A 57,671-nucleotide genomic window follows, 5' to 3' on the forward strand; every position below is an offset into this window, starting at 1 on the left:
ACGTGTTACTCACCCGTCCGCCGCTAACCATCAGAGAAGCAAGCTTCTCGTCAAGTCCGCTCGACTTGCATGTATTAGGCACGCCGCCAGCGTTCGTCCTGAGCCAGGATCAAACTCTCCATAAAAGTGGCCGAAGCCAGTTTCAGGATGGCTTGTTAGCTCATCGCTGACTTACTTGTTAAAACCTGTTTGACAGGTCGCTCATTGTTCAGTTTTCAAAGAACAAATTCTTGTTTACCTCGTCGCTACCTCTCAGCGGCGACTTGATTAATATACCACAAGTGCCTATCTTAATGCAAGCACTTTTTTAAAATTCTTTTTTACCGACCGTTCAAGCTTGAAAAGTTAACTCGAAGGCGGTAATAAAGAATTTATCATAACACCCGCCCATACGTCAAGCATTTTATAAAAAAAGAACACTTCATCGTGACAGCGTTCTTCCTCTCATCTATACATCAGTTATCCTGATGGCTAATTATTTCGTTAGGACATAACGATATCGCAGCTCCAGCGCAGCTGTTCCGCCCCATTCCGGGGTTACCGCAACCTCTTCAATATAACCTCTGATGGCGAGCTTTTGTATAAGCAGCGACAGCTCGATATGCAGAGATGAAATCAACGGATGCATCTGCAACTCCATTACACTCCACGGTTCCTCCCTGCTGGACAGGATGGTGAACAGCAGGGAGCAGCATGCTTTCATCTTGCTCATAGCTGAAAATTCACATGCCAGCAGAACAAGTCGAACCCGTTGCTCCAGTGTCTCGGGACTGACTGTGAGCTCTTCATAAAGCTTGTATATGCCAGGGTTGAATCTTCGCATCTGCCTCCAAACCGTCAATTCCGGATGAACTCCCGCTTCAATTAGAGCAATATGGGCCCAATGCTGCAGAGAGCTAAGTATATTGCTGTATGCGTCCAGCAAATTATTGTCGCTTAGATCTTGCTTGGCTCTTAAATAGGTTCTTATGAAGGTTGCGAATTCCACAAGCTGCTTCTGCTCTCGCATGGCAACAGGGAATTCAAGCAGCCGCTCACGAATCTGGAGCAGGTAATTATCCCGGTCCAACAATATTTCTCCGCGAACGAGCCATTCTATTATACTGCGGTTCTCACCGCTGGCGATCCATTGCTCAAGCTGCTCCGGACTGACTGTCATAATTTTGACACGATCCTCATTAATGCGTATATGTTCGGTGCGGCGAATCACTTCAGATTCTGTAGAAATGCAAAGCAGCAGCAGATCCAGCCCATCTATAAGCGGACTATAAGGATAAGGATTATCGATCGCCGCGAGGCTTATTACATTGTCCATTTGTTGAAATTCTTGTTTGAGATGTGTTTTTATAGGGTCCACAATTATCCTCCATATAGCTTCATTCAGCAGTTTGAGCTATAATGATTTCGCAGTTTAATTCTTGTTCGACAATGTCAGTCTGGTTTCCTGCCTGCCCGCGGAGAAATCCACACCGATCGTCAGAAAGGATCACACTATGTTTTTTAAATCAAGTAAAATCAATGAGTTTCGTCTATGGGGACTCATGTTCACACTGGCTGGAATGGGACTTATGATATTAGGAACCGCCGGTATCGTCTTTTGGGGACAAGCCGGCAAAATATTCGCAGCTATCTTCATGGTTATTGGCATGATCGGCATGCTGCTTAGTGTCGGTGTCTATTTCTGGGCCGGTATGCTGTCCACCAGCGCCGTTATTCTGACCTGTCCGGAGTGCAACAGACAAACGAAGATACTCGGCAAAACCGACCGCTGCATGTACTGCAAGACAAAACTGACCCTGGATCCGAATCAAGCCACTCATTCTCCAACGCTTAGCGAAGAGATAGCTGTAGACGATACCGCCAAATGATAGACAAAATGCCCCTTGAATGGCCAGCGCCGTTCAAGGGGCATTATATTTGCAGCTATCTTCTATGGCCGCTTATTCAAGGATTGATGAATGATGTCCCATACTTCGTCGGATTGAAATGCCCGCTGCCATGTGGCGATACCGGCCAAGTTATATTTCTTCACTAATGCTGTTCGAGCCTTTATAGATAGCTCATCCTCCAGCCAAATTCGTTTCCTTGCGCCATCCTCTGTATATTCAACGTAATTCTGTCCGGCCTGCTCATCCAGCAGCGGCTTGAGCTTATGCTCGGCAATTATATCGCTTACGGAATCCATTCCAAGCGCCTTTGAGCTCACCTTCAACGCGCCGTTCTCATCCTTCTTCTCCGTCCAAACGCGAGTATATAAAGGCATGCCCAGCACCAGCTTGTCCGGCGGAACCTCATCCTCTTCCATGATTCGGAGAATGGACTGCTCAACCCATGGCAGAGACGCTACTGATCCCGCTTTGGGACTAGATGCCCAATGCTCATCGTACGCCATTACCATCATGTAATCCACAACCTTGCCGAGCGCAGCACGATCAAGAAACACCGACCACATCTCACTGTTGGATTTGGGCGTGACGTCGATAGATACGACCAAATTCTGCTCGTGCAGAAGAGGAGTCAACTCCCGCACAAACTGGACAAGATTCGCTTTGTCAGCAGTATGGACGTTCTCAAAATCGATATTAATCCCCTGAAGCTTGTACAGTTCGGCATAAGCGAGTATCTGCTGAATTATGTGAAAGCGGCTCTCAACGGTCGCAAGGGCCTGGGTTGTCCGCTCTGGCTCGAACCCGTTGCTGAACAATCCCCATACCTGCATGCCTCTCTTGTGAGCCCATGCGACATAGGATCGATCCGCTTTGCTGCTAATATCACCTTTGTTATTCATGAGTTCAAACCATGTCGGGCTGACGACATTAACACCGTTCATAGGTCCAATTTTGCTTGTATTCGGTGTCTTTGTGTAGACTGCTTCCCATGTCATATTAATTTTGCTGCCCAGCACTTTCCATGCAACAAACGGAACCTTATTCTTCAGCTGTGCAATCTTCTCCACCTCTGTTAAGGTCAGGTCTCCTTTGGCCGAGTAACCGATAATGCCATTGTCGCTCTGCACCTTGTACCAGCCTTCATGCTCCCCCCAGATGCGGACTTCCCCTTCTCGGGCGATACGCTTCACGATTGGAGCGCGTATGGACGGCTCTGTACGAATGACCGTGTCTTCAGGCGCCTCAGCCCGTTGAACTGATTCACCGGCGAGCAGTATAGTAACGATATCAGCATCAGGGTCATATTCCACATGAATGCCATACATCTCTTCCAGCGGCGCTGTCGGTATATAAACAAGCTTGTCCTTTACTTCGGCAGCAAAACGCAGCTCGTAAGGCTTGCGGTTAATATGGGCGGTCAAGCTGTTCGTTTGCAGATGGAGCACCTTATCCGCATTCGTTAGTACGATCGAACCGCTCTTTTCCTCATAATAGACGGCCTCAGCGAGACCTAGAGCTTGCTGCAGGACGGTTAAAGGCACCTTGACAGAATTATCCTCTATTACTGCACTTTCCTGTAATACATTCCCTTGAACCATTATGGGATGAGTCCGGCCATATTCGGGCTTAACCTCTTGATTATTCGGTATATATCGCTGCCAGCCAAGCCAAATTACCGATACCATAGCTATTAGCCCGCTGAGAAGCATAAGCCACTTTAACCATCCGCCTCCCCTGCGGCGGCGCTGCCTGATCTGCACAGTTTCCACGTCTTTCATTCCCCTCCTGTTAGCAACGTTAAAAATAAAAACGTGCAGAAGTCGGCAATTACTATGCCCTCTGCACGTTCGATCCTTGCACCTAATTATTCATTCAAGATGTCGGTTTCGTACAATCCCCACAAACCCCGTAAATTTCCATGCGGTGTCCATGAACCTTAAAGCCCGTTTCCTTCGATGCTACAGTCTCCACATCTGTCAGAGGCGGGTAATCAAAATCTACAATCTTGCCGCAGCAGCGGCAAATCGCATGATAATGTTCGGATAAATCAGCGTCAAACCGGCTTGAGTCATCACCGTAAGTCAACTCTCGTACGAGTCCGGCTTCTACAAACAGCCTTAGATTATTATATATTGTCGCTACGCTCATGCTAGGAAAAGCAGGTGAAAGTGACTTATAGATTTCATCAGCTGTAGGGTGAGTCATGGAATTCATCAGAAAACTCAAGATAGCATGACGTTGCGGGGTCATACGGACGCCGGTACTCTTCAATTGTTCCAATGCCTGCTCAACGGTCGCACCCATGCCCTTCACGTCCTTTCTCCTTCGTTAGAACCATTGTACGTGCTTACTTTTCATTTTGTCAATGAACGGGGACATCATTTCGGGATATAGCGATTAACCGTTATGCTGCTGTTAGCGTCAATATTAATCCGGTAAGTTGCTTCGCCTATATCACCTTGTATCGTTTTTTTGCTTGTTGCAAGCGGGAGATTGGTTGAGATACTTCCGAACGTTACGGAACCATTGACGTTGTAATTGCCATTATCAGGAATGACTAAATTGATTTCGCCAATCGAGCTGTCGATGTTCCAGTCCCCGCCCACAATGGCGCTTTGGATGTCGATGCTGCCGTTCAATGTATCCGCAGTAATGGAGGCGTCGGCTTCTCGTATTCTGATCTCGCCGTTCTTGGTATCAACAGCCGTACTTCCTTTAACCCGCTCCACTTCAATATTGCCGCTTAATGTCGATCCCTGAACATCCCCATTAATCCGAAATGCCTTGACATTGCCGTTGTAAGTATCAAGCTGGACGCTGCCTGCGATGTCAAAGGCCTCGATGAATCCGTTCTTCGTCTCAGCATGGACGGAGCCGGAAAGATGACGCAGCGTTATCTCGCCATTCGTCACTTTGACGGCAGCACCGCCTGTAAAAACAAGTCCCGAAACATCAACAGAACCATTGCTTACATGTATGCTCAGTTCTGTATCAGCCGGTACCTCGTCTGCAGCGGAATCAGCGTTATTATTCGTGCTGGACTCGTTTGGCGCGTCTTGACCCGTCCCTTCCGGGGATTGTGTCACCTGTCCAGAATTAGTGCCCGAAGCTGCCCTGTCGGACGGGGGCAAGTTCTCTTTTTCATTGCTGGCTATTGTTTTAGACGAATCAAGTGGACGGGAAGTTTCAACTGAGCCCGCAGACGATGCTTTATCCGGTATCTTCACGTGCTGACCGAAGTGGGAATCCGCTGGTATCGTTACTCTTATATTCATACGCGGCTTGCGGCTGCCATTATCACTATAAGATTGCCCTTTGGCCTCAATCGCGATCGTGTCACCTTCGCTTACTTCGACTGTTGATCCTTCAGCCACATTGTCCGCTTCCTGCTGGTCATTCACATCAACCCATAGCACTGTTTCGATCATGACCTCATTTACGTCACCTTTGCGTAAGGTTACTTTACCGTTAGGATTATCAATGGAAATTTTGGATGTATCGGTGCCCAGTGGTACCGATAACGTTTCTTTCTCGTATTTAAACCCCTTCTCCTCGCCATAGCCGCTCATCCCTGTCAGATTCACCTTCAAATCGTCCAGCCATTGGAAGGGCATTGCGGCATACTGTGTCACAACAAAAGCTGTCACTGCTATGATTACGGCCAGGAAGCTCCCGCCAATATCGAAGGAAATCCGCTTGTTTTTAGCCCGTATAACAAAGCTAAAAGCAACTACTTCTATGCCCAGCAGAACAAAAGCTGCAGGCCACCATTGCCCAAGCAGCTCGATGTCATTCCTTCCTTTAATCCGATCCCACAACAGCAAGCCGCCAACGGTCATTATGATGATCGCTGCGGTGAACCGGCCCATCTTCAGCATTTCCCTTCCCCTCCTTGCGGCAATCGCTAGTGCAATAAACATCAGACCGACGCCCGGTGCGTAAACACCGACAGCATCAAGCCATGGCAAGAGTACGTTAGGTGAGCGAACAAGTCCAAGCAGCAGCAGACCCACTGCAATGACAGCTGCGCCCTGCATGGCGCTTGCCGAAGCTCTTGTCCGATTCGCCTCCGGTAATTCGCCACTCTCTCCAAGCTTGGCCCTCTGCTGCAATGTATCAAATACGCTGTAGAACCAGAACAGCGGCAGTGCCAGTCCAAGATAGACGATGAGCAGCGCGAACTTGCCGCCCCCCTCATCTGCAAAGCGGATGATTGCAACGATATCTGTAAGTGTACCTGCCAGCAGCATTAGTCCTCGCAAGTGAAAACCCAACACTAAATGTCCCGCTCCCGGAATTAGGAAAGCAAGCAGAGGTGCCAGCTTCTGATGGATCTGCTTATGTACGCGCATTCTGTCTCACCCTCTCCAAGTACCGGCTCATGATGTCAATCGCTACTCCGCACTTACAGCATGCACGCCTTCCAGTGCCCGAATATCTTCTATTAATGCAAGCACCGCCTCCGACTTGGGCAGTGTTACGAATACTTGCAGCGTGACCTGCTTGCCTCGATTGTGATCTACAAATTCTTGCACGGCTACTTCCCGCATCCGTACGCCGCGTTCGATCAGCATAGAATTGATAGCCCGCACCAGCACAGAACGATCATCGGATTCGATTTTGAACAGATACTGCTTCTTTCCCTTTACATATTTTCGCTCGATTTTGTTAAGCGCCCATAAGATGAGAAGAACAAGTACAGTCGATGTTACTGAGGCAAAATAAAATCCAGAACCTGCTGCCAGCCCAATCGCTGACACAACCCATAGGGAAGCCGCTGTCGTCAGCCCTGTTATAGACTTACCCGTGAATAGTATCGTCCCTGCGCCAAGAAAGCCGATGCCCGTAATAACCGCTGCCGCAAGCCTTGCCGGATCTACCCGCACATTGGGCTCGTCAACAAAATCAGAGAAGCCATAAATGGAGAGCATCATGAGCAGGCAAGAGCCCAGACAAACGAGTATATTCGTCCTGAGACCTGCGGCATGATTGGACTGCTCACGCTCAAACCCGATTAATCCGCCCAGACATACCGCAAGCATGAGCCGAATAAAAATGTGCAGTTCATCAATGAACCACGGATTAGAGATGCTCAATGTTAGCATCAGACCCCCGACCTTTCACTTCTAGTACTTATTGCTTATTGTATCATATTCTATGCTGCACACTACGAATGAAACATGAAATTGGCAAAGCACTGCCGGTGCCTCATCGACCGTGAAAAGCATGCCCATCTAAAAACCGACCACCCGGTGGTCGGGTGGTCGGCTCTAGTGCTGCTCTGTTTATTGATTCAAGCGCTCCAGCAATAATTTGTTAACCAATGCCGGATTGGCTTTGCCTTTGGTCTCTTTCATCACCTGACCGACAAGGAAGCCGATCGCCTTCTCTTTGCCTGCTTTGAAGTCCTCAACCGATTGCGGATTGGCTGTGACGATCGTATCCACGACAGCTGCAATTGCACCCTCATCACTGATCTGGACAAGACCCTGCTCCTCGACGATTTGTTGAGGAAGCTTGCCGCTCTCCAGCATTTCCTTGAAGACGGTCTTGGCAATCTTGCTGCTGATGGTGCCCTTCTCCATCAGTCCGATCATCTCGCCCAGACCTTGACCAGTAATCTTGACATCAGCGAGCTCCAGATTGCCTGAATTGAGGTAGCCGAGCAGATCGCCCATAATCCAGTTCGCAACTGACTTGGCATCCTTCGTGTAGCCAAGACTCTCTTCAAAGAAATCAGCGAGCTTCTTGGATGCGGTTATTACTTCGGCATCATAAGAGGAGAGGCCAAGCTCGGACGTATAACGAGCCTTCCTTGCATCCGGCAACTCTGGAATGGATGCGCGGACACGCGTCTTCCACTCTTCATCAATATACATGCGCACAAGATCCGGATCCGGGAAGTAGCGGTAATCATGCGCTTCTTCCTTGCTGCGCATCGTGAAGGTTTTGCCTTGCGCTTCATCCCAGCGGCGCGTCTCCTGAACGACAATGCCACCGCTGTCCAGAATGTCCGCTTGGCGAATCTGTTCGTATTCCAGACCGCGCTGAACGCCACGGAATGAGTTCATGTTCTTAAGCTCTGCTCTTGTGCCGAACTTCTCTTGTCCGAATGGACGCAGACTGACATTGGCATCACAGCGCAGCGAGCCTTCCTCCATCTTCACATCCGACACTTCGCAATACAGCATAATGGCTTTGAGCTTCTCCAGATACGCCTTCGCTTCTTCGGGGGTGCGGATATCCGGCTCCGATACAATCTCCACAAGTGGCGTACCTACACGGTTAAAGTCCACCAGCGAAGCATAACCGCCATCAACATGCGTCAGCTTGCCCGCGTCTTCCTCCAGATGCAGCCGCGTAATGCCGATCCGCTTCGTCTGCCCATTGACTTCAATATCCAGCCAGCCATGCTCGCCTATCGGCTGGTCGAACTGGGAAATTTGATATGCTTTGGGTGAATCGGGGTAAAAATAGTTTTTCCGGTCAAACTTGCTCACGTCGGCAATCTGGCAGTTAAGCGCCATTGCCGCTTTCATCGCAAATTCCAATGCCTGCCGGTTGAGCACTGGCAAAACACCGGGATGTCCGAGACAAATCGGACATGTATGGGTATTCGGCGGGGCGCCGAAGGATGTGGAGCAGCCACAGAAGATTTTGCTCTTCGTATGCAGCTCGACATGCACTTCAAGCCCAACTACCGTTTCATATTTATTCGGTTCCAACATTGCTCTAGCCCCTCCTGATTCCTTGACATCCGCAATCGTTACAGCTGCGGGCGCTGTTTATGATGATCGGTATGCTGCTCGAACGCATGCGCAGCCCGCAGCACGGTCCGCTCGTCAAACGCTTTGCCGATAATTTGCAGACCGACAGGCAGGCCGTCTGCGAAACCACATGGAATGCTTATTGCAGGAACACCCGCCAAGCTGACCGGTATGGTGCAAATATCGTTCAAATACATAGTTAGAGGATCGCCCACTTGTTCACCGATGCGGAATGCAGCAGTTGGAGCAGTCGGTCCAACAATAATGTCATAGTTCTGGAATACGTTGTCGAAGTCCTGTTTGATCAATGTGCGGACTTTCTGTGCCTTCAAATAAAAGGCGTCATAATAGCCGGAGCTGAGCGCATAGGTTCCGAGCATGATACGGCGCTTCACTTCATCGCCGAAGCCCTGGCTCCGGGACTTGCGGTACAGCTCGATCAGGCTGTCCGGATCTTCCGCTCTTACACCATAACGGACGCCATCGAAGCGCGCCAGGTTGGAGGATGCTTCTGATGATGCCAATAAGTAGTACGTGGCTACCGCATATTCTGTATGCGGCAGCGAAACCTCGTCCCAAGTCGCGCCAAGGCTTTCGAACTGTTGAAGCGCGGCCAGCACCGCTTCCTTCACTTTGGGGTCGATTCCCTGTCCCAGATACTCCTTAGGCACACCAATGCGAAGCCCTTTCACATCACCGCTCAATGCGCTGACATAATCAGGAATCTCCACGTTGGCGGAGGTGGAATCCATTCCGTCATAGCCGGCAATCGCCTGGAGCACATAGGCGGAATCCTCTACGTTCTTCGTAAGCGGGCCAATCTGGTCAAGCGAGGACGCGAAGGCCACAAGGCCGAAACGGGAGACAAGGCCGTAAGTCGGTTTAAGTCCAACAATTCCGCAATACGCGGCCGGCTGCCGGATTGAACCGCCTGTATCGGAGCCCAGCGAGAAATAAACTTGTCCTGCGGCAACGGATGCAGCAGAACCGCCGCTTGATCCTCCTGGCACATAATCGGTGTTCCACGGATTGCGAGTGGGATAGAAGCTGGAATTTTCATTGGAGCCGCCCATTGCGAACTCGTCCATGTTCAGCTTGCCGATGGTAACCGACTGCGCGGCACTTAGCTTCTGTACAACCGTTGCGTTATAGATCGGATCGTAGTTGCGCAGAAACTGGCTTGCGCACGTGGTAAGCAATCCTTCCGTTACGATGTTATCCTTAATGCCAGCAGGCAAGCCGAACAGAAGTCCGCGCTCGCCGCCATCTTGAAGCTGCTTGTCCAATTCGGCAGCGGCGGCGCGGGCACCGTCTTCATTCAGTGTAAGAAATGCTTGTATGGAAGAGTCCGTCTCCGCTATGCGGCGGTATGAAGCGTCCACCAGTTCGCCCACGGACAATTCTTTGCTTGTCAATTGGTTATGTATTTCCTGAAGGCGCAAATCAAAGAGTGCCAACAGTCGTTCCTCCCTTCAACTCTCGCCGCTCATTGGGAGCAGGCGGTAAAGACCGGCCAGGCGGTCGGGATTTGATCTTTCTATTCCAATACAGCCGGCACTTTGAACTGGCCGTCTTCTTCATCCGGCGCATTCCTAAGCGCTGTCTCCAGCGTGACGGAATCCCTCACAACATCATCTCTCATTACATTCGTTACCGGCAGCACATGGCTCGTTGGATCCACGCCATCGGTATCCAGCTCGTTCAGCTTCTCGGCATACTTCAATATAGCGTTAAGCTGGCCGGTGAATTGTTCCTTCTCCTGCTCTGACAGCTCAAGCCGGGCCAGATTGGCGACATGCTCAACATCCTTCACTGTAATGCTCATGGGAGCGTCTCCCCCTCCATTCATTAGCTCATTCTTCCTATTATAACGTACATTCTGGAATAAACTCAATGCAATTGAGCCTCCTAAGCACTGATAATATTCCGATCAGCAAGGTGCATGTTGAGAATGTCTGGTGGGCTTCCCGGCACTGCCATTATTTATAGGCGGATATTTTATACAATGGAGGTGCTCAACCCGTATCTGACTTCATCATATCCGGCTGGCAGGAGAGAAGGAATGCATGCGTGAGTGCAGGAATTCCGGTTAAAAGAAGCCGTTGCAGGGGGAATGCATGCAATCAGGCAGGAATTGGAGGCATGAGGAGTTCGATAGGGGCAGAAATGTCGAAATACCTGCACTTAGGCAGGCACTTTATCTTTAGCAGGCGGAAATGAGAAATAAACTGCCTTTTCGCATGAATGTTCAACTTTTACCGCTCAATAGCTGATTTACACAGGCAAAAGCCTCCAACTCCACTTTGATCGTGGCTTTGGAGACTCTTCATAAGATTGTCGAGCTGCGGATTATTCGCCACTATCCTTGTTGGGACAGAGCAGCTCCGTCATTCCTCGTTGTAATAGTCTTGATCAAGGCAGCATCTTTTTCAACGTTATCGTCCAATCTTTCTTGTTATATTCTACTTTCCAACCGTATAATTCGGCAATGAAGCGAACAGGAACGAACAAACGGTCATCTTTAACCCGTGCATAAGCACCCACCGTTCTGACCACCCCATTGAAGCTCATCTTAGGCTGGCCCGCCCAGAATACGGCAGTATCACTGCCCGACCGTATCGTTGCTGTCATCGTCTTAGGCGTCCATTCGACATAAGCGCCTATGCTTTGCGCCATATAACGAACCGGTATATACGTAATACCTTCGGAAACATAAGGGACAACATCCATCGTAAAGGCGGATACATCATTTTTTATTGTTTTGCTGCCGACCTTCATCGTAACGGTAGACTGTTCCGGTGCTGGCGGCCGGGTTTCTTCTGTTTCAGGCACCTGATAATTGAACTGCGCCACAATGCCGCTGGCCAGCGTATCAGCCGTCATGAACATATGCGCATAGGCAGCATGCAGTCCATCGAAGGCCATCTCATAATCTTTCTGCACATACTTGTTAATGCCGAGTATCAAATGATCAATATGGACTTTCAGCCCCGCAGCAATTTCACTTTCTTTGAAATAGTACGGATTGGCAGCAGCGAAGAACTTCGCTTGCGCCATGCGGTATTTCTCCAACTCATCAACAGCTTTGGCTCTGCCGTCAACACTGCCGGCCAAAGTCGCTTTGGAATAATCGATAAGGTAGCTAATGTGTGAGCCCCAGAGCGACTTGAATGTTTCCCCATTCGCATTGTCATAGACCTGCGCAATCGCATCTGACAGCTCATTGGTATTGCTCGCCAGCGCTGCCGACGCGGCATTGGCATCCGGTGCTTGGTCAGCGCTCTTCTGCATGGTGATCACTGTCAGCAGAGCATGCTCGCCGAGCAGTTGTCCGAGCTTGGAACGAAGGTCGGAGGCATCCGCATTTTCTTTGAATGCCGGATAATTGCTCTTGTATTGGTTCGAAATTCCGAGTGCCAGAGCATCTCCTGTCATGAACATATTGCTGTAAGCTTGACGCGTGTTTTCATACACTGCTGGGTAATCTTTCTTTGCATAGGCGTCCAGCGCCGCTATAATTCGGGAAATGTGCAGCTGCAGGTCGCTGGCGATTCTGTCTTTGTCGAAGTAACTGGAGTTCACATCGGAGAAAAATTCGGCCTGTTTAACCCGGTATACTTCCAGACTGGCCATCGCCTGCCGACGCCCCTCTTCATCATTGGATGCGGTCGCCTTGGCATAATTCACTAAATAATCGATATGCGAGCCCCACAGCGACTCGAATGTTTGACCGGCATTATCGCCATATACGGATGCAATCACAGCCGCCAATCCGCTTGTGTTCTGCTTCCAGGTATCTACAGACTGCGTCAATCCGGATACGTTGTCATAGCCTCTTTGCATCGCTATAACTGACAGAACCGCATGTTCACCAAGAAGCTGACCCAGCTTCGACCGCAAATCTTGTGTAGGGCCGGTTACACTTTGCGGCTTCGCAGCCGCCAATGCCGGTACGATTAGCAGCAAGCAAAGCAGAAGAAGACCCGTCTTCATACGCAAACCTTTCATGCACATCTCTCCCTTTTTTCCAAGTATAATTTCTGTACAATTCTCTGACATGATGGAATTACACACGACATGCCCTGTTTGAATCTTTGTATTAAGGGAATTTTCAGTTTGGACTCATCCTGTTCTTATATTGCCTTCATCCTAATTTAAGGTAACCCGCCCATACTCATTCTTGTACCTCAACAAAAACGACCAGGAGATGATGAAATGAAAAAGGTTATAAAAGCGGTTGGTATATCAGCGGCGCTAGCGGTTATGATTCCTCTTAGCGCATATGCGGCGAGCAGTGTTAATGACACCAAAACAACGGCGGCGGCTACCGTCAATTCGACAAAAACAGTAGAAAGCGGCAATGCGAAGCTCGGACGCGGACATGGCAGCGGATTCGGATTCGGCGCAACGTGGAGCCAGCCATTGTTGGATCTTCTGAAGCTCGATAAGGAAGCATTGAAGGAGAAGCTCTCAGCAGGCAGCACGCTGGCTGAAGTTGCCGAAGCGCAGGGCGTGACACGCGAACAGCTCAAACAAGTATTAAACGATGAGTTCAAGGAAAGGCAAGCGGAGCAGTTGAAGCAATTCGAAACTAATCTCGACAGCATGGTGGACGGCAAGCTCGGCGCGTTCGATAAACTTGAGGGCAAGGGAGGAGGCGCATTATTCGGCAAAGGAATTGCCGGCGCACTGGATACCGCAGAGCTGGCCAAGCTGCTTGGAATGACAGAGGATGCACTCAAGGAATCGCTCGCAGCGGGCAAATCACTCGCTGATTTGGCGCAAGAGAAGGGCGTTGATGCCGCGAAGGTAACCGAAGCATTGAAGAGTGCTGCTGTCAAAGGGATCAACACGGCCGTGACAGATGGAAAATTGACACAGGAGCAGGCTGACAAGCAAATCGAAAATCTCGATGCGCGAATCGAGAAGATCGTGAACAGCGAAGGCTTCAAAGGCGGGTTGCGTGGAGGCCACGGTGGAGGTGGCCACGGCCGCGGAGCTGCCGAAGGACAAACGGCGGTCAACGAATAAGAGGCTGCTGTCGAGTCTGCAAGTTCAGGCCAATGAACTGCAGGACGAAATAAACGAAAATGAGCTTGGCAGCAGAATGAATGGCGGAGAATGATTAGCGGGAAAAATCAAAAAGAGAGCTGGAAAACGTCGGTGGGACGGTTCCAGCTCTCTTTGGCAGTTGCAGAAGGGATTAAGGCGCTTCCGCTAATCTATTATATCCACGCCTTCAAATTCACCTGACGAATAAATTCTTCACGGCTCTGCACTTCATTCCCAACGCTAATATCTGGTGTCTCGACCTCATCGCCGTTCATAATGCGACGAAACATCTCCTCGTTGCGCGTGGCAAGCGCAAAATCAATCAGCGCATCACGCTGCGTACGCTCCGCTTCTTCCTTAATCAGCACTTCTTCCAGTTCGATGTCTATGGAAGGCACGTAGAAGTTCCGGTTTACTTTGGGGACACGAAGAACATAATCAAAGGCGTTGTCTGCGTTACGGTCATACGCAATGATGTAACCGTAGTCCCCGACGGGGAGATTCTGTTCGAACATATCCGACACAATAACGACTTTCTGCCCTAGTTTGAGCATATCCTCCACCCCTATCATCAACAATCGTCTCTTTAACTCTATCCTACTAAAAAAAAGTAGCGAAGTCTACTTTACAGAAGGTTAATAGGGATTGCCACGGTGGCGGAAGTTCTTTGTGCGCTTGTCGTTATGCTAGACCGCTTCTATTGACGGATATTTGCGAAGGCTCCAGACAGATATGGCAAGCGCCGCAATGATACAGACGAACGTAATCCCGATAACGGGCCACATGCCGCTTGCAGTGCCCGAAGTTAGCTGTGCCGATGCCAGTCCTGCCAGTTTGCCCGGACTCCATGCCAGCGCCTTGGGCAGCAGTGAAGTCGCAATTGACAGCAGCGCTGCTGTTCCTAATGCGGTAAATGCGGCTGCAGCAGCGCTTCGCAGCAAGGAGCTGAAGAGTATCGTCAGCGTACCGATGAAGCTCAGCCATAATCCGAACAGCAGCAGGCTCCCTGCCGCATCCTGCCATGCAACGGTATCGAACAGCGCAGCGGTATAGTACCAGCCCGCTCCATAGCCAAGCACAAAGGAGATTGCTGTTATCGTTACTATCGCCGCCCATTTGGCTGTAACAAAGGACGTATATGCAACAGGCTTCACCAGAATCATTGCAGAGGTGCCGCTCATTCTCTCGCCCGACACTGTACCCATAGAAATTAATGCAATAATTAGCAGTCCAAGTGTACCAAATTGCTGCAGCGTCTGTGCCAACACTTCGCTTGCGTGGGGCGTCGGAATTTCTATAATGGTTCCCTCGGGCATATTGCCTGCATTTGCAATGATATCCGGCATCATATAGGTCATGATCGGCTGCATGGCACCCAGCAGGATAAACACAACAGGCATCCAGATCAGCTTGCTGCTGCGGATTAGCTCAAGCCACTCTTTGCGATACAAGACCATCCATTGGGTCATGATGCAGTCACCACTTTCATAAACAAATCCTCTAGTGTCGTATGGCCAATCTCCAGCTTCGTAAAGCGCACATCCGACTCCAGCAGCTCGCCCATCAAGCTTCTTCTTGCAGCATGGACATCCGTAACAACAAGCCGCGCTCCTCCACCGTTAGCTGAAGTGGATTGAACGTAGGCTGGAGGAGCCTGCAGCCAGCCGCGCAGCCAATTCCGTGATTGCTCATCCTGCTCGATCTCCAGGGTGAGAATAGGCTGGCGATGCTCATTGCGTATTTCGCTGACCGCTCCGCCTACTGCAATCCGTCCTGCTCTCATAATAAGCACATCATCGCAGAGCTCCTCCGCATCGTGGAGCACATGGGTTGAGAAAAGGATCGTCGTCTCCTGCTTCAGCTCGCGAAGAAGCTCCATGACTTCACGTCGCCCAATGGGGTCAAGCGCTGATACCGGCTCGTCCAGAATAAGCAGCTTGGGGCGGTGAATGAGCGCTTGCGCCAATCCCAGGCGCTGCTTCATACCGCCGGAATAGCCTGCGATCCGCCTTTTCGCTGCTGAAGCGATCCCGACGCGCTCCAATAATCCGCTGCAGCGGATTTGCGCTTCCTTCGCGCTCAACCCGCATAATCTTCCCGCATAGATTAGAAACTCCTGTCCGGTCATCCATCCGTATAAGGCAGGGATCTGCGGCAGAAAGCCGATGACAGAGCGGTGATCCGCACCCGGGGCAAACCCGCGAAATGCAATGCGGCCGGATGTTGGCGCCAGCAATCCTGTCAGCATGCGAATGGTCGTCGTCTTGCCTGCACCATTAGGTCCAAGAAGCGCAACACAGCGGCCTTCATGAATCGTGAACCCGATACCATCAACAGCACAGGTGCCTCCGAAAGTTTTGGTCAACTGCTCTACCGTTAGTAATGTCATTCGTTATGACGACCTCCTTCCAAAAGCAAAAAACAGCACAGGTCCGATAAGGCTGCCCAGAAGAATAATCAATACCCACATTATCTTGGGACCGTTCAAATCCTTCGACCTTACACACATAATTAGCGAGATCAACGTCAGCAGAAGTTGCAGTGCAATTAACGGAGCTATAAGAACCAAGAGCTTCTCTTGACTTATCGAATCCATCTCATATGCCTCCTCTGAAAGTAAGTGATTGATTTAGCTCAAGCCCTATCCTTTCTGCCTTCTCTTGGACCAGTCAACCCTTACAACCAGCCAATAAACGATCAGTGGCATCGGACATTGAATCAGTCCCCAAATTCCCCATAACCAAGGATACCGGCTGCGGCTGCGGGCGTCGATAAACAGCCAGGAGGATTGGCACAGCAGTATGATTCCCGCAATGACAACGATGGTAATGTCTAGTGCGTCCACTTGCGGCGCCCCTCCTTGCGAAAGGATGCACGCAGCAAGAATAGAACCGCTGCAGCAAATGTGCCGATTTGCAAGAAAAGAAATGCCTGCAGGCTGCTGTACAATACGAACATGAGCACCGTAAGGATGAGGCAGCCGACTGCCCAGAACAGCAGCAGATCACGCCATAAACGTTGACGGACGGCTTCCTTATGACTGCTGATCATTGTTTCAAGCGAATCTAATGTGGGGATATCAGGCGTAATAGAGGCATCCCACTTGTCCAAATGATCACCGGCTATCGCTTGGAATGCTGCGTCCAACTCATGTTCTGGCTCTAGTCCCGGCTCATGATGAGCAGCACGGTCTGTTTGTTTCCTTAATCGTTGGCCGTCTTTACGAATGGGCTTGCCGCGCCTGCTCATCGTCCTTCAGCTCCGTTCTTAATTGTTTCAGTCCGTTATGCAATCGTGATTTCACCGTGCCGATCGGGATGTCCAGCCATTGCGCAATATCCCCATAGGCGTAGCCGTAGTAATATTTGAGCAGGATGGGGAGGCGAATATCGTATGAAAGCTTGCCAAGAGCATCCAGCGCCTCATGCCATTCTGTATGCTTTAGAGCTGCTTCAAACCGGATGGCCTGAAGCGCCTGCTCGTCATTTTGCCACTGGCGCTCGCGCTTTTTTTTACGCATTTCGTCGATGTACAGCCTTGTGCCAATAGAGATCAGCCATGTTGAAAATTTGGATTTGCGCTGAAAGGTGTGTATCCGCTCAATCGCTCTCAGCATCGTATCCTGGACCAGATCCTCCGTCATTGGCTTGTTCATCGTCACCTTGAGCAAATAGCGGTACAGCAATGTATAATGATCGCGCAGCAGGCGGGCAAGCGCTTGCTCATCACCTCGGACGGCCCTCTGAAGAGTGTCTTCATCAGCTTCAGTATGGGGGCTGTTCTTCGTGACCATAGGTACCGGGCTCCCCTCGATAAACCATCCGTAAAGGGCTCGGATAGCAGCTTTCGGTAGTATGACGTTGAAGGCTGCCGATATGTTCACTGGGCTAATCAATATTATTTTCACCGCCTGTCTGGTTTACGACGAACGAGAGAAAGAACAATGAGCGGTGCAGAGGGGATGCATCTAAGAGACGCTTCAGCACTCGCAAGAACATTCCCCCTGTACAGCGACATGTTCGATTATTTCAATCGTTCAATATCTATGGAACAATAATTAATCCTTCCGGAGAACGGGTGAGCTGCCGCGGACCTTGATCGGTTATGAGATAAGTATTCTCAATTCCGACGACTCCCTGGCCCGGGAAGGTGAATTTAGGCTCGACCGCCAGAACCATACCGGGCTCAAGCGGATCCCCGAATCCACGGGCAAGAACCGGCCATTCGTCAACCTCAAGGCCGATTCCATGACCAAGAAACCTTACCTGATCGGCACCAAAACCCATGAAATTCGCGGATAAACCGACTTCCGCCGCCATTTGCAGCGAGTTGGCATACAGGGTCTCGCATACAGCGCCAGGCAGCATAAGCTGCTCCGTTCTATGGATGATGGCCTCCGAATGCACATATGCTGCGGCCAGCTCATCCGGCAAGCACCCAATAACAGCCGTCCGCGTCTGATCGATCACATAGCCGTCCACACAGCAGCCAATATCGATCAGGATCGGCTCATCACGCTTAATGAGCTTGCGGCTCACACTCTGCGGAGCTGCCGGTCCAAGTCCCCGTCCGCCTGCCGGACCGTCAAAAGCGCTGGGCTCGGCTGCCGCTTCTCCCGAACCAATCATTCCCGTCATAATTTCCATATTATAGCTGCGTGTCCGCATGGCGCCGACATGCCCCCGAATCCGAAGCTCATACTCGATCCGAGCCATCAGCTCCAATTCGCTTAGTCCTTCCCTCAGCACGTTGGCGGCTTCTGTCAATGCCTCTGCAACAATACCCGCAGCCGCCTCGATTCGTCCAATCTCCCAAGGCGATTTGATCATCCTTATCCGTCGAATTAGCGCCGAACCGTCCACCAGCGCTGAGGAACCTTCACCTTTAATCATCTCGGCAAGCTTCATAAAGCTCTGCGCTGGAAGCACGTCCATCTCTGTGGCGATCTTGGCCGCGCGGCCCGTGGCAAACACAGCCGGATAATCCAGCTCCAGCGCAGCCCGGAATATACGCAGTGCTGGAAGCGGTTCGACACGGACAGCCGCTTCCCGGCGGGCGCGGTCAACACTCCTTCGCACATAGAAGGTTGGTTCGCCCTCAAGAGGCACAAGCGCATATCCCGCTTGCATCGAGCCTGTATAATAGTACAAATCCACATGCTGCGTAATCAGAAAAGCTTCTATTCCCGCATGCCCCATAGCAAGCTGAAGCCGATGAATTCGTCCCCGCACTTCCTCAGGCAGCAATTGTTGTTCCATACGAATACTATTCACACGTGCACCGTCCTTATTGGCTTCATCTCTACTCATTACATCAAAGAGCAGCCTGCCCGTCAACTTGCAACGAGCTCGGCTGCTCCTTTAATCTGCCATTCAATCGGGGCGATAACTGAAAATACTCGCGGATACACCATATTGATGATCATAATAACTCCAGGGCGCATAAGCGTAACTTCGTAATTATAGGCAGGGTTGCTGTAATGATAAGGGAATATCTCATCCTCATTAATCACCTTGAATACAAGCACCTCAACCCGGTTCCGCAGAAATGCTCCCGGCAGCGGATTTCCCGCAGCATCCAATTGCAGATTATTCTGCAGATATCTTGCTGCTGCGGCCGAGGCAGCCCGTTCGTCAATATGGAGCCTTCCATCAGCGAGCGCCCGTACATCCACTTGCTGCGCAGCAGCGTGGACAGCGCGATTCACAGCATGCTTACCCTGGAACAAGGCTCCCATCGCCATCTCTTCATCGATCTGCAGGGCATGAATATACATCCATACGACCATCATGAGCATGATGAGAACTAGCTTATACATGGTTCATACATCACCCCTCAGCATTACGGAACATACTCGCTCATCTTCATCCCTGTCGCCCGAAAGCGCGCTGCCGACGAGGGAGGCGCGAGGCCAATCAGCCGATCAATTTCAAGTAAGCGCTCAATAGGATAGCTGATGGTTAGCGTGAGACTCGCCCCCCGCGGCAAGGGGCTTGCAGCATTCGTTCCTGCCAGCCCGCCCGAGCCCTCTACCGTATACTGAAACTGGTCTGGCTGCATCCCGTATGCGGCAAGCCTCAACCTGGATTGCTGCATCATCCCGGCATCGATATAACCATGATCGCCATTGGCTCCTACCTCCAGCAAATAATCAACCTCCTTCTGCAATACGGCTTGCCTGACGATGAGGACATGCTTATAGATCGGCGAGAACATAAACCAGCACAGCATGGCGGCAAACAACAGGAACACAAGCAGACTTTTCACGGGCTGATGCTCCGGATCGAATCACTCATGCGGCTGCCGGACCGTTCCACCTGAATCTTTGTTCCCTCATCGCCTTCAATTACATTCGCATATATAACGACGGCTACAATAATAAACAAGACGGACATTAATATTGCCCTCATCATTTGACCTCCCGGCGGTATTGCTCCTGCCTCATTAAGCAGGACTAATTTGCTAATCATAATTACTATTCTGCACCGTTGCGGTTATGGATTAATAAGGCCAATTTTCGTATTGGCAGCATTGCCCTGTGTTTCGATTTGGGCCTGAGTCCCTGTTGTGTCCTTGGCAATAATACCGTTAAACAGAAGCACAACTACGACCAGCATCATAACTGTTATCAGAATGTTCCTCATGCTCTCACCTCCACTCTTATACGTTCGGGACGTTATGAATTTAATGAGCCCAACAACTTCTGTCCTTCTCTCACCCAGGGGTAGATAAAAATTTGGAAGGTATACAGGATAGGGATTCCCGCAAGCACAAACAGCAAATAGGAGGTTGACTCCTTGCGGCTTTCCTTGGCAAGCTCCAGCTTCTCCTTGTAATCTTGTATTCGTTCTCTGAGAAGCTGGTAATAATGATCGCTCTCATGCAGCCGGAGCGAGCTGATCGTCTCAACGAAGCTGAGCCCTTCCTCAGTGCCAAGCCTTAGCTTGAATCTGCGCAGCGCGCCTTCAGCATCGTGGTACCATTCCCCCAGCAAAATTTGCAGATGTGATCGCATGGCATGAGTGAAGGGCAGACACCTCATCAGCTTGGTGTGGATATGAAGCGATGAGCCGGCCAGGTAAAGCAGCTGGTTGCTGACGACATAGATCTCCTTGGTCATCCTCTCCGCTCTTGACCGGCGAACAAGCTCCAGCCAAGTACGATCCCATACAAAAAACAAAGCGGCAGCGGCAAGCGCCAAAGGCAGAAGCATCTGCGAAAAGCCGTCTAAAAACATGCGCGATATTCCGTATGACATTGCAAATAGCAGCGGGAATGAATAGAAGAAAAGACGTCTGGCTGCCATATAAAGTGCAGCGTCCCCCCCATACCCGCAGCCCGCCAACAATCGCTCCCGCTCCGTGAAGTATGGCGCGGTTCGGTTGATTCTCAACAGCTCCAGCAAGCGGGCAGGCACCTGCTTATTGTGCAAACGGAATGCTGCGAGATGAGCCCAGCGGGGTCTTCGCTCCAGCAACACGTGCATTGTTGCAGCTGCACATATAAATCCGGCCGCATATTGTCCGGCAAGTGCTAGCCATATAACGGCATGAGCAATAGTCTCGTTGATCGTAATCCCTCCTTCTTTCTTAAAAGCGGCAAGCGCTCACAGCTTTTTGCGGGACAGCCATAGCCCCATCACAAACGAAGCAAAAATAAGCACAATCCCGTTAAGCAGCAAATCCCGCCCTTGCGGATCCGCCACGTAATACAAATAAGAATTCGCCGGGCTGTATCGCATATTGATACCGATAAACAATGCCAGAAAAAATACGGGAGAAAAATTCGCAAGCCGGATCTCCAACAATTTGTTCCTCTCCTGCTGATTGCTCCGCCTGGCTTTGCGCATGTCGGTAATCAGTTCCTTCAAATTGTCCGCAATGGGATGTCCTTCTGCCAGCCCGGCACGTACAATATTGACAAAATAGTCACCCCACACATGTCCCAGTGAAGCTGCAAATATGCGCAAGCTGGCCTCATCATCGCTTCGAACCGAGATGTTGCGATACAGCTGCTCGAAGACGGATTGCATCGGGCCAAGCATTCGTTTCTCTTCAACCGTACGTTGCAGCGCTATCCGAATCTGCCTTCCTCCGCTGACAAGACAGCATTGATAGAACAATTCGACAGCGGGCAAAAAATCGATACGGGTCTGCATCTGCCGATGTACAAGCATCATGCGGAGCAGCGCGTAAGGCAAAGCTGCGAGTACCCCACCGAACAGGAGTACGCCCTTGAGGCTCTGGAACAAATAAGCTCCGCTTATCGTGCCCGCCGCAAGCAAAGCCGACGTTATTAATACAACTGTCCCCGGGCGAATTGAAAGCTGTACCGATTCCAGAAGCTCTGATAAGTGGCGGTAAGTCCTTTCATATCGCATAAGATAGCGGTTAAATCGTTCATACAGCCGATTCTGCTGATTGTACCCAAGCCTTCCTGCCTGCTTCTGCTGTATGAACCAAAGAGACAGCAGCTGGCGGCATGCAATAAACAGTGTGACGAACAAGCCGATCGTGAGCCCGGCGGCCAGAAGTGCTATCAAAGGCTTCCCTCCGTTACAGAGGAACCCGGACAGGCTTCTTCGCATCTCGTCACGGCGTAGAAGTCCATACACTCTGGCATCGGTCCCGATGAAGAGCTTGGCCATATCTCCTCACACTTAATCCCGGCAGCCGCCATTCTCTCCTCCGCTGCTTCGGAAGGCGCGTACGGATAGCGCCATTCCTCATCCTGTCCATGAAAAACAGCCCAGTCGCGCACCTCGATATTGCCGTTCTTCCAGCTTAGCTCCCCAAGACGGACTATCCGGCGATAACCGCCGACAGCACGCATTTCAATACCGATCTGTGTAACGTAATCCGCTACCCGCTTGGTTAGCCGTTCTGGATTCATCCCCCTGCCGTCCAGCATGCACATATCTGTAATAGCCTCAGGCACATCCTCCAACGCATTCGCATGAACGGTAGTCATGCTCCCTGAGTGTCCTCTTGTACAGGCGCGAACATAAATATTAGCATCGTCATCACGAATCTCTGCATGAATGATACGCTGAGGCGATTGTCTGAGCGCAAGCTTGAAGGCCTGCACCGCCCCATGGCGCTCGTCCTCTTCATCCGCTTCGTATTCAATGATGTTTTTACTTGGAAAATCGCGCCTCAGCAGCATTTCATGGCGGCCTTCTATCGTGATGATCCGTTCTTCATCGGGAATTTCACCGATTAATGCTTTAATCAGGTGGGTCTTGCCCGAATTCGTCGGCCCGATCACTACCACGTTGAACCTGGCCAGCAGCACAGCGAGCAGCATCCTTCGCATCCGCTCGCTCATCGTCCTGTACGCAGGATCGCACAGCGCCGCAAGCTGAAAGTGATATACCGTGTAGAAACGCAAAGTAAGGGTTGGCTGTGCTGTAAAGCCAAAGCCTGTCATCGTCACCCGCGTACCGTCGCGCAGCATAACCTCCGCCCATCTCTTCCGTGGATTAATGCGATCATTATTATACAGAACCAGATTCTGCTGAATCCGTTCCACATCTCTTTCCGATTCGAAGCTATAGTCGGATGGCCTGCCCCTCCCGCTTCTCACTTCGAATATTCGTGTTCCGACGACCTGGATTTCTTCAAGTCCCTCCCTGTTATGCAGAATAAGCTCCAGTACGTTAAGACCGATCACCTCAGCGAATATCGCTTCGGCTAAGGAGGAATAACGATGCTTGCAACCAGGCAGCTCATGTATGCGCTGGCGCAGCAGCCGATCCGATATAACTGCCATCAGGTGATCCCGCTCCTCCGCATAGCCCAGCACAGCCCGGTTCAACTGCTCGTTGTAATGGCGTCGTTCCTCCTCCGTCAATCCCCTGGGCATAGCCAAGTATGTTCGGATATCCTCAGCCAGCCGCTGAAAATCCCGCTGCACCTCTGCTTCCTGCCCCTCTGTCAGCATGCCCTCGGCCTCTTCCGCTCTTACTTGTGATGAATAAGCCGCCGCCGAGAATCGCTTCTCTTCCCTTCTCACGAGCCCACCTCACCACGGTGTGCAAGCAGCTTCTTATACCATGGCTGCACGGTTAGAGCCGGTTTTCTCTTCAATCCGTAATGCTTCATGAGCTTACGCGCCGGCTCCTGCATCGCCGTCTTGCCCTGCTCATTCTCTGTCAGCCATTCATCAAGTGTGCCGCTATCCAGTTGGGAAAGCATCGGTTCACTCAACCTCATTTCTCCAATAAATGGTATCCCAATCTCTCTGCAAATGTCTTTCACTTGATACCCTCCATTTCTCCATTGCGGCCTTATTATGACCGCTTCATATTCCTGGCTCGAAATTCCAAACAAGGGCGAAAGATGCTTGACCCATCGCTTGCCATCCTCCTGAAAATGCGATAGAGCAGCCGTCGTTACAAGAAGTCGTGAACTGCTTCGACGCAAAGCGCATAGCGTAGCCGCATTGTCCCAATAAGCTCCAACATCGGCAATGACAAGATCAAAGCACCGCGCTGCCACATCCAAGAGATGGTCGATGTCCCCGGTCGTGAAAAATTCCGCCTGATCGCGCATAACATTGCCGAACAGCATGTACAAATTCGGAGCTCCCCGCGCTTGATGCATGGATCGAAGCAGCTTGTCCGCATCGAGCGCCGCCGTCTGCAGCTCCGGCCTCAGCGAATCCAATGTCGTCTCCGGCTGATCGACCCCCACGTAGCGATGCGCCTTCGCACTCTTCAAATTCAGACATAGATACCCCACCGAAACATCATTCACCTCCACGAATCTGCAGGCTGCAGCCAAGGCAGCAATTGTCGTTCCGATATTAGGTGTTGTGCCGATAAAGGTAAGTAGCGGAGCATGCGAGGTCATGGCTTCTCCTCCATCTCTGGCGCCGCCGTTGGAACATCAAGCGATTGGGGAGAGAAAGCGATAACAAGCTTGCCCCCTCCGTCTTTGCATAACGCATCGAGCCGCAGCCACTGCTCTTCGGATAAATTCAAATTAATATAATCGATCATGCCGTTGGCATCTCGTCTGGATGCATACATCTTCTCCCTGTCTCCGCTTGCTAGCGACATAAGGTTAGAATGCTCCGTATCGTCAATCTCAATATTGGCGGATGTCTTCACAGAGGCTACTGTAACCGGTTCGTCGAACAATCGGGATGACTCTACTTCACCGCCAGACATGTACAATACAACTTTATCCCCTGCCCGTATGCCATTCGAGACAGACAACACATAGTCTCGCGGAATTTGGAAGGTGGATTGAGTCCGGCTTGGGTGCAGCCTGTATTTATCCACCTTCCATATCAGCAGCGGCTCACCCGATCCCAATGGGACTACAGCCTCCATTCCCAGAACCTCAGTGACATCCTGCAGCATCCCGGAATCATATGCCGATCGCGGGATTGCCTTCAGCTCCAGCATATCTGCCGTAATTCGCTCGCCCGCAGACACAAATCTGTTCGGCACGATAACCGACACCTCCTCCTGAAGTTGAATTTGGCGCACCTGCAGCATATAAACGCCGTAGACAAGCAAGCCGGATATCAATGCTGCCGTAATGCTTATCGCTAAATTACGTCTTCTATTCATCGCCTCTCCCTCTCCGCAGCCTCCAACGGCAACAAAAAAAGAACGCAGCCGGGCAATTAGCCCAAGCATGCGTTCTTCGCATTGCCGTCCTATTTATCTGCTCTATAATAATGTCATCATATTAACAGAGAAATTTATAGCTGTCTATACTAAATTTTCATTTTTTTGTCTATTCAGTATCCCCGAAAACGCTCACCGCTGCTCCTCATAACGCAGACCAGCCAAAATAAAGGCAGCCGTGTCCTCAATAAACAGCTCTACATCCAATGGTTCATCATCGAGAAGCGGAGCGAAATAATCGGTCTGTTTATGAAATAGTATCCCGCCCAGCACGGTAAGAAAGGTATAATTCAACGACTGGAACCGGAACAGTCCGTCTTCACGCCCTCTCCGCAGCAGCTCGCGAAGCTCTCCCCATACAGGGAACGCATGCTTGCGAATAATATCCATGCGGGGCGATTGAAGCGTTATTTCGTGCTGAAGGATCCGCATCAGCTCCGGCTCACGCATACGGAAGTTGGTCACTTCCCGGACAATGAGCCTGATACCCTCTGCAGGATGATGCTGCACCTTCATAAATTCGATAATATCCTTATTCGGGAAGAAGGTTTCGAACAAAGCTTGAAACACATTCTCCTTGCCCCCAAAATGGTACGACACAAGCGCCACGTTGGCTCCTGCTTCCTCACAGATCTGCCGGACGCTCGTACCGTCATAGCCCTGCCTCGCAAACAATGACTTGGCTGCATGCAGCAGCCTCATCTTAACATCAAGCTCCTCAGAGGTCATGTGCGCACCATTCTCCTTCCCTGCATACTTGGTTTGCCGTTAGCTTGCCGCTGTTGGTGCTGTGGCGAGTACTGGCGAACGATCCTTGCGCAGACCTACCACAGACAGGCTGATGATGAACGCCACAGCCATAATAATCAGCAGGCCGACGGATTCAGATCCGACGTTAGGACCTCCGAACAGCAGGTTCATATTGCCTTCAACTGCATAAGTCGCTGGAAGATAGCTGCTGATCGTAATATAGAAATCCGAGAGAAGCTCTCGCGGCAGCATGGCGCCTGAAGATACAAGCTGAAGCGAAAGCATGATGATATTAAACACCATACCTGCCATGCCGAACAGAATCAGGAACAATTGCGATACGAACATAAAGGTCAGGACAAACAGCGTCTGGAAGCCCCACATGGCCATAAACCCGTGCTCCGCTTGACCGCCAAGCGCCAGCACCAGAGAGGATCCGATCAGCGATACAATGACAGCAGCCACAATATTAATGATGCTGCGACCAGCAAAGCGGCGCATACGGCCAAATTGTGAAGCAATTGCCCCAGAGGACTGCTCCAGATTCATCCCCATAATCATCGCACCGACATAAGAAGCCAGCACCATCATCATCGGTACCATCTGGTTGTTCATCCCATCGACCTTATTCGTATATTGCAAATCTGATACGACACGCTCGGATAGTGCATATGCCGAACCTGCAGCTTGTTCCTCCGGCAGCTTCGCCTGCGTTAGAGCAGATTGAACGCCTTGTCCTATCGCTTCCTTATTCAGCGTAGCTGTAACTTGAGCTGCAATCGTGCTCATCATGCTGCGAATAAGGGCAGGATTGGATTCATTAATCGTATATTGGATAGCTGCTATACGATCTGCTGTCATAACCGATTCCCCGAACTCGGCCGGAATCGTAATTACCATTTGGAGCTCCCGACTATCAAGCTTCTTCTGCGCTTCATCGGCGCTGGTCAGCTGCTCTGTCTGAACAGGCAGCGATTCGCTCAGCTTGGCTGCAATCGCCGGCCCGATCTCGTCATCCTGCACGACTATGCCGACATGCAGCTGCTTCATCCGCTCTACATCTGTAACCCCGTCATATCCAGTCATCCAAATAACGGAGAAAATAAGCTGAAACAAAACGGCAGTCATAATACCTATGATCGTTGTAGGTTTTTTCATAAATGCCAGAATAACTTTACCCATACCGTCAACACTCCTCATCCTAAACAGTTGTTTTAAACATATGTTTTAAATGTCTGTTTAAACTATAACGAAGTCACCGCCCGTTGTCAACAAAAACCAGCTGTCCAGAAAGCACTTTTGGAAATCTCAACTCCAACTTTAAGAAGCTGTACGATGTGGCATGCCTGCGATCATGGCTGTTAACTCCTCGCCAGAGGACGATCCGTCATTCAAACGCCGAGACATGCTTGATGCAAGCCAGGAGAAGCATGCGAAACGGCAGTTATTTGCGCGTTTCTGACCCCACGAAGGTGAAATGCCTGCCAGCGTGCAGGTATTTCACCTTCGTTTCCCCTTAACGGCCGATTCCCCCAAAAATTCATGCATGATCGCAGGAATTTAACCATTTAGGCGTCGTGTAACCGAAATTCATGCACATTCGCAGGCTTCTTACTCCGGCACGCCACCTTCTAACCACATTTGGAGAAGGGGGTGTCCAGAAAGTTGTTAAGTCCCCATAAATAATGGAAAAGATGCTCCCCCCACTTATTAGTGGTTTTGGAAGCATCCCTTCAAATCATTGGAACTGACTCTTTGGATATGGACTTTTCGTACAGCCCCCTTGATTTTGTAAGGGATGAACGAAGCCAGCACGATTAATGCCCGCTGCCCAATTGGACCGGCTGATTGCCTTTGCCATCCTCGGCCTTGCCTGGAATCAGCAGCCGCGCTTGGCCCATAAACAGGATGACCGCAAAAGCCAAGCCAGCCGGGATAACCGCCCACAGAAACATCGTCGATATCGAGGATGAGAGATTATTGATAATGACGTCCATCGTATCCTGCGGAATTTCCGCCCTCTTCTCCGGAGATAATAACTCCCGAATGTTGCCGAGCGAAGCTTGATCCGGCCCCCCAGAGCCCGCAAAGCTGTCAGCCATCTTGCTCGTAAGCAAATTCCGCTGAAGAATCCCGAATACGGTCAGTCCTACAGTCATGCCAAGTGAACGAACAAATGCGAGTGTCGAGTTCGCAGAGCCTCTCTGGCGCATATCAAAGTGGTGAATGCCCGCCATACCCAACACGGAGAATGAAAATCCAACACCGAATCCGAAAACGACCATATAGAAGCCCAGCAGCCATCTCGACGTATCGGGATCAATCGTACTGAGCAGCAATACGCCGATTACGAAAATAACAGCAGATAGAATCATCACGTTGCGGTACGAGGTCTTGCTCGCAAGCACGCCACCAATCTGTGCAGACAGCACGGAGCCCAGCGTCATCGGCAGCAGAATAAGTCCCGAATTTGTTGCCGAGCCGCCCGTCACGCCCTGCACATAGATTGGAATATACATGGCGAAGGTGATAAAGGCTGCACCATAGAACAGACCTGCCAAAGTACTTGTCGCGAATAACCGCTGCTTGAACATCGCGTATGAAATGATAGGCTCAGCGGCCTTGGTCTCTGCGAACAGGAAAATAATCATCAGTACAGCTGCCCCTGCGAACAAGCTGACAATAATGCTCGAATCCCATGCGTACTCCTGTCCGCCGAGTTCCAGCGCAAACATGAGACAAACAATGGAACCGATAAGTGTAACGGCCCCCCACCAATCGATTCTTTGCCTGGAATGCTCCATTGACTCCTTGTAGAACAAATAGATGAACGCAAGCGAAATGATTCCGATCGGCAGATTGATGTAGAAAATCCAGCGCCAGTTCACGTAATCTGTAATATATGCGCCAAGCAGCGGGCCAAACAGACTGGATGTGCCGAACACAGCGCCGAACAAACCGCCCATTCCGCCTCTTTTCTCCGGAGGAATAACATCGTACATCACTGTAAAAGCAATCGGTATCAGCGCCCCGCCGCCGATCCCCTGAATCGCACGGTAAATGCTCAATTCAACAATACTGTCCGCTATTCCGCACAAGACGGAACCAAGCAGAAACAAGAAAATACCGAGCATAAAAAACCGCTTCCGGCCGTACATATCCGAGAGCTTGCCGAAAATCGGCATCGCCGCCATCTCCGTAACGAGGTAGGCCGAAGTGACCCAAACAAATTTATCCATGCCCCCAAGGTCAGATACAATCGTCCCCATTGCTGTAGCAACGATTGTATTATCAATCGCAGCCACGAATATGCCGAGCAGAAGCCCTGCGATAACAAAACCAAGCTTGCTTGTCTGTTGCGTCATTTCCTGTATGCCTCCTAATCATCCTTACGATTGTTCATCGCTTATATCCCTATTCTAAATGATATACCCTGACAAACACTGTCAGGGTAACTTCGCCCGATTATCAACGGACGCAAAAAAACAGGGCTTATGTCACCCTGTCTATCGCAATCATATCTTAGAAATCAATTAAGCCGACACTAATTTGCAGCGCCTCATCCACCTTACGCATCGTCTCATCATCCAGATGCGTAATTTTGTCCGTGAGCCGCTGCTTGTCAATGGTTCGAATCTGCTCAAGCAGCAGAACGGAATCCCGATCGAACCCATGCAGATCCGCATCAATTTCGACGTGAGTCGGGAGCTTCGCCTTCTGGATCTGTGCTGTAATGGCAGCCACAATGACCGTAGGACTGAACCGGTTGCCAATATCATTCTGAATGACAAGTACAGGACGAACGCCACCCTGCTCTGAACCGACTACAGGAGACAGGTCCGCAAAAAACACATCGCCGCGTTTTACGATCAAGCTTTACACCCCGCTTACGAGTCGGCCGAGCGTGCCGTCAGCTTCTTCCTCCGCTTGAAAAGCTTCCGATGCGATTACAAGATTGATTTTCGCCATTTCCAAATAACCGCGCTGCATCGACTCGCGAATTTGGCGTTTCTTGCGCTCGATCAAATACAGCCTCATCGCCTGACGAATAAATTCGCTCCGGTTCGAGTTTTCTTTGGCAACTATTCCATCGACTTCCTCCAGCAAATGATCTGGCAAGCTGATCATAATCCTTTTGGTGTTTTGCACATTGGTCACCGAAATTCGCACCCCCAAAACATTTCCAGAAAAAAGCGCACTAACAGTATGTCTTTGTTTTGCCCGAATTATACACCTTCATATCTATGCGGTCCGTATTGCAAATATGCAGTACGAACATATAGCTGCAGTGTATACGATATACCCAGCTTCTACAGTATTCGAGATGCAACCGTGAAATCCTCTTCCCGTCCCGATAAAAACATTTGCCAATTGATTCCATCAAGAGAGCGGATTAGTAACGGCAACAACCTCTCCATCCCTCACATAGACCCGGGGTACACGCGCAGCCAGCATACAAGTAACCTCGTAATTAATCGTCCCGAGCTCTACGGCTACTTCATCGGCTGTAATGGCCGCATCCCCCTGCGAACCAATGAGCACAACCTCTTCGCCCGCTTCGACAGGATCGCCAGTCCCGGCAGCTCCATCCAGTGCAATCATGCACTGATCCATACAAATCGTTCCAAGCACTGGCACCCGCACACCGCGGACAAGCGCTTTCGCCTTGCCTGTCAGCATTCTGCTGAACCCGTCAGCATATCCGATCGGCAGTGTTCCGATGCGTTCTTCACCGCTTGTAAAGTATTTGGTGCCATAGCTGATTCCCCATCCCGGCGGAGCTTGCTTCACCATAACGATCTTTGTCTTCAAAGTAAGCACGGGTTCCAAAGGGACCCGCTGCCGATTCACCTCTGCGGAAGGCATTAGTCCATACATGCTGATGCCAAGACGCAGCATCCCGCCAGCCCATTCCGGTGTATCGATTCCTGCCGCACTGTTCGCTGCATGTATGATAGGAATGTCGATTCCGTTCTTCTGCAGCTCATGGACAACGGATGCAAACCGCTCATACTGCTGCTTTGTGTAGCCTTTGTCCGTCTCGTCTGCACGGGCATAGTGAGTGAACAGGCCTTCCACATACAAGCCGGGCTCCCTCATCGCACGTTCGATAAAAGACTGTGCAGCCTCTCCGGGAAACAAGCCGAGACGCCCCATGCCTGTATCGATCTTGACATGAACGTGCAGCCGCTTGCCGCTGGGCGGCAGTGCGGCTGCAGCTTCCAATGTGTCTTCTCTGAACAATGCAATCGCTATTTGCAATTCCCGTGCAATGGAGAGTCCCTCAGGCGGCACATAGCCAAGCACCAGAATCGGTATCGTTACACCAGCCTTGCGCAGCTGAAGTGCTTCATCAAGAAATGCAACACCTAGAAAATCAACGCCGCAAGCTTCTGCTTCCAAAGCTGTCTCAACGGCCCCATGTCCATAAGCGTTCGCCTTCACAGAAGCCATCAAGCGGGTACCCTGCGGCATAGCTTCGCGGAAGGCTTGCAGATTCCGTCTAAGTGCATCCAATGAAATTTCTGCTATTGTAGGGCGATAGTATAAGTCCACCATTTCCACCTTCTCCTCTAAACCCATAGCCTTTATGTTAACCGTTACGGCTTCTGGCTGTCAATGAATCTGAGGAGGGCAGCACCCTTTTTGACACTGGAAAATGTTGCGGCGATATCTACTTGCTCATCTCGCCCTGGACCGATTGCGCGACCTTCATCATCTCCGATTCCGGCAGCGTTCCACTCGTTAAACGATACTCGATCCCATCATTGGTCCACGTGAGCGTCTTCTGCTCTTCGCCGCTGATCTGGCCTACTGTGAAGCCCAGATCCACCATCGTACCCGGGAGCATGGAAGCCGCTACATCATTAGGCTGCGTTTGAATCAATGTGTAATCGTAGGTTCCTGTATAACGGATCATGACGGCCGGATTATTGCCGAATTTAATATCCTGCATATCCTTGAAGGCGACACCCTCCGGCAGGTACGACGGTTCCATCGCGGTGAATGGCTGACCAGCTTGGCTGGCTTTCGCATCGCTCGGTGTACCGGATTGCACCCCGTTCTCCTCTACAGGCGTCATGGACTCCTGTGCCTCTTCATCCCCGGCAGTGTTGCTCTGGCTGGCATTAGCATCAGTGTCGCTATCCGTGGATTCAGCAGCCCCATCCTCGCCCGGCACCGTGTCCACACTGTCGTCCGGATGGGAGCCTACATTCGAGTCATCCTCTTCCACATTGGAATCGTCGGCTCCCGGTATTGTTGCCGATTCATTCTCTGTGCCGCTGCCCAGCTCATCTTCAGGCTCAGCCATTGTCGGCTGTTCACCGCTGCCGCCCATATTGCGCTGTGTATCGAACACACTTTTGTCGAGCTTGGAATCAAATTCAAAGCTGTCGAATTTCACTTCAACCATGACCGTTGAATTCGTATCGCTCACTTCGACCTGGCGCGGCGCGTAATCGGATTTGTTCAGCCAGATTTTCTGCCTTGCAAGCGAGCCATTCTGGTAGTTGGCCATAACGTCGAACACATAAGCGTCCTTGTCAGCTGCGAACTGGCGCGAACTGTCCAGCAGTATGCTCTGGATGAGCGTCTGATACAGATACACCTGTCCTTGATTTGCCGGCCAGTCGCTCTGGAAGCGGAATACTTTGTTAAGGCGCGGGGTTAGTACAAAGACCCCTTCGTCATTGCGCAGCACGATCTGCGTGATATCCTTCTTTGCATTCGTCAAGGCAATACGGTAATACTGCGGCTTCTGATAGGACACATCAACTTGATACTCCAGCGGCTGCTGTCCGGTATGAAGGATCATCGTGCCTTTGCCATGATAGCTCTCCATGTTGGTAACTACTTTGTCCAGTTCCTTGACGACCGACTCCGCATCCTTGGTTCCGCATCCGGCGAGCAATGCCGCAACGCACAGCAAAATAGCCGCAACCCAACTGATTCGACGAAACATGAGATCCACCCCTCATCACAATGTTTTAAACGTAGCCGTCCACCGAGTCAGACGACCTGACCGTCTAGGCTTGACTGCTGCTAACATGTCTATGAGGGGTCTTGGACATTTATGCGGACTGGTTTGACAAGCCAGGGGCATCGCTCATTCGAACGATTGCCCCTGGCTTGCACGACCGCACCCGTCGCGGATCTTATTTATTCAAATTCTATAACCATTCCTTACTAATGTGCGGATACCCGCTTGCCTTCCATCCCAGGCTCTGCTTCCGGCGGAACTGCCCGTTTCAGCATAAACGAAACCACCCATGCGGCCGCAACCAGGCCGAATGCAAGCAGGAATGCGCTTTTCATCCCGGCAATGAGTGAAAGTATTTTTAGAAGGGATGCTTCATAGTTGCCTTGCTCATTCTCCAGGAATCTACTGGAGCCATTCGTCATAATCGCTACAAGCAGCGCAGTTCCAATCGCGCCCGACACCTGTTGAAGCGTGCTGATAATGGCCGTGCCATGCGCGTATAGCTGTGGAGGAAGCTCGTTCAGCGCATTGGTCATAACCGGCATCATAATCATGGAAATGCCCAGCATCAGCAGCGTGTTCAGAATCATAATCATGCTGTAGGATGTGTCCATCGTAATATATGCAAATTGCCATAGCGTGTTGGCCATGAGCGCCAGGCCGATAACAGCCAGCCATTTGGCCCCAAATTTATCAAATAACCGGCCCGTGATAGGCGACATAATCCCCATCACGATGCCCCCAGGCAGCATAACAAGACCTGCTTTGAGCGGGGTGTAGCCCAGCGCGTTCTGCAGAAAGATCGGCAGCAGCATCATAGCGGAGAACATCGCCATCATGACGACCATCATAATAATCGTCGACAATCTGAATACACGAAATGCAAATGTTCTGAGATCCAGCAGCGGCTCGGGAATCGATAATTGTCTCCATGTGAACAGCACCAGGGAAACAACGCCAACTGCCATCGGTATGAGCACCATTCCGCTGGACCATCCTCCATGCCCTTCCCCTGCACTACTGAAGCCGTATACGATTCCTCCGAATCCGCAGGTCGATAGTAGAAGGGATAGAAGATCGATTCTCGGCTTCGTCGTTTCTGTCACATTCTTGAGCTTCACAACAGCAAAGCCGATGACAAACAGCGCAACCGGCAGCACGCTGAAGAAGAGAACCCGCCAGCTGAAATGCTCCACAATAATTCCGGATAGTGTAGGGCCGATAGCGGGTGCGAATGTAATTACAATACCGATTGTCCCCATTGCCGAGCCCCGGTTCTGTATCGGAACCATGGCGAATACGACATTGGTGAGCAGCGGAAACAGCAGCCCCGTACCAGCGGCTTGAAGCACTCTTCCGATTAGAAGCGCTGCGAAGCCAGGGGCGATAGCAGCTATAAAGGTACCGACTGTAAACAGCCCCATTGCCGTCAGAAACAAGCTTCTGGTGCTGAAACGCTGGATCAGAAATGCTGTAACCGGTATAAGCACGCCAATAACGAGCAGATATCCGGTTGTCAGCCATTGAGCCGTTGCCGGGGATATGCCGATGTCCGCCATAATTTTGGACAGGGCGACATTTAGGAGTGTCTCATTCAGAATAGCGACGAACACACCCAGAATCATCACCATAATAACTACAAAATTTCCTTTGCTCCCGAAAGTCCCACCCTTGGGATGGGATTCATGATCAGTTTTCACGCGTTCTTGCTCCTCTCTTATTAACGCCACATGCCGTAGTGCATAGATTGGCATATCTTAGACACTGCTTATTTTAGCACAAAATAATAGAAAACATTTCTTCTCGATTGCTGCATGTTCCGTCAAGGCGGCGCTGCTCATTTATGGAGTAACCGATTCAACGCAAAAAGACTCCAATCATGCCCCGTATCCTTGCGCTCGACACGATCCCCCAATATCTCGCCCACAACACTCGCGAATTTGAAGCCGTGCCCGGAAAACCCGCCTGCCAGCAGCACATTCTCATGCTCGGGATGCGTGTCAATAATGAAATGCTCATCCGGTGTAAGCTCGTATTTGCATACTGCACTTCGCAGCAGCTTGCCACCCGCTCCGGGGACAAACGACTCAAGCGCCCGGCGCAGATCCTCCTCGTCCTCGGGATAGGTGCCGAAAGGGGCGAGAGGCTCACCAGGACGCCATTCTACACCCCCATCATGCCTGCCAATCTTCAGCCCTGCTCCCTCAATGCTCGGAAAGCCGTAATATCCGCCCTCCGCTCCTCCCCATATAAAACCGGGAAATACACCAGCACCATAAACGGATGAATCGGCCTCGAACCACCCCACCACTTTGCGCACCGCCCGGATCGGCAGCGACACTTTCGGCTCCAGCAAGCTAAACCAGGCGCCTACAGTTACGATGACCTGTCCTGCGGCAAACGAAGCATCTCTGGTTCGTACCGTAACACCCGACTTATCTGCCGTTATGCCGGTAACGAAGCTATCTGCCAGCAGCTCCGCGCCAGCTTTAATCGCCAGCCCCCTGTAGGCGGCTATGCATCTCTCGCTGTATAGGTAGCCCGCATCAGGCTCGTACATGCCTTGAAAGAAATCCGGCAATTGAATGCCCGGATAACGGCTGTTGATGTCTGCAGCCGAGAGCTGCTCCACCCTCACGCCAAGCGCCCGCGCTTCCTCAATCCGGCTCTCGTAATTGTAAAAGGCGGGATCCGCCATATTCAGCACACCGGAACGTTCCAGAAGCTTCATGCCGCTCAAATGCTCCAATTCACGCCAGCGTTCATCGGCTCTAATCGCCATTCGAATATAGGTTTCGCCTCCGCTATACGCATGCCGGATCAGCCGTGGCTCGCCATGATGGCTGCCCATCGTATGCGGCGGATCGAAAGCATCGATCAGCAGAGTTTTATAGCCGCGGGACGCCAGCTCATAGCCTGCGCTCATCCCCATGGAGCCAGCTCCAACAACAATGACATCATAAGTTTTGCGCAATGGCTCATTCTCCTCCTTGCATATATAAGAGTCCTCTTTCAGAGATATAGTCCGGTATAGAGCGGCATAAACGAACTTTTTCTAAATTCAGGGTAATTATTCAATTATAGCATGCCAACGGCACATAAATAGGGTGCAAAAATGTAACGTTTAATTTACAATGGAACGATCTTACTATTAAGGAGATTTCAAGTGAAGAAGAAGCTATTAATCGGTATTTTTGCCCTCATGCTGATGTCCGGAACTGCTTATGCGGCTAGTGCGATCAACGGCCTGTACAAAGGTCGGGAGATTGTCAAAGTGAAGGTTAATGGGAAAGAGGTTCAATCCAAGGTTCCCGGTCAACTAATCAATGGCACGACGATGCTTCCCCTCAGAGCCGTAGCAGAAGCCTTAGGAGCTCAAGTGAATTGGGATGATTCGAAGCAGATTGCGAGTATCGTACCCGCTAAGCCAGCACAAGAGCTTACATTAGCTCAGCTCAACAAGATCGGAAAAGACGTAGGATTGGTTCGTGTAGTAGATATGCAGGGCAGACAGGCTGGTACAGGTTCCGCATTCATCACCCAAGAATATTTGGTTACGAACTGGCATCTGATAGAAGACGGCGCGACATCAAGAATTCATGTTGATTTGGGGAGGATGGTCTACCTGTACTTTGATAAATCGGAAGCAGTATTCATTAATAAGAAAGCCGATTTGGCAGCCTTTAAATTACCCGGTTTCACTGGATTGAAGTTAAATACAAACAAGCCGAAAAAGGGTGATATAGTGTATGCATTGGGGTATCCGGGCACAAAATTCACTTTAAGCGAAGGAAATGTATTAGCAATCAACGGAAATAATATCACACATGATGCCGCTATTGACCACGGCTCTTCCGGCGGAGTGTTAATTGATAGCAGCGGTAATGTGATAGGCATTACTGACGGTGGCGACAGTGCTACCGGGCGCAATAACGCTATTCAAGCCAAACTCATACAAGATGAAATAAATAAGCTGAAAGAAGAATAGAGCTGAGGCGGCGAGGAGCCGCCCCGCGAAATCCGATTAAGCCAGCGTCCGCAGCACATCGTTAATTTCGATGCCGAGGTATAATTCAGCTCCCTGAGCGCTGCATATGCAGCAGCCACTGCGACTATGATATCATTCTTACGATCATACAATAGGGAATGCAAAAAAACTCCGAGACCGCTAGTATAGCAGTTTCGGAGTTTCTTGCTTTGCCCGGAAGGATGATCTCTGTGCTTGTCTCATGAGGGTTCGAGCATCCAGCTCCATACCTCCTGAATCGGCTAGCCGACCTTCATAATCGTGACTGCAGCGCCTTGACCCGACTGCAGAACAGCTGCGCCCAATAAGCCGAACAGCTGCAGATTAACTGTACTTCCCGCTGTAAGGTCTACAATAACGCTGGCACTGAACTGTGACTGACTCGACATAGGCAATATTTGACTTGCAGAATAAGGCGCGCCATTAATAACTAATCCCGTATTAACCAGTAATCCCGCAGTCGTATTGACGGAGTAGGAAATATAATATTTTCCTGCCTCCGTTATCGTAATGGTGTCATTGCTCCCATTAATTGTGAAAGCTGCCGGGTCCAGATTTTGACCATTAGAGAGCGGGATATTGGTTCCACCCAACACAACTGCAATTATTCCGCCAGAGTTGCTTGCAAAGGCTGAAGGAATACCTGACGATCCGGCTGGGCCTTGAGGACCTTGGGGGCCTATTGGTCCCGCAGGACCTTGCGCGCCTGCTGGTCCAGGTGTTCCCATCAGACCTGGTGTTCCCGCCGGGCCTTGTGGCCCCATAGCGCCTGGTGCACCCGCCGGACCTGCCGGACCTTGCGGTCCCGCTGGGCCTTGTGCGCCTGCTGAGCCCGTTGCTCCAGCCGGGCCTTCAGCTCCCTGCGATCCCGTATCGCCTTTGGGACCGGCAGCTCCTGTATCTCCCTTGGAGCCTTGCGAGCCAGACGAACCTGATGCACCCTGAGCACCGGTATCGCCCTTGTCGCCTTTAGGCCCCTGAGCTCCGGTATCACCTTTATCGCCCTTCGGACCTTGCGGCCCCGGTTCACCTTGAGCTGCAGCTTTCTTCTTGATATCTACTTTCTTGGCTGCAGTGTCCCAAGTGATATCGAGTCCCAACGCTTGGGAAATGCCTCTAATCGGCAAATAGACAGCATCATTAAATAGGATCGATTGAATCGTCTTTCCCGATCCATCTACTAAATTGGATTTCTTGCCGTCGATATAAATATCTCCGCCTGCCGTACCCTGAATTTTCGAACCGGCCGTTGAATTACCGTTTACTTCTTGCGATCTATCAGCAACGGCTGCTCCTGATCCCGTCGTTATATACACCGCTTTCTCAGCCGGCTTCCACTCCACCTGCAAACCAAACAACCCGGATACTTCCCTAAGCGGCAAATAAATCGTGCCGTTCACCGTCACAGGATCAGAGTTAAGCTGGAGTATCTCCCCGTTCATATAGATTGGTGTGCTGCTGATTATACCGGATTTGCCACCCTCCTGTGCCGCCCAGGCCGAGGATGCCAACACCGTCGATGCAATAAGTACCGCCGCAGTAATTCCACTACATTTACGCAAAAACAAATATAACGCCTCCCAAATAATAGATTTTGTGCTTATAATTCGAGAAATTATCCCAAAAAACCTCTGTAATATTCTGGGTGACTATTAAAAATTCCAACCAAATAAAAAATTCATCGCTTACACATAAGGTCTTCCCCTTCGAATGAGAATGTTCTGAATATTATTTACATACGTTGACCTGTTCTGTCAGTGAAGTTTGTGTATACTAAATTAACCATTCAGTATAGGAGGTAAACAAAAAATGAATAAATTTGCTGTATCCGTCAAATTCACCGCTCAGGATGGCAAATGTGACGAACTGGCACAAATTCTGCTCGAAGCTGCGGAAATGACGAAGGAGGTGGAAGGTTGCGATTTATATATCGTTCATCTTGCAGAGAATGAAGCAGATACTATATGGGTGAACGAGATTTGGCGGAATGAAGAGGCCCACGCAGCATCACTTGAATTGGAAAGTACAATCATGATGATCCAGCGCGCAAAACCTCTTATCGCTGGCGTTGAGCAGATTCGGCTTATACCTGTGGGCGGCAAGGGCTTCATTAAATAATAGCGAGACTTCCGATAAGCTCCTTAATCCATAACCGACAACGACAAAGAAGACCAACCGGAGATTTCCGATTGGTCTTTTCATTCGAAAGAGCCGCCTCATCAAATAGCTATAGGCCATCCCCCCACATACTGCAACATAATTTCCGCTAGTTGATATATTTCACGTATTGCAAAAATCTCCGTACGACTGCAGCCGCTTGTTCGCGGGTCGTTTGGTGCTGAGGCTGGAAGGAGCCGTTGGAATCCCCCTTCATAATGCCCTCACTTACCAATTTAGTTACTGCTTGCCCAGCATAGCCGCTTATCTTCTCTCTATCCGCAAACTGTGCCAGCACATCTTCAGCAGCTGCAGGATCTTCATCTGGCCCGCTGACTTTCATTTGGACCATCAGCCTCGAAATCATGGCGGCCATTTCTTCCCGAGTGATGCTTTTATTCGGTTGGAACGTTCCGTCCTCATAACCGGTTACAATTCCAAGATCAAATGCCGCTTCAACGTAAGAGGCATACCAAGCATTCGCGGATACATCACTGAACAGCGGCACGTTGCCCTCTGCCAATTTTACACCCGTTAATCTGACGAGCAGCGTTGCAAATTCGGCTCTTGTAATGGGAGCCTGAGGATCAAACAGATTCGCTGTTTTTCCTTGAACGATCAGCTTGGAAGCCAGCACTTCAATATCCTGCTGCGACCATCTGTTGCGAATATCATCGAACGTTTTTTCATACTTCGCCAGCCCGTAGATCCCGCCTGCAAACATCATCAATTGGCCGGATTCTTTGCCGGTTTGGAGATAGGGAGCAAATGCCAGTTTTCCATTCGGCAGATAGACAACACCCGTTACTTTATTCGCATTGTTGATCGGTACAGTCAGCTCGATGGCTGATTTTCCAAAATCAACAAAATCGACCGGTATGCTGCTCGCATTTGAACCCGTGTTTACCGCGATAGTGAATGCAGAGAAATCCGCAAGAATTTCGAGCCCTTGCTGCTGGGCCAATCGTATCAATCGGCTTTTTTCCTCCCCATTTAACATCCGGGAAGTAAAGACAATTGAAGAATCGGAAGGCAGAGATGCTTGTCCGCTGGCATCCAAGTTCAACAACTCAGATGGAACCCTGTATACCCGATCGTTAAAAGTAAAGACAAGATCGATGCCGTGCTCCTGCATATTTTTAATAGATGAGAGCGGAAGGGAGATTTGGTACTGCCCTGCCGTTTGCTCCATTTTAAAGAACAGTTCGTCCTTGCTGCCCATATTGTGCAATATTGAATTCAGCTTGTTATTCAAGCTAGTATCGTCTACCGTCGCTTTTACGATATCAAGCTCTTTATTCAGACAGCCCTTGACCAGGATGTTATTGCTATCGGCTACCACTGAACAATCGTTCTCCGGGATCGGGCCTGGAAACGGAGCAATAACTACCGGGCCGATGGGACCGCCACCTCCGGGGTTGCCATTCGTGCCGGACGCCGTCGTTACAGTCACAATATTAGACGCCCCTGCGTTCGCTCCTCCAGCAATTACGAGCCGGAACAAATAACTAGTACTGGCATTCAACCCCGTTGCCGTTGCGCTTGTGTCACTTGCTGAAATTGGGCTTGCTGTCGCTGCTGCGCTCCACGTCACTCCTCCATCGAGCGACAGTTCAATCCCTGCTGATGCTGCTCCGCTGGCTATGCTCCAGTTAAAGCTCGCTGTCGCTGCCGTTTTTCCAGTTGATGTGAAGTCACTTATTGCTACAGGACCAGGGATTGGGATCGTTGGAGTCGTTACCGACACCGTGTTCGAGATACCCGCGTTCGCTCCTCCTGTTGCGATTATGCGGAACATGTAGCTCGTATTTGCGCTCAAGCCCGTTACTGTTGTGGTCGTGTCACTTGCCGTGATTGGGCTCGCTGGCGCTGACGCGCTCCATGTCGCTCCACCATCAGTGGACTGTTCAATTGCCAGCGCTGTTGCCCCGCTTGCTGCGCTCCAACTGAAGCTCGCTGTCGTCGGCGTTTGACCCGTTGATGTGAAGTCACTTATTGCCACAGAACCAGGGATTGGAGTCATTGAAGTCGTTACCGACACCATGTTCGAGATACCCGCGTTCGCTCCTCCTGTTGCGGTTATGCGGAACATGTAGCTCGTATTTGCGCTCAAGCCCGTTACTGTTGTGGTCGTGTCGCTTGCCGTGATTGGGCTCGCTGGCGCTGCCGCGCTCCATGTCGTTCCACCATCGGTGGACTGTTCAATTGCCAGCGCTGTTGCCCCGCTTGCTGCGCTCCAACTGAAGCTCGCTGTTGTCGGCGTTTGGCCAGTTGATGTGAAGTCACTTATTGCTACAGGACCAGGGATTGGGATCGTTGGAGTCGTTACCGACACCGTGTTCGAGATACCCGCGTTTGCTCCTCCTGTTGCGATTATGCGGAACATGTAGCTGGTATTTGCGCTCAAGCCTGTTATTGTTGTGGTCGTGTCGCTTGCCGTGATTGGGCTCGCTGACGCTGCCGCGCTCCATGTCGCTCCACCATCGGTGGACAGTTCAATTGCCAGCGCTGTTGCCCCGCTTGCTGCGCTCCAACTGAAGCTCGCTGTCGTCGGCGTTTGACCAGTTGATGTGAAGTCACTTATTGCTACAGGACCAGGGATTGGAGTCGTTGGAGTCGTTACCGACACCGTGTTCGAGATACCCGCGTTCGCTCCTCCTGTTGCGGTTATGCGGAACATGTAGCTGGTATTTGCGCTCAAGCCTGTTATTGTTGTGGTCGTGTCGCTTGCCGTGATTGGGCTCGCTGACGCTGCCGCGCTCCATGTCGCTCCACCATCGGTGGACTGTTCAATTGCCAGCGCTGTTGCCCCGCTTGCTGCGCTCCAACTGAAGCTCGCTGTCGTCGGCGTTTGACCCGTTGATGTGAAGTCACTTATTGCTACAGGACCAGGGATTGGGATCGTTGGAGTCGTTACCGACACCGTGTTCGAGATACCCGCGTTCGCTCCTCCTGTTGCGGTTATGCGGAACATGTAGCTCGTATTCGCACTCAGGCCTGTCACTGTCGCACTCGTATCACTTCCACCAAGTGCACCTGATGTCGTCGACGTACTCCACGTCGTTCCTCCATCGGTCGACTGCTCAATTGCCAGCGACGTGGCTCCACTTACTGCACTCCAGCCAAAGTCCGCTGTCGTCGATGTCTTTCCCGTCGTTGCAAAGTCGCTTACTGGAACCGACAACGTCGTCACCGCTACCGCATTCGAATTTCCCGCATTCGCTCCGCCAGTGATGACCAAACGGAACGAATAGCTCGTATTCGCACTTAAACCTGTCACCGTTGCACTCGTATCACTTCCACCAAGTACACCCGATGTCGTCGCTGCACTCCACGTTGTCCCTCCATCGGTCGACTGCTCGATCGCCAGCAACGAGGCTCCACTTACTGCACTCCAACCAAAATCCGCTGTCGCCGATGTCTTTCCCGCCGTTGCAAAATCACTCACCGGGACGGACAGCGTCGTCACCGCTACCGCATTCGAGTTCCCCGCATTCGCTCCGCCTGTTACGACCAAACGGAACGAATAGCTCGTATTCGCACTTAAACCTGTCACCGTTGCACTCGTATCACTTCCACCAAGTGCACCCGATGTCGTCGCTGCACTCCACGTTGTCCCTCCATCGGTCGACTGCTCAATCGCCAGCGACGTGGCTCCGCTGACTGCGCTCCAGCCAAAGTCTGCCGTCGTCGATGTCTTTCCCGTCGATGCGAAGTCGCTTACCGGAACGGACAACGTCGTCACCGCTACTGTATTCGAATTCCCTGCATTCGCTCCGCCTGTTACGACCAAGCGGAACGTATAATTTGTATTCGCACTCAGGCCCGTCACTGTCGCCGATGTTGAGCTACCTGCAAGTGCACCCGATGTCGTTGCTGCACCCCACGTCGTTCCTCCATCCGTCGACTGTTCGATTGCTAACGAAGTCGCTCCACTTACTACACTCCAGCCAAAGTCCGCTGTCGCTGACGTCTTACCCATCGATGAAAAATCACTCACTGGAACCGACAACGTCGTCACCGCTACCGTATTCGAATTCCCTGCATTCCCTCCGCCTGTTACGACCAAGCGGAACGTATAACTTGTATTCGCATTCAGGCCCGTCACTGTCGCCGATGTTGAGCTACCTGCGAGTGCACCCGATGTCGTTGCCGCACTCCACGTTGTCCCTCCATCGGTCGATTGCTCAATCGCCAGCAACGAGGCTCCACTTACTGCGCTCCAACCAAAATCCGCTGTCGTCGATGTCTTTCCCGTCGTTGCAAAGTCGCTTACTGGAACCGACAACGTCGTCACTGCTACCGCATTCGAATTTCCCGCATTCGCTCCGCCAATAACAACCAAGCGGAACGTATAACTTGTATTCGCACTCAGGCCTGTTACCGTTGCACTCGTATCACTTCCACCAAGTGCACCCGATGTCGTTGCTGCACCCCACGTCGTTCCTCCATCGGTCGACTGTTCGATTGCTAACGATGTCGCTCCACTTACTACACTCCAGCCAAAGTCCGCTGTCGCTGACGTCTTTCCCGTCGTTGCAAAGTCGCTTACTGGAACAGACAATGTCGTCACCGCTACCGCATTCGAGTTCCCCGCATTCGCTCCGCCTGTTACGACCAAACGGAACGTATAGCTCGTATTCGCATTCAGTCCTGTTACTGTTGCACTCGTATCACTTCCACCAAGTACACCCGATGTCGTTGCTGCACCCCACGTCGTTCCTCCATCGGTGGACTGCTCGATCGCCAGCGACGAGGCTCCACTTACTGCACTCCAGCCGAAGTCCGCTGTCGCTGACGTCTTACCCATCGATGAAAAGTCACTCACTGGAACAGACAGCGTCGTCACCGCTACCGTATTCGAATTCCCTGCATTCCCTCCGCCTGTTACGACCAAGCGGAACGTATAATTTGTATTCGCACTCAGGCCCGTCACTGTCGCCGATGTTGAGCTATCTACGAGTGCACCCGATGTCGTTGCCGCACTCCAAGTTGTCCCTCCATCGCTCGACTGCTCAATCGCCAGCGACGAGGCTCCGCTTACTGCACTCCAACCAAAATCTGCTGTCGTCGATGTCTTTCCCGTCGTTGCAAAATCACTCACCGGGACGGACAGCGTCGTCACCGCTACCGCATTCGAGTCCCCCGCATTCGCTCCGCCTGTTACGACCAAACGGAATGTATAGCTCGTATTCGCACTCAGGCCTGTCACCGTTGCACTCGTATCACTTCCACCAAGTACACCCGATGTCGTTGCTGCACCCCACGTCGTTCCTCCATCGGTCGACTGTTCGATTGCTAACGAAGTCGCTCCACTTACTACACTCCAGCCAAAGTCCGCTGTCGCTGACGTCTTTCCCGTCGTTGCAAAGTCGCTTACTGGAACCGACAATGTCGTCACTGCTACCGCATTCGAATTTCCCGCATTCGCTCCGCCAATAACAACCAAGCGGAACGTATAACTTGTATTCGCACTCAGGCCTGTTACCGTTGCACTCGTATCACTTCCACCAAGTGCACCCGATGTCGTTGCTGCACCCCACGTCGTTCCTCCATCGGTCGACTGTTCGATTGCTAACGATGTCGCTCCACTTACTACACTCCAGCCAAAGTCCGCTGTCGCTGACGTCTTACCCATCGATGAAAAGTCACTCACTGGAACAGACAGCGTCGTTAACGCTACCGCATTCGAATTTCCCGCATTCGCTCCGCCTGTTACGACCAAGCGGAACGAATAGCTCGTATTCGCACTTAAACCTGTCACCGTTGCACTCGTATCACTTCCACCAAGCGCACCCGATGTCGTTGCTGCACTCCACGTTGTCCCTCCATCGGTCGACTGCTCAATCGCCAGCGACGAGGCTCCACTTACTGCACTCCAGTCAAAGTCCGCTGTCGTCGATGTCTTTCCCGTCGATGCGAAGTCGCTTACTGGAACCGGCAATGTCGTCACCGCCACCGCATTCGAATTTCCCGCATTCGCTCCACCAGTGACGACTAAGCGGAAGGAATAATTTATATTCGCGCTCAGGCCCGTCACTGTCGCCGATGTTGAGCTACCTGCGAGTGCACCCGATGTCGTTGCTGCACCCCACGTTATTCCTCCATCGGTCGACTGCTCGATCACCAGCGATGAGGCTCCGCTTACTGCACTCCAACCAAAATCCGCTGTCGTCGATGTCTTTCCCGTCGTTGCAAAGTCGCTTACTGGAACCGACAATGTCGTCACTGCTACCGCATTCGAATTTCCCGCATTCGCTCCGCCAACAACAACCAAACGAAACGTATAACTTGTATTCGCACTCAGGCCCGTCACCGTTGAACCTGTATCACTTCCACCAAGCGCACCCGATGTCGTTGCTGCACTCCACGTTGTCCCTCCATCGGTCGACTGCTCAATCGCCAGTGACGAGGCTCCACTTACTACACTCCAGCCGAAGTCCGCTGTCGTCGATGTCTTGCCCGTCGATGCAAAGTCGCTCACCGGCACAGACAACGTCGTCACCGCTACCGTATTCGAGTTCCCCGCATTCGCTCCGCCTGTTACGATCAACCGGAACATATAACTCGTATTCGCACTCAATCCTGTCACTGTCGCCGATGTTGAGCTGCCACTAAGTGCACCCGATGTCGTCGCTGCACCCCACGTTGTCCCTCCATCGGTCGACTTCTCAATCGCCAGTGACGAGGCTCCACTTACTACACTCCAGCCGAAGTCCGCTGTCGTCGACGTCTTGCCCGTCGATGCAAAGTCGCTCACCGGCACAGACAACGTCGTCACCGCGACCGTATTCGAGTTCCCCGCGTTCGCTCCACTAGTGACGACCAAGCGGAACGTATAACTCGTATTCGCACTCAATCCCGTCACCGTCGCAGATGTCGAGCTCCCACCAAGCGCACCCGATGTCGTCGCCGCGCTCCACACAACGCCTCCATCACTGGACTTTTCTATCGCCAGCGATGAGGCCCCGCTTACTGCGCTCCAGCCAAAGTCCACACTCGTCGACGTCTTGCCCATCGATGCAAAGTCACTCACCGGGACGGACAACGTCGTCACCGCTACCGTATTCGAGTTCCCCGCATTCGCCCCACCAGTGACGACCAAGCGGAACGTATAACTCGTATTCGCACTCAATCCCGTCACCGTCGCCGATGTCGAGCTGCCACCAAGCGCACCCGATGTCGTTGCCGCGCTCCACACAACGCCTCCATCACTGGACTTTTCTATCGCCAGCGATGAGGCCCCGCTTACTGCGCTCCAGCCAAAGTCTGCACTCGTCGACGTCTTGCCCGTCGATGCAAAGTTACTCACCGGGACGGTCAGTGTCGTCACCGCCACCGTATTCGAGTTCCCGGCATTCGCTCCGCCCGTGACGACCAAGCGGAACGTATAACTCGTATTCGCACTCAATCCCGTCACCGTCGCCGATGTCGAGCTGCCACCAAGCGCACCCGATGTCGTCGCCGCGCTCCACACCACGCCTCCATCACTGGACTTTTCTATCGCCAGCGACGAAGCTCCGCTTACTACGCTCCAGCCAACATCTACAGTCGTTGACGTCTTCCCTGTTGAGGCGAAGCTGCTCACGGGCGTTGTCGTCGTCACAGCTGCCGTATTGGAATTGCCCGCCCTGTCTCCCCCTGTAACAACAAGCCGGAACGTATAGCTTGTTGTTGGATTAAGCCCTGTCACCGTCGCACTTGTATCCCCTGGATTTAATACGCTCGAAGTAGAAGCAGCCGTCCATGTCGTTCCGCCATTGGTCGATTTCTCAATCGCCAGCGAAGTCGCTCCCGTTGCTGCACCCCATGTAAAGCTGGCTGAATCCCCCGTTACCGCTGCAGATGTGAAATTGTTTACGGGCACTGGTGATATAGTCGTCACATTCACAATAGCCGAGCCGCCCGCATTCGCTCCTCCCGTTACCGCTAATCGGAACTTATACGACGTATTCGGTGTCAGCCCCGTAACCGTCGCCGATGTCGAGCTGGCAGACAATGCACTTGCTGTCGTCGAGTCCGTCCAGGTTGAACCCCCATTGGTTGACTGCTGAATCTTGACATTCGTCGCACCGGCTGAGGCCTTGAATGTAAAATTGCTCGTTGTCGCGTTCACCGCTGAAGCAGCAAACGTGTAGTCAACCACCTGCTTCCTCGATGAAGAGCTGGAGCTGAGATCAAACTCATAAAAAGTAGTAAAATCAGGATCATACATATTAGCCGTAATAGAGTTGCTGGGAACAGAAGCCCAGGTCCACTCACTGCCCGACTGTTCGTCCAGCATAAACATCAATAGCTGCAAAGTGAGAGGATTGCCGAGATCACTTCGTTTAATTTTATATTCAATGAATGTTCCATTGTGGTTCATCGTGGTGCTGTCTGCTGCCCATGCCGCGCTCCAAGAGGCCTGGCTCCACGTACTGCCGCTGTTCGTGGAGACGCTTCTATGATAGTCCCCCCCTGCTTTCCATTTAAAATGATACTTTGCACTAAACGGAAGCTGAGGCTGCTGCGAGAGATAAGTTTGGCCCGTCGTCGTTCCTCCCGCCCCGCCGATATACATCATCAGCCATTTCGTTGCGTCATTAGACCCTATATCAATACCCGAAAACCCAAAGTAGATATAAGTACTGTCCCATGAAAGATGCGCAAAATGCACATTTGTATTCGAAGTATCGAAATACTCAGCAGCTGTAAAATTATTCTGTCCGTCCATTACTTCCGTTCTCGAGTAGGGAGCAGCTGTCGATACGCCTGTACTGATCAACGATAGAATCGTAAGACCAACTAAACTTATATACATCTTCAATCCGAACCGGAATCGTGGTCGATCACCAACGTGCATTTCTTTCATTAAAACTCCCCCAATCTCCAACACTATCTCTATCCTAATTTGAACAATCACTACTATTATAAAGCGCTTACAAAAGGGTTACAATAACGTTTTCGACAAATTTTGCAACAATGAATCCTCACGATACTGTACGATAGCAAACTATCTCTGGATTCATCTCTATCTCGATGTATTTCCACCTAAAAATGCGCCATGCCAGGGCATATGAGAGTACAACAGCCTCTCAGCCCCGGCATAGCGCATGTTTTAGCTTTTATCCGGTTGTTCTTCAATTGAGGCAACACATGCCGCGCCCTCGCCCCGTGTAGCCGCTCCATGCTTTATCTGGATTGTATACCGTTGCTCCAGTCGGATATATGGTCGGATGTCCCATTACCTTCACTCCCCGGCTTTTAGTTACTACCGCAATCCCGCAGAAAAGGCACAAAAAAAAGCTCGCGCACTCCTCCTGAAAGAAAGAATGCGTGAGCCTTCGGTTGTCCGATCAGCCGGATATTGACTACTATTAGACCATGCCTCAACTGCATTTGCCCCGAGATAAAAATGTTTTACTAACCATAAACCTATAATTCCGACATGTCAAGTATGATTTAATTATTTAAGCAGCCAGTTCAGCTTTTCTGGCCTGTCTGGCTGAAAAGTAGCGGACACCGACATATAAGAGCAGGAACACAACCATAAATTCTGCCGCATAACGATACATCGCTGCATAGCCGGTCACTGTGGAGATCGCTCCAAGAATCAAGGCTCCGCCCGCTACACCCAGATCCGTAGAGTTGTAGAACAGACTGTTCACGGTGCCATGCTGCTCCTGCGGAACCAACCTGAGCATCCACGCTTGAAGGGTAGGCTGGATCGCACCAAAGCCAAGCCCGTACAAGAGCGCAGATACAATAAGCATCGGCAGGTCAGCCGCATACGAGAGCACCAGCAAGCTCGCAATGACACATAACGCAGCAGGAAGGAGAACGGCGCCATGCCCTCTGCTGTCGAATATTTTGCCTGAGATCGGACGGATGATAATAATCGTGACCGCATTGAACAGGAAGAACAAACCAACCTGCTCCAAATGTACCGACTCGCCATAAAGGGCAATAAAGCTCAGCAACCCGCTATAGGTAACCGATAGAATAACATTCAACAGGGCAGGGAAAAGCAGCCTTGAGCTGAAAGATGGAGTAGTGGCAGTTGATACCGCCGCAGCTCTGGCGCCCGCATTCGCCTCCTTCACCGGGATTGGTGGAATGGAGCGGGAGATGAGCATGATCGGGAATATTAGCAACACGGTTGCCGCACTGATCACAGAAAGCATGCCAAAACCTGATTGCTTCATGACATTAAGCCCGATCATCGGCCCGATGGACATCGCCAGGCTTGAGGACAGCCCGAAATACCCGATGCCCTCTCCCATTCTGGCTCGTGGAATAATCTGTGATACGAGTGTCGGTATAACCGTGCTCGCCATCCCGAAGCTGACACCGTAGCAAATCCGCATAACAAGCAATGACTCTACAGAATGGGCTATTGTATGAATGCCTGTTATCGCTGCCATTGCCGCAACCCCGACAAGCAGAATGACATTCCGGTTCAGCCTGCGCATCAACCCAGCGGTTAAGAAACGGGTCAGCATGGCAGAAACCGCGAAGACGCTAATGACAAGACTGACGCTCAAATCACTGCCGGACAGCTCGTTCTTCACATAAGAGGGAAATGCGGACAGCAGCATTTGCAAATTCAAAAATAACAAAAAAGAGCATAACGTCAAAGAAATAAAAGATAGGGTCCATAGTCTGGTTGATGGGTCATGATGCTGCATGGGTCTCTCTCCTATTCTCCGTCTGTTCGTTCACTCACATGTTGATTAATCCGGAACAGCAGCTGCAGAAGCAGCTCATATTCTTCCTCAGAGACACATTCCTTAATGATGTCGATAACCTGGCCCTCTATCGGGGTCGTTACCTGCATCAGCGACTTTCCCTTCTCTGTTATATAGACAAGGAATGAGCGCCGATCCTTCTCTCCGGCTTTCTTATAAACCAGCCCCTTGTTCTCCAACTGATCCAGTATCCGGGTTGTTGTCGGCTTGTCCTTGAAGGTGCGTTCGGCAAGCTCCTTCTGTATAAGCCCCTCCGCCTGATCGATATGATAGAGGATCGACCACTGCTCAGGCGTAATATCGTACTCCTTCAACCGGCTCTGCAGAAGACCTGATAACTTGCGGTAAGTCACTCCCATCACAAAGCCTGCCGATCGATCCAATCCACTGCCGTTTAACGTCATCATCATCTTCCTTTGTCAAAAATATGCTTGATCAAAACTCAACTTATAGTTGTCACAACAACTATATTCCAGGCAACTATGATTGTCAACCATCAATCCCAAATAATGTGAAAAGATGCCTCCAAACCACTAAAAAGTGGGATTGTAAGCATCTTTTCAAGGGGACTTACTTAGTTGGACTCTGAAATCATCAGCCAACTTTCTGGACACCTCTTCTCCAAGTGTTTAGAAGGCAGCGCGACGGAGTCAGAAGCCTGCGAATGTGCATGAATTTCGGTTACACGACGCCATAATGGTGACATTCCTGCGATCATGCATGAATTTTTGGGGAAATCGGCCGTTAAGGAGAAATGAAGGTGAAATACCTGCACGCTGGCAGGCATTTCACCTTCATGGGGCCAGAAACGAGCAAATACATGCCGTTTCGCAGGTTTCGCCTAGCTCGTCGCAGCTCGCATCTCGCAGCTCTCGGCGTTTGAATGACAGATCCTCCTCTGGCGAGGAGTACGTGGGCAGTCCCATGACCGCAGGCCTTCCACATCGTACAGCTTCTTAAAGTGGAAGTTGAGCTTTCCAAAAAGGACTTATTGGACAGCCCGTATTTTCGCCAATAGAGCTATTGAATGATCCTTCTTGCAAGCTTAGAGCTTGGTCAGAATCTCGGGGCCATTCCCGGTTATCGCTACCGTATGTTCGTATTGTACGCAGATGGAATGATCCTTGGTCCGGGCTGTCCATCCATCGCTGTCCAGATAGGCACGCCAATCGCCTAAGGTCAGCATCGGCTCGATGGCCAGCACCATCCCCTTCTCAATCTTAACACCGCTTCCTCTCGGACCATAATGCGGAACGGTCGGATCCTCCCATAGATCCTTGCCAATCCCGTGCCCGGTAAACTCTCTGACCACACCATAATTGTAGCCTTCAGCAAAGGATTGAATGGAGCTTCCGATATCCCCGATCCGATTGCCGATCTTCGCTTGCTCAATGCCTAACAGCAGGCTGCGGTGGCATACATCCATCAGCTCGGCAATATCTTCAGAGACCTTGCCTACGGCATAGGTCCAACCGGAGTCGCCATGATACCCTTGGTAGCACGCCCCCGTGTCCAGAGTGACAACATCGCCTTCACGGAGCGGCGCTGAATCCGGGAATCCGTGGCAGATGACTTCATTCCTCGCCACACAGATGGATCCGGGGAACCCATGATGGCCTTTGAAGCTGGGCACTGCCCCACGGGAGCGGATATGCGCCTCCACCATTGCATCCAGCTCAAGCGTTGTTACTCCAGGCTTGATGCGCTCCGCTATTAAAGCATGGCATTCCGCTACGATCCGGCCGGCTTCTCTCATCAGCGCGATCTCTTCATCCGTTTTTAGTATAACCATACATTCTCCTTAGACACTTATAGATTCTTTTTGCTGCTTTTGAAGATAATTCGCACGATTTCTGCATTTGGCACTGCAAAACTTGGCCACCTGCGCCCGTTGATAGGGAATGAACCAGTCACGGCAATGAACGCAATTCTGAAGCTCTATTCCTCCTTGCTCCATCGCTTCAAGCAAACTGAGCATGGCCTCCATATACATCCGTCTCACATTGTCCTGGCCATCCACAAACTCGGTATGAAGAAGCAGCTGCTGCCCGTCATATTGCCGCCCCCCGTTCCCCTGCTTGAACAGAGAATCGCTTGGATTCCGTAATGTCAGCTTGAGACGAAGAGCCTGATATTGTTCAAAGGCGGCATTAATCCGCTCGACAGTACTCTCGTCAATCTGCTGCTTCACCCTGACAGACTCCGCCAATCGGAACAACAAATCATGCAGTTCGTGCTCCAGACTTCCCTGGGGATATGGAGGCTGTCCGTGGGATCGATTTAATACATGCAGAAAATATTGGGGACGAGCCAGAATAGGACTCATACCATCGCCTCCCATACAACAATAATCGCATTAAACACATTAATGCATTTAATCCATTTATAGCATGAGACATGAAGGAAGTCAATTTATATTACGCGCTTTCCCGGCTATCGTGCATACAACAAATTCAAGAAGGGAAGAGTATCCTCTGCAAGCTACGATACTAAACCAAGGGAGCTGTCTGCAATGCCGTTTGGAGCACATGAAACGATGGAAGTCCACGAATCACTGAATGAGAAAATCAATACGATCAATCACTTCTCGCTTTATGCCCAGCAAGCCCAGCACCCTATGGTGCGCGAGCTGGTAGAGCGCCACTTGCAGCAAGCTGTACAGTGCTATAATCAATTGGTTGCCTATACGCACAATTATCAGGCTGCTTCTGGTACCCCCGTCTCTGCCAATACTACCGGCAGCATCACCAATACCTCTCATCACAATATTTTATACGGGCTGCGTCAACCCGCTCCTGTTGCTCCCCATACAAGCGCCAGCCTGGATGATCAACAGATTCTTAGCGCGGTGCTGAGCTGCCATAAGAATACCGCCAAGAACAGCATGTCAGCATCATTGGAATGCGCAGACCCCAACGTTCGGGAGATGCTCATACACGGCGCGCTGGATGCCAATAACGGCGCATATGAAGTGTTTCTGCTTATGAATCAGCAAGGACAGTATCAAGTTCCAACACTGAATGACCACACGGCAAAAACTTTCCTCCACACTTTCCAGCCAGCTCCGCCGCAGCCAGGCTTTCAGCAATAGAGAGGCCTAATAGCGCAATAAGAAATGCCTCCTTGCCTTTGACAGGCGGGAGGCATTTCTTGCGGCTTCTCAGCCCATATAAGCGGCATTTAAGAGCAGCTTTCATGGAAATGTAACAAAGGCTTTCTTTTCCCCGTTGTTTTTGCCGTGAAGAATGTCTATTCTAAGTAAGAACAAGCATTTAATGAACGGAGGAAAGTAATGAGTCAACAACGTAATTTCACACCTGTCATTATCATCTTTTCGATTATTCTTATTGGGATTATCGCTACGCTGTTTTTCCTTCCCCAATATGATGGAGAGGTTAACTTCGACGTTACGATTCTCCCCTTGCTGAACGCTATATTCAACTGCTTCACCTTTATTTTCTTGCTGCTGTCACTCTACGCCATCAAGAAGAAGAACATTCCCTTGCACCGGAATTTCATCCTTATGGCTTTCACGTCAACAGCGCTGTTTCTGGTTTCCTATGTGATCTATCATTTTATTACAGAGCCTACCAAATTCGGGGGCAGCGAGTGGCTTAAATACGTCTACTTCTTCGTCCTGATTACACATGTGCTGCTGGCAATCGTTAACGTTCCGCTTGCCCTCATTACAATAACAAGAGGCTTCAGCATGCAGATTGCGCGCCACCGGGCAATCGCCCGCTGGACAATGCCGATCTGGCTCTATGTCAGCGGCACAGGCGTAATCGTCTACCTGCTCATCTCGCCTTATTATTGATCCCTTGCTACGAGGAATCGCCTTGCGGAGAACTGCTGCTTCCGCAAGGCGATTTTTTCTTGTTATAGCCCCTTGAATGATGGACGATTATTTCACTATGTCTGGAAATGATTTCTCGGCATTATAGGGCTCGGAATGATTATTGCCTGCCAATACGATCTTGATTGTATTGCTGCCCTCTTTCAATAGCAGATCATTAATCGGAAACGGCTGATCATCCACGATGGGCCCCGCCACCTTGCCGTTCAAATAGACATGGATATGGCCCTCTCCATAGATGTGCTCCCCGCCATAGTTTGCCTTGGACAGCGTCAAATCCGTTGTCGCGGCAATCGAATATTTCTCGCCATCAAACTCCATTGTTCCGTCAATCTTGTATTGCTTCTCCTCAATCCCGCTCTCGGGCTTCTTGGGGGATTCGCTGCCTGCTGCCATAGCTGTATCCGCTGTTTCTGCTGTCGTCCCGGCACCGCCGCCTTGCTGTGAACTGTTGGCCGTGTGATTATGAGCAGCCGGCTCATTCACACTTTCGTCTCCTGTCTCTTGCGAACCGCAGGCCCCCAATAGTAACATAAATAGTACAACCAGAATCCCTACTTTTCTCAACTTCATCGCTCCTCATCGCCAATTGGAATTGCTACCGCATCACTGTTCTCATCATAATAGAAGTTCCCGTTCTCAATACATACACTAGTGAAAGAAATACTGCGTTTCACTTTCACCATGAAAGGAATTGAATCATGATACTTGATGACATCGATCGGACGATCATCAGCTGCTTGCAGAGCAATGCACGCATGCAATGGAAACAAATCGGCGAGAAAATACATATGAGCGGTCCGGCAGTGGCGAATCGGATACAAAGGCTGGAAGAGGCGGGCGTGATCGAGGGTTACACCGTTAAGCTTAATGAGAAGCTGGTTGGCAATGTCCATTGTATTTTCATTACTGTTGCTATAAAGGATTATAAGCATACAAAGTTCCAACAGTTTATCCAGACACGGGAAGAAATTAAAGAAGCCCACCGCATCAGCGGCGAGCCCTGCTTCATTCTCAAGGTGCAGTTGGCCGAATACGACAAGCTTGCCGGACTTCTTGATGAGATACTTGTATTCGGCCATTACAAGATTAACATCTCCATCGGCCAGAGCAAATAAAGGTTTGACCGCAGGTGTATGACCGGGCACCGCACGGTGCGGACAAATCGCATACAGGCGGGAATGATCCGGTTAAGTTGCGGGCAGAAGCGATGCAATCGATACGACAGTGCCGCTTTCATTGGAGCGGACAACAGCCTCAAGTACCGCCTGATTGCGGAACCCATCCTCAAGCGTGGCGAATTCAGACGCTGGCTTGCCCTGGACAAGCTCTGCGAATGATTGCCATGGATCAAGACCGCAAGTCTCAGGCACCTCAATCGTTTCTGTCACAGTTCCCGGCTCTCCGTCCTTGGGATGGATCCAGATCAGCTGCTGGTCATTCAATGTGCTGGCATGCAGCGTGCCAAGATCGCCATAAACGGAGATGTCATGCTGATTGCCTGATCCGACTGCGTTGCGGGAGGTTTGGAATACACCTACAGCCCCGCTTGCGAACCGTGCATTAAAGCAGGCAAAATCATCGACAGCAACATTCATCGGCTCGCCCGTTCCGGGATTGGGGCGGGTTGGCACAATCGTCGACAGCATAGCCTGCAATTCCGTCATCGTATCGCCAGTCAAATACTGTGCCAGATCGATCATATGCGAGCCAAGATCACCCAGCGTGCCTGTCCCTGTAATGCGTTCGTCAAACCTCCATACGAAAGGGGTATTGAACGGAGGCGCCCCCCATTCCTGCAAATATTGCACGAATACATGATTCACTCGTCCAAGCTTGCCGCTCTGGATCATTTGCTTGGCATACTGAAACGCAGGTCCATAGCGATACGAGAAATTAATGATGCAAGGGATCGGATTGCGGCGGTAAAGCTCCATCACCTCCAGAGCCTCCCCATACGTCCGTGTTAACGGTTTTTCTGCGAAAAGCGGCTTCCCTGCGGCAATACACGCCTTCAAAATATCCGCATGCGTATCATTAGGGGTGACCGAGACAACCCCATCCACCTCGGAATCTTCAATCAGAGCCTGAAAAGTCCCGTAACGTCGCGCTTCCTCCACTCCAAGCTCATCGCCAACCTGTTGAAGCGCCAGCTCGCTCACATCGCATAACGCTGTTATGCGTACACCAGGGACCTTCCCGAACTGCTGAATGTGAAAGCGTGCCATCCCTCCAAGGCCTATCAGGCCTATACGTACCTCGTGCATTGCATATAACCTCACTTTCCTGAATGAAAGTAGCTGACCTCTCGTATAAATGTGGCAGAAAACGGTTCCAATAATGATATAGTATCATTTCACAGCATGGATAAATAGCCGGAGTCTTCCATCCATTCCATAGGAAGAAGCTCCGGCTGTATTTACAATCATTTTGGCCGCCTTGAGATATCAGCATATGGCTGCTTCGTCTGGCCCGGCCATTCAATAAGCACGCTGTCCAATTCAACCGTATCAACTGCTGCGCTGCTCGCTGATCCCTTCGATCTCGGCACGAATATCCCTGTACAGCTGCCTTGCTGTTTTGCCTTGGGTAGCGATTCCGAGCTTCGCTGCAATGCTTTGCAAGCGGGCCAGTCTTTTGGCGCTTTGCTCCCTTCTGAACCGCTCCCACTTGGCCTTGTCCGCTTTGCTGGCGGCACGCAATTCCTTGTGGAGCTGCTTGGCTGACTTCCCTTCCGTTGCAATGCCAAAATATTGGGCGGCTTCCTTCAGCCGCTTCATCCGGTAGGCTCTTCGTTCCTCATGCATAGCCTTCCATTCGCCATGCTCCGCTTTTGCTGCCCCATGCCATTTTCTTTCCCCCGGCGCGTCTTCCCACTGTCCGCTTTCCTCGGCCTGCCTCTTCTCCGGCGTCACCGTCTTGCTGGTGTCATAACCTGCGGATACCGGAGCCGCTGTTAACAGAACAGCAGCGGAGACAGCCCCAACAAACCATTGCAGCTTCCCATTCTTCATCTTTGAGGGCCCCTTTGCTTCTGAGTGATGTTTGCTACACTTGGATAGTTTGTCCAATTATGCATGCAATCATGAGCATAAATTCCGCAGCATCATCTCCATCGCATACAAGGCCGCTCAAAAACAGGCCAGACCCTACTGCTCTAACTGGCGAAGCATGCGCAGCAGCTCCTCCTTGGCAAAATGCTCTCCGATAAACACCGCAACATCATTCACATGGCCCTGCGGTGTAATGCGCGTAAATTCCAGCTCGCGGTAAGCATATTGGAACAGAAATCTGCTGTTCGTATCCGAGAACGTTAGAATGCCTTTCGCACGATATACTTCCTTCGGAAGCGCCGCGATAAGAGCCTCGAACGCATGACTGCTAACCGCACGGTCAAAATAATGCGTCAATGTCATCACATGCTCATGGGTATGATGATGGTGATGGTGATGACTCTCGCTGTTATGCTGACCATTGGCATGAGTGTGGTCTTGGCTATCGTGCTGATGGTCGCGATTGCTGGCATTGTCATGGCTATCTTGATTATGGTCGCGATTGCTGACATTGTCATGGCTAGCGTGATTATGGTCATGATTGCTGGCATCGTCATGGCTATCGTGTGTGCAATTTGCTCCGCAAATGTGCTGGTCATGTTCATGGTGTGGCCATGAACCGATGCTGGCAGCCTGCTCTGAAAGATCGAATAATCGCATGTCCGTTACACAGCGGATCGTCACCGTAAGCGGCGCATGCGGGTTAAGCTCTCTAATTAATTGCTGCGCCTCAACCAGCTCCTCCGGAGCAATCTTGTCGGCCTTAT

General features: G+C 51.0%; 52 protein-coding genes and 1 rRNA gene (1 of these 53 running past the window's edge). 7 read left to right on the top strand and 46 right to left on the bottom strand.

The annotated features are described in order from the left end of the window. Nucleotides 1–125: ribosomal RNA gene (locus tag K0T92_RS16820) — 16S ribosomal RNA — on the bottom strand; the annotation flags it as partial. A gap of 350 nt (nt 126–475) precedes the next feature. Continuing rightward, entirely contained in the window at nt 476–1,357 is an 882-nt protein-coding gene (locus tag K0T92_RS16825; protein WP_343223729.1) for a nucleotidyltransferase-like protein, read from the bottom strand. A gap of 136 nt (nt 1,358–1,493) precedes the next feature. Here K0T92_RS16825 and K0T92_RS16830 point away from each other — a divergent pair, with 136 nt between their 5' ends. Then, nucleotides 1,494–1,868, top strand: coding sequence for a YgzB family protein (locus K0T92_RS16830; RefSeq protein ID WP_219873645.1), 375 nt, complete (start codon nt 1,494–1,496; stop codon nt 1,866–1,868). Nucleotides 1,869–1,930: 62 nt separating this feature from the next. Here K0T92_RS16830 and K0T92_RS16835 read toward each other — a convergent pair whose 3' ends face one another. From K0T92_RS16835 to K0T92_RS16870, 8 genes are all read right to left on the bottom strand, one after another. Continuing rightward, entirely contained in the window at nt 1,931–3,667 is a 1,737-nt protein-coding gene (locus K0T92_RS16835; RefSeq protein WP_246628226.1) for a glycosyl hydrolase family 18 protein, read from the bottom strand. 94 nt (nt 3,668–3,761) lie between these two features. Next, on the bottom strand, nt 3,762–4,193 hold the full coding sequence (perR, locus tag K0T92_RS16840) for a peroxide-responsive transcriptional repressor PerR (RefSeq protein ID WP_219873748.1): 432 nt from the start codon (nt 4,191–4,193) through the stop codon (nt 3,762–3,764). 74 nt (nt 4,194–4,267) lie between these two features. Continuing rightward, nucleotides 4,268–6,241, bottom strand: coding sequence for a DUF4097 family beta strand repeat-containing protein (locus tag K0T92_RS16845; protein WP_219873646.1), 1,974 nt, complete (start codon nt 6,239–6,241; stop codon nt 4,268–4,270). Between the two features lie 42 nt (nt 6,242–6,283). Beyond that, the gene (locus K0T92_RS16850; protein ID WP_219873647.1) at nt 6,284–6,994 is read right to left on the bottom strand and encodes an MgtC/SapB family protein; all 711 of its coding nucleotides are present in this window, start codon (nt 6,992–6,994) and stop codon (nt 6,284–6,286) included. Nucleotides 6,995–7,174: 180 nt separating this feature from the next. Then, on the bottom strand, nt 7,175–8,617 hold the full coding sequence (gatB, locus tag K0T92_RS16855; RefSeq protein ID WP_219873648.1) for an Asp-tRNA(Asn)/Glu-tRNA(Gln) amidotransferase subunit GatB: 1,443 nt from the start codon (nt 8,615–8,617) through the stop codon (nt 7,175–7,177). A gap of 38 nt (nt 8,618–8,655) precedes the next feature. Next, nucleotides 8,656–10,113 carry an Asp-tRNA(Asn)/Glu-tRNA(Gln) amidotransferase subunit GatA gene (gene gatA / locus K0T92_RS16860; RefSeq protein WP_219873649.1) on the bottom strand — a complete coding sequence of 486 codons (1,458 nt, stop codon included), beginning with the start codon at nt 10,111–10,113 and terminating at the stop codon, nt 8,656–8,658. Between the two features lie 80 nt (nt 10,114–10,193). After that, a complete protein-coding gene (gene gatC / locus K0T92_RS16865; RefSeq protein WP_219873650.1) occupies nt 10,194–10,481 on the bottom strand; it encodes an Asp-tRNA(Asn)/Glu-tRNA(Gln) amidotransferase subunit GatC in 288 nt (95 codons plus the stop codon). A gap of 587 nt (nt 10,482–11,068) precedes the next feature. Next, a complete protein-coding gene (locus tag K0T92_RS16870) occupies nt 11,069–12,664 on the bottom strand; it encodes a copper amine oxidase N-terminal domain-containing protein (protein WP_219873651.1) in 1,596 nt (531 codons plus the stop codon). Nucleotides 12,665–12,871: 207 nt separating this feature from the next. Here K0T92_RS16870 and K0T92_RS16875 point away from each other — a divergent pair, with 207 nt between their 5' ends. After that, on the top strand, nt 12,872–13,687 hold the full coding sequence (locus K0T92_RS16875; RefSeq protein WP_219873652.1) for a hypothetical protein: 816 nt from the start codon (nt 12,872–12,874) through the stop codon (nt 13,685–13,687). 194 nt (nt 13,688–13,881) lie between these two features. Here the strand turns inward: K0T92_RS16875 and K0T92_RS16880 are convergent, their stop codons facing one another. The 26 genes from K0T92_RS16880 to solA all read right to left on the bottom strand — a co-directional run bounded on the left by K0T92_RS16880 (nt 13,882) and on the right by solA (nt 36,055). Beyond that, nucleotides 13,882–14,262, bottom strand: coding sequence for an ATPase (locus tag K0T92_RS16880; RefSeq protein WP_219873653.1), 381 nt, complete (start codon nt 14,260–14,262; stop codon nt 13,882–13,884). Nucleotides 14,263–14,394: 132 nt separating this feature from the next. Beyond that, entirely contained in the window at nt 14,395–15,177 is a 783-nt protein-coding gene (locus K0T92_RS16885) for an ABC transporter permease (RefSeq protein WP_219873654.1), read from the bottom strand. Next, nucleotides 15,174–16,097 (bottom strand): ABC transporter ATP-binding protein, encoded by a 924-nt coding sequence (locus K0T92_RS16890; RefSeq protein ID WP_219873655.1) that lies wholly within the window; start codon nt 16,095–16,097, stop codon nt 15,174–15,176. Before K0T92_RS16890 ends, K0T92_RS16885 begins: the two co-directional genes overlap by 4 nt. 3 nt (nt 16,098–16,100) lie before the next feature. Further along, nucleotides 16,101–16,304, bottom strand: a complete 204-nt coding sequence (locus K0T92_RS16895; protein ID WP_219873656.1) for a PLDc N-terminal domain-containing protein — start codon at nt 16,302–16,304, stop codon at nt 16,101–16,103. Between the two features lie 45 nt (nt 16,305–16,349). Then, nucleotides 16,350–16,553, bottom strand: coding sequence for a hypothetical protein (locus K0T92_RS16900; RefSeq protein ID WP_219873657.1), 204 nt, complete (start codon nt 16,551–16,553; stop codon nt 16,350–16,352). Then, a complete protein-coding gene (locus tag K0T92_RS16905) occupies nt 16,541–16,957 on the bottom strand; it encodes a YxlC family protein (protein ID WP_219873658.1) in 417 nt (138 codons plus the stop codon). Before K0T92_RS16905 ends, K0T92_RS16900 begins: the two co-directional genes overlap by 13 nt. Next, nucleotides 16,929–17,501: an RNA polymerase sigma factor SigY gene (gene sigY, locus K0T92_RS16910; protein WP_219873659.1), complete on the bottom strand. Its 573-nt coding sequence runs from the start codon at nt 17,499–17,501 to the stop codon at nt 16,929–16,931. Before sigY ends, K0T92_RS16905 begins: the two co-directional genes overlap by 29 nt. 250 nt (nt 17,502–17,751) lie before the next feature. Next, nucleotides 17,752–18,966 carry a M24 family metallopeptidase gene (locus K0T92_RS16915; RefSeq protein WP_219873749.1) on the bottom strand — a complete coding sequence of 405 codons (1,215 nt, stop codon included), beginning with the start codon at nt 18,964–18,966 and terminating at the stop codon, nt 17,752–17,754. 74 nt (nt 18,967–19,040) lie between these two features. Next, complete coding sequence (locus K0T92_RS16920) at nt 19,041–19,526, bottom strand: hypothetical protein (RefSeq protein ID WP_219873660.1); 486 nt, start codon at nt 19,524–19,526, stop codon at nt 19,041–19,043. A 23-nt stretch (nt 19,527–19,549) separates the two neighbouring features. Then, nucleotides 19,550–19,975: a hypothetical protein gene (locus K0T92_RS16925; RefSeq protein ID WP_219873661.1), complete on the bottom strand. Its 426-nt coding sequence runs from the start codon at nt 19,973–19,975 to the stop codon at nt 19,550–19,552. Further along, complete coding sequence (locus tag K0T92_RS16930) at nt 19,972–20,178, bottom strand: hypothetical protein (protein WP_219873662.1); 207 nt, start codon at nt 20,176–20,178, stop codon at nt 19,972–19,974. The genes K0T92_RS16925 and K0T92_RS16930 overlap by 4 nt, the downstream gene beginning before the upstream one ends. A gap of 24 nt (nt 20,179–20,202) precedes the next feature. Next, nucleotides 20,203–20,352: a hypothetical protein gene (locus tag K0T92_RS16935; RefSeq protein ID WP_219873663.1), complete on the bottom strand. Its 150-nt coding sequence runs from the start codon at nt 20,350–20,352 to the stop codon at nt 20,203–20,205. Between the two features lie 32 nt (nt 20,353–20,384). Next, complete coding sequence (locus tag K0T92_RS16940; RefSeq protein ID WP_246628227.1) at nt 20,385–21,194, bottom strand: hypothetical protein; 810 nt, start codon at nt 21,192–21,194, stop codon at nt 20,385–20,387. A 120-nt stretch (nt 21,195–21,314) separates the two neighbouring features. After that, a complete protein-coding gene (locus tag K0T92_RS16945) occupies nt 21,315–22,250 on the bottom strand; it encodes a type II secretion system F family protein (protein ID WP_246628228.1) in 936 nt (311 codons plus the stop codon). Then, entirely contained in the window at nt 22,247–23,722 is a 1,476-nt protein-coding gene (locus tag K0T92_RS16950; protein WP_343223730.1) for an ATPase, T2SS/T4P/T4SS family, read from the bottom strand. Before K0T92_RS16950 ends, K0T92_RS16945 begins: the two co-directional genes overlap by 4 nt. Next, entirely contained in the window at nt 23,719–24,561 is an 843-nt protein-coding gene (locus tag K0T92_RS16955) for a CpaE/TadZ family protein (protein ID WP_219873664.1), read from the bottom strand. Before K0T92_RS16955 ends, K0T92_RS16950 begins: the two co-directional genes overlap by 4 nt. Beyond that, nucleotides 24,558–25,289 (bottom strand): SAF domain-containing protein, encoded by a 732-nt coding sequence (locus tag K0T92_RS16960; protein WP_219873665.1) that lies wholly within the window; start codon nt 25,287–25,289, stop codon nt 24,558–24,560. Before K0T92_RS16960 ends, K0T92_RS16955 begins: the two co-directional genes overlap by 4 nt. A 192-nt stretch (nt 25,290–25,481) precedes the next feature. After that, complete coding sequence (locus K0T92_RS16965; protein ID WP_219873666.1) at nt 25,482–26,078, bottom strand: TetR family transcriptional regulator; 597 nt, start codon at nt 26,076–26,078, stop codon at nt 25,482–25,484. A gap of 39 nt (nt 26,079–26,117) precedes the next feature. Further along, nucleotides 26,118–27,281, bottom strand: a complete 1,164-nt coding sequence (locus tag K0T92_RS16970; protein WP_219873667.1) for a YhgE/Pip domain-containing protein — start codon at nt 27,279–27,281, stop codon at nt 26,118–26,120. A gap of 635 nt (nt 27,282–27,916) precedes the next feature. Further along, nucleotides 27,917–29,464, bottom strand: a complete 1,548-nt coding sequence (locus K0T92_RS16975) for an MDR family MFS transporter (protein ID WP_219873668.1) — start codon at nt 29,462–29,464, stop codon at nt 27,917–27,919. 157 nt (nt 29,465–29,621) lie between these two features. Next, nucleotides 29,622–29,972, bottom strand: coding sequence for a type II toxin-antitoxin system PemK/MazF family toxin (locus K0T92_RS16980; RefSeq protein ID WP_219873669.1), 351 nt, complete (start codon nt 29,970–29,972; stop codon nt 29,622–29,624). A gap of 3 nt (nt 29,973–29,975) precedes the next feature. After that, on the bottom strand, nt 29,976–30,257 hold the full coding sequence (locus tag K0T92_RS16985; RefSeq protein ID WP_290370383.1) for a CopG family ribbon-helix-helix protein: 282 nt from the start codon (nt 30,255–30,257) through the stop codon (nt 29,976–29,978). A 222-nt stretch (nt 30,258–30,479) separates the two neighbouring features. After that, nucleotides 30,480–31,655 carry an alanine racemase gene (gene alr / locus K0T92_RS16990; protein WP_219873754.1) on the bottom strand — a complete coding sequence of 392 codons (1,176 nt, stop codon included), beginning with the start codon at nt 31,653–31,655 and terminating at the stop codon, nt 30,480–30,482. Nucleotides 31,656–31,773: 118 nt separating this feature from the next. After that, a complete protein-coding gene (locus tag K0T92_RS16995) occupies nt 31,774–33,063 on the bottom strand; it encodes a DUF4367 domain-containing protein (protein ID WP_219873670.1) in 1,290 nt (429 codons plus the stop codon). Between the two features lie 224 nt (nt 33,064–33,287). Beyond that, nucleotides 33,288–34,781 carry an MDR family MFS transporter gene (locus tag K0T92_RS17000; protein ID WP_343223731.1) on the bottom strand — a complete coding sequence of 498 codons (1,494 nt, stop codon included), beginning with the start codon at nt 34,779–34,781 and terminating at the stop codon, nt 33,288–33,290. A 137-nt stretch (nt 34,782–34,918) separates the two neighbouring features. Continuing rightward, nucleotides 34,919–36,055: an N-methyl-L-tryptophan oxidase gene (gene solA, locus K0T92_RS17005; RefSeq protein ID WP_281423160.1), complete on the bottom strand. Its 1,137-nt coding sequence runs from the start codon at nt 36,053–36,055 to the stop codon at nt 34,919–34,921. 192 nt (nt 36,056–36,247) lie between these two features. On the opposite strand from solA, the gene K0T92_RS17010 reads away from it, so the two are divergent. Continuing rightward, on the top strand, nt 36,248–37,069 hold the full coding sequence (locus K0T92_RS17010; protein WP_219873672.1) for a trypsin-like peptidase domain-containing protein: 822 nt from the start codon (nt 36,248–36,250) through the stop codon (nt 37,067–37,069). 281 nt (nt 37,070–37,350) lie between these two features. On the opposite strand, the gene K0T92_RS17015 is transcribed toward K0T92_RS17010, so the two are convergent. Further along, nucleotides 37,351–38,676, bottom strand: coding sequence for a BclA C-terminal domain-containing protein (locus K0T92_RS17015; RefSeq protein ID WP_219873673.1), 1,326 nt, complete (start codon nt 38,674–38,676; stop codon nt 37,351–37,353). 241 nt (nt 38,677–38,917) lie between these two features. On the opposite strand from K0T92_RS17015, the gene K0T92_RS17020 reads away from it, so the two are divergent. Beyond that, entirely contained in the window at nt 38,918–39,226 is a 309-nt protein-coding gene (locus K0T92_RS17020; RefSeq protein ID WP_219873674.1) for a putative quinol monooxygenase, read from the top strand. 148 nt (nt 39,227–39,374) lie between these two features. On the opposite strand, the gene K0T92_RS17025 is transcribed toward K0T92_RS17020, so the two are convergent. From K0T92_RS17025 to K0T92_RS17045, 5 genes are all read right to left on the bottom strand, one after another. Continuing rightward, on the bottom strand, nt 39,375–48,119 hold the full coding sequence (locus K0T92_RS17025; RefSeq protein WP_219873675.1) for an S-layer homology domain-containing protein: 8,745 nt from the start codon (nt 48,117–48,119) through the stop codon (nt 39,375–39,377). A 598-nt stretch (nt 48,120–48,717) separates the two neighbouring features. After that, nucleotides 48,718–49,935, bottom strand: a complete 1,218-nt coding sequence (locus K0T92_RS17030; protein WP_219873676.1) for an MFS transporter — start codon at nt 49,933–49,935, stop codon at nt 48,718–48,720. Between the two features lie 11 nt (nt 49,936–49,946). After that, a complete protein-coding gene (locus K0T92_RS17035; protein WP_343223732.1) occupies nt 49,947–50,405 on the bottom strand; it encodes a MarR family winged helix-turn-helix transcriptional regulator in 459 nt (152 codons plus the stop codon). 635 nt (nt 50,406–51,040) lie between these two features. Beyond that, nucleotides 51,041–51,787: a type I methionyl aminopeptidase gene (gene map / locus K0T92_RS17040; protein ID WP_219873677.1), complete on the bottom strand. Its 747-nt coding sequence runs from the start codon at nt 51,785–51,787 to the stop codon at nt 51,041–51,043. Between the two features lie 9 nt (nt 51,788–51,796). Continuing rightward, a complete protein-coding gene (locus tag K0T92_RS17045) occupies nt 51,797–52,321 on the bottom strand; it encodes a hypothetical protein (RefSeq protein ID WP_219873678.1) in 525 nt (174 codons plus the stop codon). A 186-nt stretch (nt 52,322–52,507) separates the two neighbouring features. Between K0T92_RS17045 and K0T92_RS17050 the strand changes: the two genes are divergently transcribed. Both K0T92_RS17050 and K0T92_RS17055 read left to right on the top strand, forming a co-directional pair. After that, the gene (locus K0T92_RS17050) at nt 52,508–53,086 is read left to right on the top strand and encodes a spore coat protein (protein WP_219873679.1); all 579 of its coding nucleotides are present in this window, start codon (nt 52,508–52,510) and stop codon (nt 53,084–53,086) included. A gap of 201 nt (nt 53,087–53,287) precedes the next feature. Then, nucleotides 53,288–53,812: a DUF420 domain-containing protein gene (locus K0T92_RS17055; RefSeq protein WP_219873680.1), complete on the top strand. Its 525-nt coding sequence runs from the start codon at nt 53,288–53,290 to the stop codon at nt 53,810–53,812. A gap of 87 nt (nt 53,813–53,899) precedes the next feature. On the opposite strand, the gene K0T92_RS17060 is transcribed toward K0T92_RS17055, so the two are convergent. Next, on the bottom strand, nt 53,900–54,418 hold the full coding sequence (locus K0T92_RS17060) for a cellulose biosynthesis cyclic di-GMP-binding regulatory protein BcsB (protein WP_219873681.1): 519 nt from the start codon (nt 54,416–54,418) through the stop codon (nt 53,900–53,902). A 134-nt stretch (nt 54,419–54,552) separates the two neighbouring features. On the opposite strand from K0T92_RS17060, the gene K0T92_RS17065 reads away from it, so the two are divergent. Next, the gene (locus K0T92_RS17065; RefSeq protein ID WP_246628230.1) at nt 54,553–54,969 is read left to right on the top strand and encodes an Lrp/AsnC family transcriptional regulator; all 417 of its coding nucleotides are present in this window, start codon (nt 54,553–54,555) and stop codon (nt 54,967–54,969) included. A 72-nt stretch (nt 54,970–55,041) separates the two neighbouring features. Here the strand turns inward: K0T92_RS17065 and K0T92_RS17070 are convergent, their stop codons facing one another. The 3 genes from K0T92_RS17070 to K0T92_RS17080 form a co-directional block, all read right to left on the bottom strand. After that, nucleotides 55,042–56,118, bottom strand: a complete 1,077-nt coding sequence (locus tag K0T92_RS17070; RefSeq protein WP_219873682.1) for a Gfo/Idh/MocA family protein — start codon at nt 56,116–56,118, stop codon at nt 55,042–55,044. Between the two features lie 243 nt (nt 56,119–56,361). Beyond that, the gene (locus K0T92_RS17075) at nt 56,362–56,865 is read right to left on the bottom strand and encodes a hypothetical protein (protein WP_219873683.1); all 504 of its coding nucleotides are present in this window, start codon (nt 56,863–56,865) and stop codon (nt 56,362–56,364) included. A 135-nt stretch (nt 56,866–57,000) separates the two neighbouring features. After that, nucleotides 57,001–57,671, bottom strand: partial view of a CobW family GTP-binding protein gene (locus K0T92_RS17080; protein WP_246628232.1) — the 3' portion only. It continues 499 nt past the right edge of the window; only the last 671 of its 1,170 coding nucleotides appear in the window; the start codon falls outside the window, past its right edge; its stop codon occupies nt 57,001–57,003.

It is taken from the genome of Paenibacillus oenotherae, assembly GCF_019443105.1.
Taxonomy (GTDB): domain Bacteria; phylum Bacillota; class Bacilli; order Paenibacillales; family Paenibacillaceae; genus Paenibacillus_Z; species Paenibacillus_Z oenotherae.

What these genes read in the sequence shown, in the direction of transcription:
- K0T92_RS16830 (WP_219873645.1), top strand. Translation starts at nt 1,494, where the DNA reads ATGTTTTTTAAATCAAGTAAAATCAATGAGTTTCGTCTATGGGGACTC.
- K0T92_RS16835 (WP_246628226.1), bottom strand. Translation starts at nt 3,667, where the DNA reads ATGAAAGACGTGGAAACTGTGCAGATCAGGCAGCGCCGCCGCAGGGGA.
- perR (WP_219873748.1), bottom strand. Translation starts at nt 4,193, where the DNA reads ATGGGTGCGACCGTTGAGCAGGCATTGGAACAATTGAAGAGTACCGGC.
- K0T92_RS16845 (WP_219873646.1), bottom strand. Translation starts at nt 6,241, where the DNA reads ATGCGCGTACATAAGCAGATCCATCAGAAGCTGGCACCTCTGCTTGCT.
- K0T92_RS16850 (WP_219873647.1), bottom strand. Translation starts at nt 6,994, where the DNA reads ATGCTAACATTGAGCATCTCTAATCCGTGGTTCATTGATGAACTGCAC.
- gatB (WP_219873648.1), bottom strand. Translation starts at nt 8,617, where the DNA reads ATGTTGGAACCGAATAAATATGAAACGGTAGTTGGGCTTGAAGTGCAT.
- gatC (WP_219873650.1), bottom strand. Translation starts at nt 10,481, where the DNA reads ATGAGCATTACAGTGAAGGATGTTGAGCATGTCGCCAATCTGGCCCGG.
- K0T92_RS16870 (WP_219873651.1), bottom strand. Translation starts at nt 12,664, where the DNA reads ATGAAAGGTTTGCGTATGAAGACGGGTCTTCTTCTGCTTTGCTTGCTG.
- K0T92_RS16875 (WP_219873652.1), top strand. Translation starts at nt 12,872, where the DNA reads ATGAAAAAGGTTATAAAAGCGGTTGGTATATCAGCGGCGCTAGCGGTT.
- K0T92_RS16880 (WP_219873653.1), bottom strand. Translation starts at nt 14,262, where the DNA reads ATGCTCAAACTAGGGCAGAAAGTCGTTATTGTGTCGGATATGTTCGAA.
- K0T92_RS16885 (WP_219873654.1), bottom strand. Translation starts at nt 15,177, where the DNA reads ATGACCCAATGGATGGTCTTGTATCGCAAAGAGTGGCTTGAGCTAATC.
- K0T92_RS16890 (WP_219873655.1), bottom strand. Translation starts at nt 16,097, where the DNA reads ATGACATTACTAACGGTAGAGCAGTTGACCAAAACTTTCGGAGGCACC.
- K0T92_RS16895 (WP_219873656.1), bottom strand. Translation starts at nt 16,304, where the DNA reads ATGGATTCGATAAGTCAAGAGAAGCTCTTGGTTCTTATAGCTCCGTTA.
- K0T92_RS16905 (WP_219873658.1), bottom strand. Translation starts at nt 16,957, where the DNA reads ATGAGCAGGCGCGGCAAGCCCATTCGTAAAGACGGCCAACGATTAAGG.
- sigY (WP_219873659.1), bottom strand. Translation starts at nt 17,501, where the DNA reads ATGGTCACGAAGAACAGCCCCCATACTGAAGCTGATGAAGACACTCTT.
- K0T92_RS16915 (WP_219873749.1), bottom strand. Translation starts at nt 18,966, where the DNA reads ATGGAACAACAATTGCTGCCTGAGGAAGTGCGGGGACGAATTCATCGG.
- K0T92_RS16920 (WP_219873660.1), bottom strand. Translation starts at nt 19,526, where the DNA reads ATGTATAAGCTAGTTCTCATCATGCTCATGATGGTCGTATGGATGTAT.
- K0T92_RS16930 (WP_219873662.1), bottom strand. Translation starts at nt 20,178, where the DNA reads ATGATTAGCAAATTAGTCCTGCTTAATGAGGCAGGAGCAATACCGCCG.
- K0T92_RS16935 (WP_219873663.1), bottom strand. Translation starts at nt 20,352, where the DNA reads ATGAGGAACATTCTGATAACAGTTATGATGCTGGTCGTAGTTGTGCTT.
- K0T92_RS16940 (WP_246628227.1), bottom strand. Translation starts at nt 21,194, where the DNA reads ATGCACGTGTTGCTGGAGCGAAGACCCCGCTGGGCTCATCTCGCAGCA.
- K0T92_RS16955 (WP_219873664.1), bottom strand. Translation starts at nt 24,561, where the DNA reads ATGACCTCGCATGCTCCGCTACTTACCTTTATCGGCACAACACCTAAT.
- K0T92_RS16960 (WP_219873665.1), bottom strand. Translation starts at nt 25,289, where the DNA reads ATGAATAGAAGACGTAATTTAGCGATAAGCATTACGGCAGCATTGATA.
- K0T92_RS16965 (WP_219873666.1), bottom strand. Translation starts at nt 26,078, where the DNA reads ATGACCTCTGAGGAGCTTGATGTTAAGATGAGGCTGCTGCATGCAGCC.
- K0T92_RS16970 (WP_219873667.1), bottom strand. Translation starts at nt 27,281, where the DNA reads ATGGGTAAAGTTATTCTGGCATTTATGAAAAAACCTACAACGATCATA.
- K0T92_RS16975 (WP_219873668.1), bottom strand. Translation starts at nt 29,464, where the DNA reads ATGACGCAACAGACAAGCAAGCTTGGTTTTGTTATCGCAGGGCTTCTG.
- K0T92_RS16995 (WP_219873670.1), bottom strand. Translation starts at nt 33,063, where the DNA reads ATGTTTCGTCGAATCAGTTGGGTTGCGGCTATTTTGCTGTGCGTTGCG.
- K0T92_RS17020 (WP_219873674.1), top strand. Translation starts at nt 38,918, where the DNA reads ATGAATAAATTTGCTGTATCCGTCAAATTCACCGCTCAGGATGGCAAA.
- K0T92_RS17025 (WP_219873675.1), bottom strand. Translation starts at nt 48,119, where the DNA reads ATGAAAGAAATGCACGTTGGTGATCGACCACGATTCCGGTTCGGATTG.
- K0T92_RS17030 (WP_219873676.1), bottom strand. Translation starts at nt 49,935, where the DNA reads ATGCAGCATCATGACCCATCAACCAGACTATGGACCCTATCTTTTATT.
- K0T92_RS17035 (WP_343223732.1), bottom strand. Translation starts at nt 50,405, where the DNA reads ATGATGATGACGTTAAACGGCAGTGGATTGGATCGATCGGCAGGCTTT.
- map (WP_219873677.1), bottom strand. Translation starts at nt 51,787, where the DNA reads ATGGTTATACTAAAAACGGATGAAGAGATCGCGCTGATGAGAGAAGCC.
- K0T92_RS17045 (WP_219873678.1), bottom strand. Translation starts at nt 52,321, where the DNA reads ATGAGTCCTATTCTGGCTCGTCCCCAATATTTTCTGCATGTATTAAAT.
- K0T92_RS17050 (WP_219873679.1), top strand. Translation starts at nt 52,508, where the DNA reads ATGCCGTTTGGAGCACATGAAACGATGGAAGTCCACGAATCACTGAAT.
- K0T92_RS17055 (WP_219873680.1), top strand. Translation starts at nt 53,288, where the DNA reads ATGAGTCAACAACGTAATTTCACACCTGTCATTATCATCTTTTCGATT.
- K0T92_RS17065 (WP_246628230.1), top strand. Translation starts at nt 54,553, where the DNA reads ATGATACTTGATGACATCGATCGGACGATCATCAGCTGCTTGCAGAGC.
- K0T92_RS17070 (WP_219873682.1), bottom strand. Translation starts at nt 56,118, where the DNA reads ATGCACGAGGTACGTATAGGCCTGATAGGCCTTGGAGGGATGGCACGC.
- K0T92_RS17075 (WP_219873683.1), bottom strand. Translation starts at nt 56,865, where the DNA reads ATGAAGAATGGGAAGCTGCAATGGTTTGTTGGGGCTGTCTCCGCTGCT.